This window comes from Micromonospora sp. KC721, from assembly GCF_004348355.1.
Taxonomy (GTDB): Bacteria; Actinomycetota; Actinomycetes; order Mycobacteriales; family Micromonosporaceae; genus Micromonospora.
Genome location: NZ_SMJY01000029.1, coordinates 1 through 41091, shown reverse-complemented (window position 1 = coordinate 41091; position 41091 = coordinate 1). Strand labels below are relative to the sequence as shown.

Annotated in this window: 35 protein-coding genes and 1 pseudogene; 23 read left to right on the top strand and 13 right to left on the bottom strand. The window is 72.3% G+C overall.

The genetic code is table 11. From position 1 onward, the window contains the following. The first annotated feature begins 182 nt into the window (after window positions 1-182). Window positions 183-2762 (top strand): bifunctional diguanylate cyclase/phosphodiesterase, encoded by a 2580-nt coding sequence (locus E1182_RS08030; RefSeq protein ID WP_243706094.1) that lies wholly within the window; start codon window positions 183-185, stop codon window positions 2760-2762. Window positions 2763-2795: 33 nt separating this feature from the next. On the opposite strand, the gene E1182_RS08025 is transcribed toward E1182_RS08030, so the two are convergent. Beyond that, a complete protein-coding gene (locus E1182_RS08025) occupies window positions 2796-3815 on the bottom strand; it encodes a LacI family DNA-binding transcriptional regulator (RefSeq protein ID WP_132262564.1) in 1020 nt (339 codons plus the stop codon). A gap of 385 nt (window positions 3816-4200) precedes the next feature. Between E1182_RS08025 and E1182_RS08020 the strand changes: the two genes are divergently transcribed. The 4 genes from E1182_RS08020 (at window position 4201) to E1182_RS08005 (ending at window position 10010) form a co-directional block, all read left to right on the top strand. After that, complete coding sequence (locus E1182_RS08020) at window positions 4201-5481, top strand: ABC transporter substrate-binding protein (RefSeq protein ID WP_132262561.1); 1281 nt, start codon at window positions 4201-4203, stop codon at window positions 5479-5481. A 145-nt stretch (window positions 5482-5626) separates the two neighbouring features. Next, complete coding sequence (locus tag E1182_RS08015) at window positions 5627-6637, top strand: carbohydrate ABC transporter permease (RefSeq protein ID WP_132262558.1); 1011 nt, start codon at window positions 5627-5629, stop codon at window positions 6635-6637. 56 nt (window positions 6638-6693) lie between these two features. Further along, window positions 6694-7536, top strand: coding sequence for a carbohydrate ABC transporter permease (locus tag E1182_RS08010; protein ID WP_165942548.1), 843 nt, complete (start codon window positions 6694-6696; stop codon window positions 7534-7536). Continuing rightward, on the top strand, window positions 7533-10010 hold the full coding sequence (locus tag E1182_RS08005) for a glycoside hydrolase family 2 protein (RefSeq protein WP_132262553.1): 2478 nt from the start codon (window positions 7533-7535) through the stop codon (window positions 10008-10010). Before E1182_RS08010 ends, E1182_RS08005 begins: the two co-directional genes overlap by 4 nt. On the opposite strand, the gene E1182_RS08000 is transcribed toward E1182_RS08005, so the two are convergent. The 3 genes and pseudogenes from E1182_RS08000 to E1182_RS07990 form a co-directional block, all read right to left on the bottom strand. Beyond that, window positions 10000-11523, bottom strand: coding sequence for an ABC transporter substrate-binding protein (locus tag E1182_RS08000; protein WP_132262551.1), 1524 nt, complete (start codon window positions 11521-11523; stop codon window positions 10000-10002). The genes E1182_RS08005 and E1182_RS08000 overlap by 11 nt on opposite strands. Beyond that, entirely contained in the window at window positions 11520-13472 is a 1953-nt protein-coding gene (locus E1182_RS07995; protein WP_132262549.1) for a hypothetical protein, read from the bottom strand. Before E1182_RS07995 ends, E1182_RS08000 begins: the two co-directional genes overlap by 4 nt. A 171-nt stretch (window positions 13473-13643) precedes the next feature. Further along, a pseudogene (locus E1182_RS07990) lies at window positions 13644-13865 on the bottom strand (dihydroxy-acid dehydratase); the annotation flags it as partial. 79 nt (window positions 13866-13944) lie between these two features. Here E1182_RS07990 and E1182_RS30955 point away from each other — a divergent pair. Further along, window positions 13945-14082 (top strand): hypothetical protein, encoded by a 138-nt coding sequence (locus E1182_RS30955; protein WP_165942547.1) that lies wholly within the window; start codon window positions 13945-13947, stop codon window positions 14080-14082. Window positions 14083-14161: 79 nt separating this feature from the next. Then, entirely contained in the window at window positions 14162-14512 is a 351-nt protein-coding gene (locus E1182_RS07985; RefSeq protein ID WP_132262547.1) for a hypothetical protein, read from the top strand. A 69-nt stretch (window positions 14513-14581) separates the two neighbouring features. Here the strand turns inward: E1182_RS07985 and ilvD are convergent, their stop codons facing one another. Further along, entirely contained in the window at window positions 14582-16429 is a 1848-nt protein-coding gene (gene ilvD, locus E1182_RS07980; RefSeq protein ID WP_132262544.1) for a dihydroxy-acid dehydratase, read from the bottom strand. Between the two features lie 110 nt (window positions 16430-16539). On the opposite strand from ilvD, the gene E1182_RS07975 reads away from it, so the two are divergent. From E1182_RS07975 to serA, 6 genes are all read left to right on the top strand, one after another. After that, window positions 16540-18951 (top strand): bifunctional diguanylate cyclase/phosphodiesterase, encoded by a 2412-nt coding sequence (locus tag E1182_RS07975; protein WP_132262542.1) that lies wholly within the window; start codon window positions 16540-16542, stop codon window positions 18949-18951. 239 nt (window positions 18952-19190) lie between these two features. Continuing rightward, window positions 19191-21077 carry an acetolactate synthase large subunit gene (locus tag E1182_RS07970; RefSeq protein WP_132262540.1) on the top strand — a complete coding sequence of 629 codons (1887 nt, stop codon included), beginning with the start codon at window positions 19191-19193 and terminating at the stop codon, window positions 21075-21077. Between the two features lie 2 nt (window positions 21078-21079). After that, window positions 21080-21202, top strand: coding sequence for a hypothetical protein (locus tag E1182_RS32695; RefSeq protein WP_256370821.1), 123 nt, complete (start codon window positions 21080-21082; stop codon window positions 21200-21202). Then, window positions 21199-21714: an acetolactate synthase small subunit gene (ilvN, locus tag E1182_RS07960; RefSeq protein WP_132262538.1), complete on the top strand. Its 516-nt coding sequence runs from the start codon at window positions 21199-21201 to the stop codon at window positions 21712-21714. Before E1182_RS32695 ends, ilvN begins: the two co-directional genes overlap by 4 nt. 55 nt (window positions 21715-21769) lie before the next feature. Beyond that, entirely contained in the window at window positions 21770-22783 is a 1014-nt protein-coding gene (ilvC, locus tag E1182_RS07955; protein WP_132262536.1) for a ketol-acid reductoisomerase, read from the top strand. 482 nt (window positions 22784-23265) lie between these two features. Next, window positions 23266-24864: a phosphoglycerate dehydrogenase gene (gene serA / locus E1182_RS07950; RefSeq protein WP_132262534.1), complete on the top strand. Its 1599-nt coding sequence runs from the start codon at window positions 23266-23268 to the stop codon at window positions 24862-24864. Between the two features lie 160 nt (window positions 24865-25024). Here the strand turns inward: serA and E1182_RS07945 are convergent, their stop codons facing one another. Together E1182_RS07945 and E1182_RS07940 are read right to left on the bottom strand one after the other, a co-directional pair. Next, the gene (locus E1182_RS07945) at window positions 25025-25384 is read right to left on the bottom strand and encodes a hypothetical protein (RefSeq protein WP_132262532.1); all 360 of its coding nucleotides are present in this window, start codon (window positions 25382-25384) and stop codon (window positions 25025-25027) included. A gap of 363 nt (window positions 25385-25747) precedes the next feature. After that, the gene (locus E1182_RS07940; RefSeq protein WP_132262530.1) at window positions 25748-26623 is read right to left on the bottom strand and encodes an FAD:protein FMN transferase; all 876 of its coding nucleotides are present in this window, start codon (window positions 26621-26623) and stop codon (window positions 25748-25750) included. Between the two features lie 219 nt (window positions 26624-26842). On the opposite strand from E1182_RS07940, the gene E1182_RS07935 reads away from it, so the two are divergent. Together E1182_RS07935 and E1182_RS07930 are read left to right on the top strand one after the other, a co-directional pair. Then, window positions 26843-27874 (top strand): 3-isopropylmalate dehydrogenase, encoded by a 1032-nt coding sequence (locus E1182_RS07935; RefSeq protein ID WP_132262528.1) that lies wholly within the window; start codon window positions 26843-26845, stop codon window positions 27872-27874. Between the two features lie 226 nt (window positions 27875-28100). After that, the gene (locus tag E1182_RS07930; RefSeq protein WP_132262526.1) at window positions 28101-29198 is read left to right on the top strand and encodes a branched-chain amino acid aminotransferase; all 1098 of its coding nucleotides are present in this window, start codon (window positions 28101-28103) and stop codon (window positions 29196-29198) included. A 102-nt stretch (window positions 29199-29300) separates the two neighbouring features. Here the strand turns inward: E1182_RS07930 and E1182_RS07925 are convergent, their stop codons facing one another. The 5 genes from E1182_RS07925 to E1182_RS07905 all read right to left on the bottom strand — a co-directional run bounded on the left by E1182_RS07925 (window position 29301) and on the right by E1182_RS07905 (window position 32353). Beyond that, window positions 29301-29684: a VOC family protein gene (locus tag E1182_RS07925; RefSeq protein ID WP_132262524.1), complete on the bottom strand. Its 384-nt coding sequence runs from the start codon at window positions 29682-29684 to the stop codon at window positions 29301-29303. A gap of 64 nt (window positions 29685-29748) precedes the next feature. Further along, window positions 29749-30438: a tyrosine-protein phosphatase gene (locus E1182_RS07920; protein WP_243706095.1), complete on the bottom strand. Its 690-nt coding sequence runs from the start codon at window positions 30436-30438 to the stop codon at window positions 29749-29751. Between the two features lie 147 nt (window positions 30439-30585). Further along, entirely contained in the window at window positions 30586-31044 is a 459-nt protein-coding gene (locus tag E1182_RS07915) for a PRC-barrel domain containing protein (protein WP_132262520.1), read from the bottom strand. Window positions 31045-31259: 215 nt separating this feature from the next. Beyond that, entirely contained in the window at window positions 31260-31790 is a 531-nt protein-coding gene (locus tag E1182_RS07910; RefSeq protein ID WP_132262518.1) for a carboxymuconolactone decarboxylase family protein, read from the bottom strand. 2 nt (window positions 31791-31792) lie between these two features. Next, a complete protein-coding gene (locus E1182_RS07905; RefSeq protein WP_132262516.1) occupies window positions 31793-32353 on the bottom strand; it encodes a peroxiredoxin in 561 nt (186 codons plus the stop codon). A gap of 359 nt (window positions 32354-32712) precedes the next feature. On the opposite strand from E1182_RS07905, the gene cimA reads away from it, so the two are divergent. Continuing rightward, a complete protein-coding gene (gene cimA, locus E1182_RS07900) occupies window positions 32713-34296 on the top strand; it encodes a citramalate synthase (protein WP_132262514.1) in 1584 nt (527 codons plus the stop codon). Between the two features lie 68 nt (window positions 34297-34364). Here the strand turns inward: cimA and E1182_RS07895 are convergent, their stop codons facing one another. After that, a complete protein-coding gene (locus tag E1182_RS07895) occupies window positions 34365-35348 on the bottom strand; it encodes an endonuclease/exonuclease/phosphatase family protein (RefSeq protein WP_132262512.1) in 984 nt (327 codons plus the stop codon). Between the two features lie 344 nt (window positions 35349-35692). Here E1182_RS07895 and E1182_RS07890 point away from each other — a divergent pair, with 344 nt between their 5' ends. From E1182_RS07890 to arfB, 7 genes are all read left to right on the top strand, one after another. Beyond that, window positions 35693-36214 (top strand): hypothetical protein, encoded by a 522-nt coding sequence (locus E1182_RS07890; protein WP_132262510.1) that lies wholly within the window; start codon window positions 35693-35695, stop codon window positions 36212-36214. A 192-nt stretch (window positions 36215-36406) separates the two neighbouring features. Further along, window positions 36407-37456: a MoxR family ATPase gene (locus tag E1182_RS07885; RefSeq protein WP_132262508.1), complete on the top strand. Its 1050-nt coding sequence runs from the start codon at window positions 36407-36409 to the stop codon at window positions 37454-37456. Next, window positions 37453-38448, top strand: coding sequence for a DUF58 domain-containing protein (locus E1182_RS07880; RefSeq protein WP_132262506.1), 996 nt, complete (start codon window positions 37453-37455; stop codon window positions 38446-38448). Before E1182_RS07885 ends, E1182_RS07880 begins: the two co-directional genes overlap by 4 nt. Beyond that, entirely contained in the window at window positions 38445-39404 is a 960-nt protein-coding gene (locus tag E1182_RS07875; protein ID WP_132262504.1) for a VWA domain-containing protein, read from the top strand. Before E1182_RS07880 ends, E1182_RS07875 begins: the two co-directional genes overlap by 4 nt. A 97-nt stretch (window positions 39405-39501) precedes the next feature. Further along, the gene (locus tag E1182_RS07870) at window positions 39502-40362 is read left to right on the top strand and encodes a S1C family serine protease (RefSeq protein WP_132262502.1); all 861 of its coding nucleotides are present in this window, start codon (window positions 39502-39504) and stop codon (window positions 40360-40362) included. 107 nt (window positions 40363-40469) lie between these two features. Further along, window positions 40470-40775 carry a hypothetical protein gene (locus E1182_RS07865; protein ID WP_132262500.1) on the top strand — a complete coding sequence of 102 codons (306 nt, stop codon included), beginning with the start codon at window positions 40470-40472 and terminating at the stop codon, window positions 40773-40775. 9 nt (window positions 40776-40784) lie between these two features. Continuing rightward, window positions 40785-41091 (top strand): alternative ribosome rescue aminoacyl-tRNA hydrolase ArfB (gene arfB / locus E1182_RS07860; RefSeq protein WP_132262498.1); only part of this gene is annotated, 307 nt, incomplete at its 3' end.

The window sequence follows — 41091 nt, the reverse complement described above, 5'->3', positions numbered from 1 at the left end:
GGGGGGGGGGGGGGGGGGGGGTGGGCGGGTGGCCGTGGCTCCATGTCAAGTGGTGCGGGTCACATCTGGCGGAGCGTAACCCCAATGGGTGGGGCTCGTTCCTCGGAGTGACGTGTGTCGGATATCCGTCGCTGTCACGCATCGCCGCACCGCCCCGTGTCCCCCTCACGAAGGCGCCCGCCGTGCCACTTCCGTACCTCGTCCGTCGTCCCTCGCCCGCGCTGGTCGCCCTGCTGGGAGCGACCACGATGCTGGCGGTGGCCGCACTGGCCGGCGTGCTCCCGCCGCTGGCCGCCGCCACGCTCTCCGGCGCGTTGGGCTGCGCCCTGGCCGGGATCCGACTGTCCCGGCTGGCGGCCGTCGGCGTTCGTGGCCGGAGGGCCCGGCGGTGCCGGCGGGCCGCCGCCCAACTGGACGCCGCCGTCCTGGTGGTCGGCCTGACCGTGGCCGTTCTGCCGCTGTCCGCCCCGCCGCAACACCCGCAGGTGGCCACCGCCGGCCTGCTCGCCATGGCCGTCGGCTACGCCGGCGGCCTGCTCACCCTTCCCGGGCACACCCGGCTGACCGCCCGGGCCCGGCTGCGCCGCGCCGTCGACATGGCCGGTCTCGGCACCGCCCTGGTCTTCGCCGGTTGGGTGCTGCTCCCGCCGGGTGAGGTCCCGGTGCTGGTCCGGCTGGTCACGGTGGGCGGCGCGGTGGGGCTGGCCGCCCTGTTGGTGAGCGCGCTCGCCGATCGGCGGCGTCGGCCCGGCGCGGCGCTGTGTCGGGTCGGCGCGGCGGCCACCCTGGTCGGGCTGGCCGATCTGGTGGTGCTGTCGAGCTACCGGGTGCCGCCGCAGGCCAGCCTCACGATGGTGCCGTTCCTGGTGGCCGGCGTGCTGCTCACCGCCGCGGGCGCGACCCGGGTGGCGGCCGGCGACCCGCCGCACGGTGACGGGCCCGCCCCGGCCTGGCCGCGGGTGACCGCCCCGGCCGCCGTGGCGGCCCTCGCCGCCGGGCACCATCTGTGGGCCGTCGGCGATTTCACCCCGACCGCCGTGCTGCTCGGGCTGGCGGTGGTTCCGCCGCTGATCGGCCGGGAGCTGATCACCGCGGCGGACAACCGGGACCAGGCCCGGCGGCTGGCCGTCCGGGAGGCGCACTTCCGGGCGCTGATCGCCGGTGCCCGTGACCTGATCCTGATCCTCGACGACGAGCTGCGGGTGCGGTGGCTCTCCGCGGCCGGGCCGCGCTGGTTCGGGCTGCGTGACGACGAGGTACGCGGGCGACCCCTCGCCGACCTGCTGCATCCCGACGACGTCCCCGCGGCGCTGGCCGGGCTCGCCGCCCCGGCCGGCGCTCGGCCGGCGCTGTTGGTGGCCCGGATGAGCACCGGCGACGGTGGCTGGCGGGAGACGGAGGCCACGGTGAGCGACCAGCGCGCGATTCCCGAGGTCGACGCGCTGGTGTTGCACGTACGCGACATCGGTGAGCGTCGCCGGTTGGAGCGGGAACTGCGCCGGCTCGCCGCGGTGGACCAGAGCACCGGCCTGGCCAACCGCCCGGAACTGCTCCGGGTGCTGGCCGAACGGCGGCCGAAGCCGGGGGCGTTGCTCCTGATCGACCTGCACGGTCTGAGTGCGGTCGGGGAGCGGTCCGGGTCGACGGCCGGGGAGACGGTGCTGCGTGCCGCGGTCCGCCGGCTGCGCGACGTGGTGGGCCCGCACGACCTGGTGGCCCGCGTCGCCGCGGAGGAGTTCGCCGTGGTCAGCGACCTCGGGCCGGTACCGGCGTACGCGCTGGGCAGCCGGCTGGTGACCGCGCTGGCCGAGCCCTGCCTGGTGGCCGGGGAGATGATCCGGTTGCGGGTCGGTGTCGGGCTGGCGGAACTGGCCACGGCCGGTCCCGAGGACGCGCTGCGTCAGGCGGACCTGGCCCGGCGGCGGGCCGCGCAGCTCGGTCACAACCGGGTGGAGTGGTACGACGCCTACCTGGAGGAGCAGTTGGTCCGCCGGCTGGACCTGGAACGGGAGCTGCCGGGTGCGGTCGCCCGGGGCGAGCTGGACATGGTCTTCCAGCCGGTGCTCGGGCTGGAAGACCGGCTGCCGGTCGGAGCGGAGGCGCTGCTGCGCTGGCGCAACCCGGCCCTGGGCACCGTGCTGCCGGCCGAGCTGCTGCCGGTGGCCGAGGATCTGGGTCTCGTCGGTGAGCTGGGCCGGTGGGTGCTGGAGCGGGCCTGCCGGCAACTCGCCGAATGGTCGGCCGGGGGTCGGCGGCTCTGGATGGCGGTCAACGTGACACCGCGGGAGCTGCTGGCGCCGGAGTTCATCCCCGGGGTGGCCGCGGTCCTGACCGCGCACGGTGTGCCGGCCGACCGACTGGTGGTCGAGGTCGCCGAGCACCGCCTCGGCACCGACCTGCCCACGGTGGTGGCCCGGCTGGCCGGATTGCGCTCGCTGGGGGTGCGGACCGCCCTGGACGGGTTCCGGGCCGAGCAGGCATCCCTGGCCCAGCTCCGTCGGCTCCCGATCGACCTGCTCAAGGTCCGGCCGCACCTGGTGGCGGCGCCGGACGGGCCGGGCCGGCCGATGATCGACGTGGTGGTGAGCCTGGGCGAGCGGCTCGGCCTCGCGGTGGTGGGGGAGGAGTTGGAGTCCGACGCCGACGTCGACCGGGCCTATCGGGCCGGGTGCCGGTACGGCCAGGGGTTCGCCCTGGCTCGCCCGGCCACCGCCGAGCGGGTGGAGGCGTTCTTCGCGGAGTTCCCGTCGGCGTCCCGCTGATCGACGCGCAGGCGCCCTGCGCGCTTAACCGGTTCACCTCTCCCGGGGCGGGGCGGTGCTGCCGCGCGGGGTGAGATGCGCCGTCTCGTCCTGGAGCCCGGTCGCCGGCTGGCCGGCGATGACCGCGAGCAGTTGCCGGGCGGCGTGCGCGCCGTACGCCGGGATGTCCCGCCCGAGCGCGGTCAACGGCGGATGCACGAGCTGGCAGAGCGGGGAGTCGTCCCAGGCCACGATCGACAGGTCGCCCGGGACGGCGAGTCCCATCTCCTGCGCCACCGAGAGTCCGGCGATCGCCATCACGTCGTTGTCGTAGATGATCGCCGTCGGGCGGGTGGCGGAGCTGAGCAGCCGCCGGGTGGCCCGGGCCCCCTCCTCGCCGGTGTAGTCCGACCAGACGGTGACCGCCGTGTCGAGCCCGAGCCGCCGGCACACCTCGTCGAACGCGTCGGTGCGGATCTCGGTGTGCAGCAGGGCAGGCAGTCCGCCCACCCGGGCGACCCGGCGGTGTCCCAGCGCGACCAGGTACTCCACCGTCTCCACCAGCGCCGCCGCGTCGTCGGACCAGACGCTGGTCAGGTTTCCGGTGTGGCCGGGACCACCGATCACCACGGCCGGCAGTTGCAGCGTCTCCAACGCGGGGATGCGGGGATCATCGGTGCGCAGGTCGCAGACGAAGACGCCGTCCACCCGCCGCTCGGCCCACCAGCGCCGGTGGACCGCGATCTCCGCCTCCGGGTCGGCCACCACCTGAAGGGTCAGCGCGTACGACCGGGCGGAGAGCTCCGCCTCGACGCCGCTGATCAGCTCCATGAAGAACGGTTCGATGCCCAGTGTCCGGGCCGGTCGGCAGAGGGCCAGGCCCACCGCGTTCGCGGTGGCGCCGGAGAGGGCGCGGGCGGCGCTGCTGGGGCTGAAGCCGATCTCGGCGGCGATGGCCAGGATTCGTTGGCGGGTGGCCTCCGAGACTCCGGGTTGTCCGTTCAGCGCGTACGACACCGCGCCCTTGGACACCCCGGCGCGTCGGGCGACGTCGGCGATGGTCGGCCGCTTCACCGGCGTGCTCCTCAACTACTCAACGGCCCTGCGGCCGGTCCCAGGGCGCCGGTCGACCGGCCGCCCTCACGCTACCGCGCCCCGGTGATCGGTGGTGATCACGGGGCGACGGGCTGCGAAACCCGTTCACCCTGGGGCTGCTTGCACGGTTAAGCGTACGGCCTGTGCGGGCTGCCGCAGCCCGCCGGCTGGGTCTCACCGTGCGCGAAAGAGCGCTCAACCGCGCATGGTCGCGCTCCCGCCTTCCGGTCCCAGGCTGCCGGTCGGCTGCGGCGATGATCGACCGTTGACAGTGCCAGGGGTGGCCCGTACGGTGGCCTCACTTACCCGGTTCAGTCGACGTTTCTCGATGTCGAGAGCGTTTCCATATGGTGCGGAGGATGGCATGAAACGGTCCTGGAGGCACTGGGCCCGCGCGGCGACCGCGGGTGCCGTCGGCCTGCTCATGGTCGCCGGTTGCAGTGGTAGGAGCAGCACCGGCGACTCCAGCTCCGGAGACGTCGTCACGTTGAAGATCAACTTCTGGGGCGACTTCGGGCTGCAGGACCTGAAGGCCACGTACGAGGCCGCCAACCCCAACATCCGCATCCAGCTCAACTCCGGCGAGTACAACGCCCAGCACGAGGACCTGCAGAAGAAGCTGGTCGCGGGCAACGGGGCGGCCGACATCGCGGCCGTCGACGAGGGCTTCATGGTCCAGTTTCGCAGCCAGTCCGACAAGTTCGTCAACCTGCTCGACAAGGGCGCCGGCTCCTACGAGAGCAAGTACCTGCCGTGGAAGTGGAAGCAGTCGCTCTCGGCCGACGGCAAGACCCAGATCGGCCTCGGCACCGACGTCGGCGGCCTGGCCATGTGCTACCGGACGGACCTGTTCAAGGCGGCCGGGCTGCCCACCGACCGGGACCAGGTCTCCGCGCTCTGGCCCACCTGGGACACGTTCATCGAGGTCGGTCAGCAGTACACCACCAAGACCAACAAAAAGTTCATCGACGCGGGCACCAACCTGTTCAACCCGATCCTGGGTCAGCAGCCGGTCGGCTTCTACAACGACCAGGATCAGCTCCAGATGGAGCAGGGTCCGAAGGTCGCCTTCGACTACACGGTCAAGGCCATCCAGGCCGGCATCTCGGCCAACCTGGTCAGCTTCCAGGCCGACTGGGACAAGGGCTTCACCAGCGGCGCCTTCGCCGTGCTCGCCTGCCCGGCGTGGATGCTCGGTCACATCCAGCAGACCGCCCCCGGCACGGAGGGCAAGTGGGACATCGCGGCGGTGCCCGGCGGCGGTGGCAACTGGGGCGGATCTTTCCTGACCATCCCGAAGCAGACCAAGCACGCCGACGAGGCCTACAAACTGCTGGAGTGGCTCGTCCAGCCGGAGCAGCAGGTCGAGATCTTCAAGAAGGTCGGCAACCTGCCCTCGCAACCGGCGCTCTACACCGACCCGGCGATCACCGAGTTCAAGAACCCGTTCTTCAGCGGCGCCCCGGTCGGCCAGATCTTCCCCACGATGGCGCAGGGCCTGACCCCGCAGTACCTGGGCAAGAAGAACGGCCCGACCCGGGTCGCGGTGGAGAACGTCATCCGCCGGGTGGAGAACAAGACCCTGAAGCCGGACGCCGCCTGGGCCGAGACGGTCAAGGAAGCCGAGAAGGTCGCCACGTCCTGACGCTTTCCGACGATCGGTGGCGGAGCGGGACCAACCCGCTCCGCCACCGGCCGTGAGCCGCATCCCGTCACCCGACGCCCGCCGGAGGCCGGTGGGCACCCGTACCACCCGCGCCCCCTCACCTCTCGGCCCTGGAGCGTTTCCCATGTCCACCACCCGTGCCGCGCCCGCGTCGGGCCGTGGAGCCGCCCCCGGACGCGGCGGCTCCGGAGCCGACGAGCGGCGGCTGTCCTGGCGCAACCGGCTGTACCGCTTCGACATGCGCTACATGCCGTACCTGCTGATCGCGCCGTTCTTCCTGCTCTTCATCCTCTTCGGGTTGTTCCCGTTGATCTTCAACGGTGTGGTCGCGCTGCGTAACTACCGGCTGGACGACCCCACGCTGCCGTACTGGGCCGGCGTGGAGAACTTCACCCGGCTCCTCGGCGACGAGGACTTCTGGAACGCGCTCTACAACACCTTCGGCATCTTCCTGCTCTCGTCGGTGCCGCAACTGCTGCTCGCCCTGATCGTGGCCTCGCTGCTGAACCGCAAGCTGCGCCTGCAGACCTGGTGGCGGGTCGGCATGCTGCTGCCGTACGTGACGCCGATCGTCGCCTCGTCGATGGTGTTCAGCGTCTTCTTCTCCCGCGACTTCGGCATGGCCAACTGGGCGCTCGGTCTGTTCGGCTACGGCAGCCCGGAGGCCCCGATCGACTGGCGGGCCGACAAGACCCACTCCTGGATCGCCATCGCCACCATGGTGAACTGGAAGTGGATCGGCTACAACGCCCTGCTGTACCTGGCCGCCATGCAGTCCATCCCGCGCGACGTCTACGAGGCGTCGGCGATCGACGGCGCCGGCCCGTGGCGGCAACTCTGGCGCATCACCGTGCCGATGATCCAGCCGATCATCGTGTTCACCGTGGTGCTCTCCACCATCGGCGGTCTCCAGCTCTTCACCGAACCGATGCTGTTCGACCCGAACGCGCAGACCGCCACCGGCGGCCCGAACGGTGAGTGGCAGACCATCGCGCAGCTCATCTACAAGGTCGGCTGGAAGGACCTCAACCTCGGCTACGCCGCCGCGATGTCCTGGGCGCTGTTCCTGATCATCCTGGTCGTCGCCGGCATCAACACGCTGCTGACCAACCGTCTCTCGGGAGGTCGCAGATGACCGCCGTCGCCCCGCCGCGCCCCGCCGCCCCGGTACGGCGCAACCGCCCGGCCCTGATGGGCCGGGCGCCGCAGGACACCCCGGCCGGGGTCGGAACGTACCTGCTGCTCGCCGTCACCATGCTCTTCGCGGTCTTCCCGCTGTACTGGATGTTCGTCATCGCCACCAGCAACGACGAGGCGCTGGCCAAGCTGCCGCCCGCGGTGGTTCCCGGCGACCGGTTCATGACCAACGTCGAGGAGGTCTTCTCCCTCCAGGACGTCTTCTTCGCCGCCTCGATGGTCAACAGCGTCATCGTCTCCGTCGTGGTGACCGCCTCGGTGCTGTTCTTCTGCTCGCTGGCCGGGTTCGCCTTCGCCAAGCTGCGGTTCGCCGGCCGCAACGCGCTGATGCTCTTCGTGGTGCTCACCCTGACCGTGCCCAACCAACTCGGCATCGTGGCGCTGTACATCGTGATGGGCAAGCTCGGCTGGAACGGCACCCTGCTCGCCGTCATCGCACCGGGCCTGGTCACCGCGTTCGGCGTGTTCTACATGCGACAGTTCATCGTCAACTCGGTACCCGACGAGTTGGTCGAGTCGGCCCGGGTCGACGGCGCCTCCACGATGCGCGTCTACTGGAACATCGTGCTGCCGGCGATCCGCCCGGCCCTGGCCGTGCTCGGGCTGCTCACCTTCGTCGCCACCTGGAACGACTTCCAGTGGCCCCTGATCACACTGAGCGGCAGCGACTACCCCACCTCGATGGTCGCCATCTCCGACCTGGCCAGTGGCAACTACGTGATCTACCGGCGGGTCCTCGCCGGTGCGTTCATCGCCACCGTGCCACTACTGATCATGCTGTTCATCGGCGGCCGACAGATCGTCCGCGGAATCATGGAAGGCGCGGTGAAATCGTGACCCACCGGACGTTGCACGACGGCTGGACGCTGCGGGCCGTACCGGGTGCACCGGTGCCACCGGAGATCGCCGGAGCGGCGGTGCCGGCGACCGTGCCCGGCTGCGTGCACACCGACCTGCTGGCCGCCGGCCTCATCGGTGACCCGTACCTCGACGACAACGAGAACCGGCTCACCTGGATCGGGCGCACCGACTGGAGCTACGAGACCACCTTCGGCTGGCAGCCGGGCGACGACGACCGGATCGACCTGGTCTGCGCCGGCCTGGACACGGTCGCCACGGTCACCGTCAACGGCACCGAGGTCGGGCGCACCGAGAACCAGCACCGCTCCTACCGGTTCGACGTCCGGTCGCTGCTGCGTGCGGGCGACAACACGCTCGCGATCCGGTTCGACTCGCCGTACCGCTACGCCGAGGCGCAGCAGGACCGGCTCGGTGAACTGCCGAACGCGTACCCCGAGCCGTTCAACTTCATCCGCAAGACCGCCTGCAACTTCGGCTGGGACTGGGGACCGACGGTGGTCACCGCCGGCATCTGGCAGGAGATCGGGCTGCACGCCTGGTCCACGGCTCGGCTCGCGTCCGTGCGTCCCCTGGTGACTGTCGCCGACGGCACCGGGCGGGTGGAACTGCACGTCGAGGTCGAGCGGGCCGGTGACGCGCCGCTGACCGTGCACGCGGTCGTCGCCGGGGTCGCCGTCGAGGTCGCCGTCGCCTCCGGCGAGCGGACCGCCGTGCTCACCCTCGACGTCCCGGACCCCGCGCTGTGGTGGCCCGTCGGGTACGGCGACCAGCCCCTGCACGACCTCGACGTGACCCTCCGCGGCCCCGACGGCCGAGAACTGGAGACCCGGTCGCGCCGGATCGGCTTCCGCTCGCTTCGGCTGGACACCACCCCCGACGCGCACGGCACCCCGTTCACGCTGCGCGTCAACGAGGTGCCGGTCTTCGTCAAGGGAGCCAACTGGATCCCCGACGACGCGTTCCCCAACCGGGTCACCCGGGCGCGGCTCGCCGAGCGTTTCGGCCAGGCGGTCGACGCGAACGTCAACCTGCTCCGGGTGTGGGGCGGTGGCCGGTACGAGTCGACGGACTTCTACGAACTGGCCGACTCCCTCGGCCTGCTGGTGCAGCAGGACTTCCTCTTCGCCTGCGCGGCGTACCCCGAGGAGGAGCCGTTGCGCGGCGAGGTCGAGGCGGAGGCACGCGAGCAGGTGGCCCGGCTCGCCGGTCACCCGTCGCTGGTGCTCTGGACCGGCAACAACGAGAACATCTGGGGCTGGCACGACTGGGGCTGGCAGATGTGTTTGGACGGCCGCACCTGGGGTCGGGGCTACTACCTCGAGATGCTGCCCGCCATCGTGCGGGAACTGGACCCGACCGTCGCGTACTGGCCGGGCAGCCCGTGGTCCGGCACCGAGGAGATCCACCCCAACGACCCGGCACACGGCACCACGCACATCTGGGACGTCTGGAACACCGACGACTACACGAAGTACCGGGAGTACGTTCCCCGCTTCGTCGCCGAGTTCGGCTACCAGGCACCCCCGGCGTACGCGACGCTGCGCCGGTCCATCTCGGACGAGCCGCTGGCGCACGACTCCCCGGGCATGGCCCACCACCAGAAGGCGATCGACGGCGACCTGAAGCTCCAGCGCGGGCTCGACGCTCACCTGCCCGCCCCGGCCGACTTCGACGACTGGCACTACCTGACCCAGCTCAACCAGGCCCGGGCGATCCAACTCGGGGTGGAACACTTCCGTTCCCACCGGGACGTCTGCGCCGGCACCATCGTCTGGCAGCTCAACGACTGCTGGCCGGTGACCTCCTGGTCGGCCGTGGACGGCGACGGCCGGCGCAAACCGCTCTGGTACGCGCTGCGCCGGGCGTACGCCGACCGGCTGCTCACCGTCCAGCCCCGCGACGGCGGGCTGACCCTGGTCGCGGTGAACGAGACCGGGCAGGCGTGGACCGCGCCGGCCACGGTCGTCCGGCTCACCCTCACCGGGCAGCCGAGGGCGAAGACCTCGGTCGACCTCGACGTCCCCGCGTACTCCCGCGTGGTGTTGGCGCTGCCGGTGGAGCTGACGCGGCCGGACGAGGCCCGCAGTGAACTGCTGGTCGCGGCGGCCGGTGACACCGCGGAGCGGGCGTTGTGGTTCTTCGCCGAGGACCGCGACATGCAGTGGCCGGCGGCGGAGTGGGACGCGGCGGTCGAGCCGGCGGGCGATGGCCTGCGGGTCCGGGTGACCGCCCGGACGGTGCTGCGTGACCTGACCCTCTTCCCGGACCGGCTCGACCCGTCTGCCCAGGTCGACCGGGCGTTGGTGACCCTGCTGCCGGGGGAGTCGACCACCTTCACCGTGACGGCCGACGGGCCGCTGGACCCGGCGGCACTGACCAACCGGCCGGTGCTGCGCTGCGTCAACGACATCGCCCCTGCCGGCGGTGCGCCGGCCGATCTCAGCCCGTGATGAACGGTGTCCCCTTCGGGATCGGGGCCGCGCCGGCCGGGAGGACGCTGATCGGCACCCACTTGCCCACCGGGTCGGCCCGACGACCGGTGGTGTAGCTCAGGTCGCCGCCGGCGGAGGGGATCACCACGTCCTTGTTCAGGTTGAGCAACTGGCCGCGGACGTCCGCGGCGGACAGCTTGCTGCGTTTCGCCATCCGGATGGCCGTCACCGCCGTCGCCATGGCGTCGTGGTGGGTGAGGGCGTAGCCGTCGGTGAGCGTTGCCTCGTCGTCGAACCTCGCGGCCCGGAACGCCTCCACGAACGCCGCGAGGCCCTTGGGGACGGGCACGACCGCCTCGTCGGTGAACCAGGAGGGGTGCACCGACGCGGCGGTGACGATGGTGATCCCGGTCTGCGCCATCCGCGCGGCGGTCTCGTCGGAGACGGTCAGTCCGGTGGCGCCCACCAGAATGGTCAGGGGCTTCTGCGTGAAACACTGCCGACTCGCCAGTGTGTTGACGAAGTCGTCCAGGTCGAGGAGGCGGCCGGCGTACAGGATCATGTCGGGCTTCGGGTCGGTACACACGCTGGCGGCGATCGGTTCGAGGAAGCGGGCTCGTTGGCCCGGGTCCCCGGCGCCGACGAAGGACCGCTCGTAGGGCAGCAGGTAGTCCTTGAGGATCCTGCGGTACGCCGCCAGGAGGCTCCGGACGTACAGGTCCGGCTCCGACTCGTCGAAGACCACCATGCCCTTGCGGAGATCCGTGCGGGTCTGGAGGTAGGCGTTCAGCGCAAGGACGTAGTCGGTGTCGCTCGGTGAGGCACGGACGAAACCCGGGATGTCACGGAAGTCGTCGGCGGTGGCGACACCGGCGATCATGGGTAGCCCGGAGCCGGAAGCCGCGAGGTACTGGGCGGCGTCCCGGGTCGCCGCGATGCTGGTGCCCATGCCGACGACGGCGACCAGCGGATTCTCGTCGTCCGCCAACTGCTCCAGGGTGCGTACCACTCCACGCCACTGCTCCTGCCGGCTGCCCACGTTGGCCAGAACCAACTCGATCAGGGGCGGGTCGTTCGTGCCGGCGCTGCCGTTGGCGCGTACCTGTGCGACGTAGGCGCCCTGCACCGCGTGCCGGACCTGCGCCTTCGACATGAAGCTCTTCTCCGCGGAGGTCATCGGCGACAGCAGCGCCACCCGCACGTACGGCTGGTTCTCCGCGGCCGACTTGGCGCGGACGATTTCGTTCTGTTTGCTGATCTTCTGCTGGACGTCACCGAGGCCCTCGAAGGTGTGAGCGCCGACGTCGGTCAGCACCCCGACACACTCGCCGCCGACCCGGGTCAGGCCGGAGCGCAGGCTGCCACACGAGGTGACCACGATGGTGACGACCAGGGCCGACGCGGCCACCAGAGCGGCCACTGCCGCCGTGGCCGTGGCCAGCCGGAGCACCCGTCGTGACCGGGGCACCCGGGGAGCGAAGAAGTCCGTGGGGACGCCGGCCACCGGGCTGACGCCGGCTGCTTCTCTCACCGCCACTGGTCCGCCCATCCCTTGTGTCGGTCCGCCTCGGCGACCAGCAGCGACTGGTCGTCGGGAAAGTGCAGGGCCAGCGCCCGGTAGTCGCGCTTCAGCCCGTCGTGCAGATCGGCCCGGAGCCGACCGGTGAACGGGTCGGCGGCGAGCCGCAGGCCGACCACCAGTCGGGTCACCCGGCCGAGCCGGCTCTCCGGGTCCGCGCCGGTCGACCGGGCGAGGCGGTGCGCCTCCTGGGCCGGTGGCGCGGTGTGCGGCCGGCGGGTGGGAGCTCGCGTGACGGCCCGCAGCATGGCCAGCCAGTCGGCCGCTGGCACCGTCCCGACCTCGGCGGCGAACTGGTCGCTGACCTCCTCGAGCTGGTCGAGGGCCAACGCGTGGTACCGCTCGCCGGTCCGGTCGCCGCGTGCCCGGCACTGGTCGCGTAGCAGCGCGTGTACCCAGTTCCAGCCATCCCCGCCGTCCGGGTCGCGGGCCGCGAGCCGACGGAGCAGCAGCCGGCGCAACGGCGGCGGGTCGGCGTCGGGATCGGCCGACCGCAGACTGTCGAGCATGAGGCCGAGCCGGCCGGCGTACCCGTCGGCGGTGAGCAGCCCGCTCCGCGTCGCCAGTGTGGTCGCCTGCTCGACGGTCCGGGCGGCGGCGCAGGTGGTCAGGATGTCCATCTCGTCGACGGGGAGCGGGTTGGCATCCGGGATACCGAGCAGGTGCCGGATGAGCCGCTCCTCGACGGTGAACTGTCTCCGGTCGGTGTCGTCAGCCGGCGCGGGTTCCAGCCGGCCCAGCGCGAGGGCCAGTTCCTCGCCGCCCTCGGGCCACGACGACACCTCGCGGGCCGCCGTCAGCAGCATGCTCACCACCAGCGGGTTGCCCTGGCCGAGCTGCTGGATCTGCCGTGGTATCCGGGGTTCCAGATCCGGGTGTTCCCGCGCCATCCGATGCACGACGTCCGCCTCGGTGAGGGCGGGCAGCGGGTAGCGGACCCAACGGGGCCGAGGCTGCTCGGTGTCCCGCCCCGAGGGCAGCGACTCCTCGGCCGCCAACAGGCGTTGCTGCGCCTCGGGAAGGTGGCCGAGGAAGGGGGCCCGGCTGGTCGCCACCACGGCCAGCGGCTCGTCCTGAACCGTCTCGCGTCCGCGCGCCAGCTCGATCAGGAAGTGTCGCCCGAGTCGGGTGTCGGCGTTGTCGATCAACGCGACGCAGCGCGGCATCCAGGGCCGGCGCAGGCGCCGACCGAGCCCGGCGGTCAGGTCGGCGCGGAACGCCGCCCAGAGCAGCTCGTCGCGCTGACGGGCGTTGTTGGCCTCACCCGGCCGGCGGTGCCACCGGTTCAGGTCGATCAGCGTCTCGACGGGCGGGCGGGGGCGCGCGCCGCCCTGCGAGCCGTACCACTTCTGCGCCCGGCCGAGGACGAGCCTGCTGCTCCACGTCCAGGACGCGAGCCGGTGGATGACCGTGGCGAGGAGCCGGGTGGACAGGCGCACCGGCGTCTGCACGGCGGCCGGCAGGACGGCGGGCAGGTCCCCGGCGCCCTCCCTGAGCGTGGTCACCAGCCGGTCGACGCCGCGGTGCTCGCGCAGCAGCGCGTTGATCTGCTGCCGGGCCCGGTCGCGGTCCCGCAGGTCGAGCGTGTCGTCGTCCATCACCAGTTTCCCGACAGCGAGCCGGGGAAAGTGCAGGGTGCCGTAGAGCGGGCAGGGCCGGCCCAGGTGGAAGGCGAGCGCGTACAGCACCTCCGGGGTGCCCGTCCGGCCGTCGGCCTCCAGGTCGATGTGCGCGTACGGCACCCGGCCGTCGAGGAGGCCGGCGAGGCCGTTCAGCAGGGCCGTCTTGCCGCTGCCCCGGTCGCCCTCGAAGATCAGCACCGGCGGGGGCGCGTCGTCTGGCCCGCGGGTCATCACCTCGCGAACCAGTTCCACGGCGTGGCGTCGGTGGTGGATGGTCATCGAGCCTCCCCCGCGGCGGTCGGACCTCCGGCCCAGTCCGCTCATGGTCGAGTCCCATCGACCGGCCGGTCAAGACATGACCGTCGTCGATCGATGACCGATTGCCGACAGCCGCGAGGCCGCGGCTGCCGGGAATCGGCCCCACCCTCAGCCGGGCCGGCGACGGCCCGGTCAGTCCGGCACCCGGCGGTACGCGCCGTCGCTGGCCGAGGTCGCCATCGAGGCGTACCCGCGCAGCGCCGCCGACACCGCGTCCTCCTGGGACTCGTAGACCTTGGCCGGTCCGCGGAAGGTCAGGCACTCCTCGGGTACGCCGGCCGTTTTCACGATGCAGCCGGCCGGGCCGGTGTCCAGCGACGACCAGCGGTTGGTGGTGGAGAACGGCTCGGTGGTGCAAGGGCTCTCATAAGGGGCAGGGATGGATGTCTCGGGGATACACGGTCAAAAGGGGAAGCAATTCACGACCGGTAGAATGATCCAGCGGCATCCCGGCGCCGGCCAGCACGGGAAGCTTCCCTACTGGAAGATCAAGGCACCGAACAAGCCCGCGGCCAGGCTGTCCCAGCCCCGGGAGAAGCTGCCGCAGTGGAAGCTCGACCAGCTGACCTGACGCATCCGGGGTCCGAAGAGGTGATCCGATGTACCAGGCCCCGAGCTGCGACCCTGGCGACCTCCTTCACCCAACCCGCGTGACCTCGGTGTTGTGTGAACTGACACGGGTGGTGGCCCGGCTCGCCCTGGCGGCGGACGACCAGCGGGAGTATCTGCGCAGGATTGGCACCGGCGGCCTGGCGGACGAGTTGGCACTACAGCTCGAAGCCGTGGTCGTTCTCCTGGAACCGCTCGAAGAGGCCGGCCTCGTCGACCCGGCGCAGGCCGCGCTCGCCCGCCGCATCGATGAGATGCTCGACCTGATGAGCGGTGCGCAGAAGGCGCACCTGTGGGAGCCGGAGGCACTCTCGATGGCCCCGGAGTGGGTCGAGGTTCGCGCCCTCGCCAAGGAATTCCTGTTCCTTCCCGATCCGTTCGGCGGCACGTAGCGGACGAATGGTGGTCCGGGGTGATCAGTTCGCCCCGGACCACCTGCCGCCGAGCGGCGACGGGTCGTCCTACTCCGGCACCCGGCGGTACGCGCCGTCGCTGGCCGAGGTCGCCATCGAGGCGTACGCGCGCAGCGCCGCCGACACCGGCCGCTGCCGGTCCACCGGCGTGTACGGGCGGTCCCGCTTCTCCTGGGCGACCCGGCGGGCGTCCAGCACGTCGGCCGGGACGTTCAGCTCGATCGTCCGGCCCGGGATGTCGATGACGATCTCGTCGCCGTCGGCGACCAGGGCGATCAGCCCACCGGAGGCCGCCTCGGGGGAGACGTGGCCGATGGACAGGCCCGACGTGCCGCCGGAGAAGCGCCCGTCGGTGAGCAGCGCGCAGGCCCGGCCCAGCCCTCGGCCCTTGAGGAACGAGGTGGGGTAGAGCATCTCCTGCATGCCGGGGCCGCCCTTCGGCCCCTCGTACCGGATGACCACGACGTCGCCGGCGACGACCTGCTTGGCGAGGATCGCCGACACCGCGTCGTCCTGGGACTCGTAGACCTTGGCCGGGCCGCGGAAGGTCAGGCACTCCTCGGGTACGCCGGCGGTTTTCACCACGCAGCCGTCCGGGGCCAGGTTGCCGTGCAGGATGGCCAGCCCGCCGTCGGCGCTGTACGCGTGCTCCCGGTCCCGGATGCAGCCCTGCGCCGCGTCGGTGTCCAGCGACGACCAACGGTTGGTGGTGGAGAACGGCTCGGTGGTACGCACCCCGCCCGGGGCGGCGTGGAACAGCTCCACCGCCTCCGGTCGCGGCGAGCCGCCGCGCACGTCCCAGTCCGCCAGCCACTGCGACAGGCTGGGGGAGTGCACCGCGTGCACGTCCCGGTGGAGCAGCCCGGCCCGGTCCAGCTCACCGAGGATCGCCGGGACGCCGCCGGCCCGGTGCACGTCCTCCATGTGGTACTGGGGCGAGTTCGGCGCGACCTTGGCCAGGCACGGCACCCGGCGGCTGACGGCGTCGATGTCGGCCACGTCGAAGTCCAGCTCGGCCTCGCGGGCGGCGGCGAGCAGGTGCAGGATCGTGTTGGTCGACCCGCCCATCGCCACGTCCAGGGCGACCGCGTTCTCGAAGGCGGCGCGGTTGGCGATCGACCGGGGCAGCACGGAGGCGTCGTCGTGGTCGTACCACCGCTTGGCGATCTCCACGGCGGTGCGGCCGGCCTCGACGAAGAGCGACCGGCGCGCGGCGTGGGTGGCCAGGGTCGAGCCGTTGCCCGGCAGGGCCAGGCCGATCGCCTCGGTGAGGCAGTTCATCGAGTTGGCGGTGAACATGCCGGAGCAGGAACCGCAGGTCGGGCAGGCGGAGCGTTCGATCTCGCCGAGCTGGTCGTCGGTGACCGCCTCGTTCGAGGAGGCGATCATCGCGTCGATCAGGTCGATCTTGGAGTGCACCACGCCCTCGATCGCCACCGTCTTGCCGGCCTCCATCGGGCCACCGGAGACGAAGACGGTGGGGATGTTCAGCCGCAGCGCGGCCAGCAGCATGCCCGGGGTGATCTTGTCGCAGTTGGAGATGCAGACCAGGACGTCGGCGCAGTGCGCGTTGACCATGTACTCCACCGCGTCGGCGATCAACTCGCGGCTGGGCAGCGAGTAGAGCATGCCGCCGTGACCCATCGCGATGCCGTCGTCGACCGCGATCGTGTTGAACTCCCGGCCCACCCCGCCGGCCTCGGCGATCGCGTCGGCGACCAGGCCGCCGAGGTCCTTGAGGTGTACGTGCCCCGGCACGAACTGGGTGAAACTGTTGGCGATGGCGACGATCGGCTTACCGAAGTCGTCGTCGGTCATCCCGGTGGCCCGCCACAGGGCCCGGGCGCCGGCCATCGTCCGACCGTGGGTGGAGGTCCTCGACCGCAGCTCAGGCATGCGTACCAGTGTGGCACCGCGAGCGCGCCGCCCCCAGCCGGTCGGGTCGTGTCCCAACAGATGCACACCCGGTCCCCCACGGAGGGTCCGTATCCGGCACAGTTGAGGTCGTGCGTTTCCCCCCGGGCATGATCGCGGTCGCGGTGCTGAGCGCCCTGGTCGCCGTGTCCGCCACCGCTCTGCTCGCCGGGTCGACGGGCCGGCGGCGATCCTGCCCTCGTCGGCGCGCGTACGTGCTGCTCGCCGTGGCGGCGGCCATCGCGCTGGTCGGTCTGCTGGCCGGGATGGCCGTGGCGTACGCCCACCCGCACCTCGGGGGGCCAGAGCGGCTCTCCGGTTGGCCGCTGCTGGTGGCGGTGATCGTCGCGTCGAGCGGGCTGGTCGCCGCCGTCGGGCTGCTCCGCCTGCCCGGCGTGGTGGTGAGCCGGGCGGCCACCGCCCGGCTGCTGCTCGACGGGCTGATCATGGCGGCCGCGCTCTGGTTCGTCGGCTGGGTGATCTTCACCGAGCCGACCCGGCTGCTCGGCGACGCCACCCCGGTGGCCTGTCGGGCGATCCTGCTCGCCTCGGCCAACGCCGCACTGACCGTCGGGCTGGCCCTGATCGTGATGCTCCGCGCCGGCCCGCCCCGGGCCCGCATCGCGGTGCTCGGCGCGGGCATCAGCGCCACCGCCTCCGGAGGGCTCGGCGTCGTCGCCGGGGTGTGCCAGACCGGCAACAACGTGGCCCTGGCCGGGGCGGTGCTGCTCGCCCTGGGGCTGCTCGCCGTGTCACTCGCCGTGCACCGGCCCGAGCCGCCCGGGCAGGTCGAGGTCGACCTGATCCGCCGCGACGGCGGGTACGCCTTCGTCCCGATGTTCGCGATGGCCGCCTCGGCGATGTACCACCTCGTGCAGGGCGGCGGTTTCGACGCGCTCGCCGTCCTGGTGGGCAGCATCGAGGGTTTCGCGCTGGTCGCCCGGCAGTACCTCACCCTCAACGACATGCGCGGGTACGCCGGCCGGCTGGCCGAGCGCGAGGCGCACTTCCGGGAACTGGCCCACACCGACCCGCTGACCGGCCTGGCCAACCGTCGCGGCCTGCTGCGCGAGCTGCAGCGCTGGGGCGACGAGGGGGGCGACCGGGTCCTGCTCGGTCTCGACCTGGACGGGTTCAAGAACGTCAACGACATGCGCGGGCACGACGTGGGTGATCTCGTGCTGGCCGAGGTGGGGCGGCGGCTGCGCAGCAACCTGCGCCCCGGCGACCTGGCCGCGCGGCTCGGCGGTGACGAGTTCGCGGTGCTGATGCGCGGCCGTCCGGCCGAGGCCCACGCCGTCGCCGAGCGGCTGCTCGGGGTGCTGGGTCGGGCCTACGACCAGCCGGACGGGGCGGTGTTCCTCTCGGTGAGCATCGGGGTGGCCGGCCAGCGCGGCGAGCCCGACCCGGCGGCCCTGCTGCGCCACGCCGACCTCGCGCTGCGCTACGCCAAGCAGCGTGGCAAGAACCGGATCGAGCGCTACGACGGTGCGCACGACCAGCAGTTGCTGCGGCGTACCCGGGTGGAGCACGAGCTGCGCGGCGCGATCGAGCGCGACGAACTGCGCCTGGTGTTCCAACCGGTCGCCTCGCTGCCCTCGGTGCGCCCGGTGGGGGCCGAGGCGCTGCTGCGCTGGCACCACCCGGAGCTGGGCAGCGTCCGCCCCGACGAGTTCATCCCGCTGGCCGAGGAGTGCGGGATGATCGCCAAACTCGGCGCGTGGGTGCTGCACCAGGCCTGCTGGCAGCTGTCCCGCTGGCTCGCCGACGGGCACGACGTCTGGGTGTCGGTGAACGTTTCCCCGCGTGAGCTGCACGCCCCGGAGTACGTCGTGCAGGTGGCCGACGCGCTGCGCGCCCACCACGTGCCGCCGCAGCGGCTGGTGCTGGAGGTCACCGAGCATGCCGTGGCCACCGACCTGGACGAGCTGATCCGGCGGCTGACCGCGCTGCGGCGCACCGGGGTGCGGATCGCGCTGGACGACTTCGGGGCCGGCTACTCGTCGTTGGGGCAGCTGCGCCGGCTGCCGATCGACATCCTGAAGATCGACCACAGCCTGGTCGCCGAGCACGAGCCGGTCCGTCCGGTGGACCGGGACGGGCCGGCCTTCGCCCCGATGGTCGACATCGTGATGCGACTGGGCCACCAGCTCGGCCTGGAGGTGATCGCCGAGGGCGTGACGTCCCCCACCGAACTGGCCGCGGTGGTGGCCGCCGGGTGCCGGTTCGGTCAGGGCGCGCTCTTCGGGTGGGGGGTGCCGGCGGAGCACCTGGAGGCGATGCTGGAGGCCGCCACCTCACCGGGCGCACGACCCGCGTCGGCACCACCGGCACCGCCGCCGGTGCCGGTGCGGGCGGTCCCGTCACCGCTGCTGCCGCGGCTGCGCCCTGGCTCGCCGACACCGGTGCCGCAGGTGCCCACGTCCCGCCCTCCTGAGGGAGGATCCCCGCAGGTGGGGCTACCCGCAGAACCCCGAACGGGGGATGGCGCCCCTCGTTCGTGAACCAAGATGTGGGATCAGTTGACTCAGCGCGTGAGATGCGTCAGGCTGGTTCCCATGTCGTCGAACCGGTCGCTGCGAGTACTTACCTGAGCGCACGCTCTCCGTCGAGAGTTGTGCGCTGGCCCCGTGCTTCTGCACGAGGGCCGTTTTTATTGCCGTCGGATCCTGTCGGGGCGGTCGCCGCCCCCGTAGCACCTGTCGAAAAGCTTCACCCACTCCAGCCGAAGGCCTGAACCGCCATGACGAGACCCACGCCAGAGACACTCGCCCACTCCGCCCGCCGGGCGCGTACGGTCGCCGAGCCGACCGGCGACGCCGACCAGACCGCCGCGCCGCGCCCCGGCGCCGTCCCGGCCGCCCCGGCCGTACGGCAGTCCGCGCCGGCCCAGGTCTCCGGCGCCGGCTCGCTCGTGCGGTCCCTCGAGGCGCTCGGCGTCGACGTCGTCTTCGGCATTCCCGGCGGGGCGATCCTGCCCGCCTACGACCCGCTGTACGACTCCACGGTCCGGCACATCCTGGTCCGCCACGAGCAGGGCGCCGGTCACGCCGCCACCGGATACGCGCAGGCCACCGGCCGGGTCGGGGTCTGCATCGCGACCTCCGGGCCGGGCGCGACCAACCTGGTCACCCCGATCGCCGACGCGTACATGGACTCGGTGCCGATCGTCGCGATCACCGGCCAGGTCGCCCGCCCGTCGATCGGCACGGACGCCTTCCAGGAGGCGGACATCCAGGGCATCACCCTGCCGATCACCAAGCACAACTTCCTGGTGCAGACCGCGGAGGAGATCCCGCAGGTGCTGGCCGAGGCGTTCCACCTGGCCTCCACCGGGCGGCCCGGGCCGGTGCTGGTCGACATCCCCAAGGACGTCCTCCAGGCGCCCACCACCTTCAGTTGGCCGCCCACCCTCGACCTGCCCGGCTACCGGCCGACCCTGCACCCGCACGGCAAGCAGATCCGAGAGGCCGCCCGGCTGCTGGCCGCCGCCCGCCGTCCGGTCCTCTACGTCGGCGGCGGTGTGCTCAAGGCCGGTGCCACCGAGGGGCTGCGCCGGCTCGCCGAGCTGACCGGCATCCCGGTGGTGACCACCCTGATGGCGTTGGGCGCGTTCCCCGACTCGCACCGCCAGCACCTGGGCATGCCCGGCATGCACGGCACCGTCGCCGCGGTCTACGGCCTGCAGAAGGCCGACCTGATCGTGGCGCTCGGCGCCCGCTTCGACGACCGGGTGACCGGCCGGCTGGACTCGTTCGCCCCGGACGCCACGGTGGTGCACGCCGACATCGACCCGGCGGAGATCGGCAAGAACCGGCACGCCGACGTGCCGATCGTCGGCGACGCCCGGCACGTCATCGACGAGCTGCTCACGGCCGTCGCCACCGAGCAGAAGGCCGGCCATCGGACCGACCTGACCGACTGGTGGACCCAGCTGGACGACCTGCGTGAGCGGTACCCGCTGGGCTACGAGGAGCCCTCCGACGGCACCCTCGCCCCGCAGTACGTGATCAAGCGGCTGGGCGAGATCGCCGGCCCGGACGCCATCTACGTCGCGGGCGTCGGCCAGCACCAGATGTGGGCCAGCCAGTTCATCTCGTACGAGAAGCCGAGCACCTGGCTCAACTCCGGCGGCCTCGGCACCATGGGGTACGCCGTCCCGGCGGCGATGGGTGCCAAGGTGGGGCGGCCTGACGCGGTGGTCTGGGCGGTGGACGGCGACGGCTGCTTCCAGATGACCAACCAGGAGTTGGCCACCTGCGCGCTGGAGGGCATCCCGGTCAAGATCGCCGTGATCAACAACGGCAACCTCGGCATGGTCCGGCAGTGGCAGACGCTGTTCTACGGCGAGCGCTACTCCAACACCGAGCTGGGCACCCACAAGCACCGGATCCCGGACTTCGTCAAGCTGGCCGAGGCGCTCGGCTGCGTGGGCCTGCGCTGTGAGAACGCCGACGACGTGGACAAGACCATCGAGGCGGCCATGGCGATCAACGATGCCCCGGTGGTGGTCGACTTCGTGGTCGGCAAGGACGCGATGGTCTGGCCGATGGTGCCGGCCGGCACCAGCAACGACGAGATCATGTTCGCCCGTGGCGTCCGCCCGGCCTTCGACGACGACGAGGTTTAGTCATGACCGATCGCACCGAGCGTAGCGAGGGCCGTGAGGGCATGACGAGGAAGGCGTCGGTCATGACCGATCGCACCGAGCGTAGCGAGGGCCGTGAGGGCATGACGAGGAAGGCACAGCAATGACTATGCACACGCTCTCCGTGCTGGTGGAGAACAAGCCCGGTGTCCTGGCCCGGGTCTCCGGCCTGTTCTCCCGGCGCGGTTTCAACATCGACAGTCTCGCCGTGGGGGAGACCGAGAACCCGGACGTCTCCCGGATCACCATCGTGGTCAACGCCGAGTCGTCCCCGCTGGAGCAGGTGACCAAGCAGCTCAACAAGCTGGTCAACGTACTCAAGATCGTCGAGCTGGATCCGCAGGTCTCGGTGGCCCGGGAGCTGCTGCTGGTCAAGGTCCGCGCGGACCGCAACGCCCGCGGGCAGGTGCTGGAGACGGTCAGCCTGTTCCGGGCCCGGGTGGTCGACGTGGCCCCGGACACGCTGACCATCGAGGCCACCGGCACCCCCGACAAGCTGGACGCGATGCTGCGCGACCTGGAGCCGTTCGGCATCAAGGAGATGGTCCAGTCCGGCACGGTGGCGATCGGGCGCGGCTCGCGCTCCATCACCGCCGGTCCCGCGCTGCGCGCTGCCTGATCAACCGCACAAGTCCACGACGGCCGACCCGGACCGCCGTACGAAAGGGAAGTCAATGAGCGTTGAGGTTTACTACGACGACGATGCCGACCTGGGCCTGATCCAGGGCCGCAAGGTCGCGGTGATCGGGTACGGCAGCCAGGGCCACGCCCACGCGTTGTCGCTGCGCGACTCCGGCGTCGACGTGGTGATCGGTCTGCCGGCCGGTTCCAAGAGCCGCCCGAAGGCCGAGGAGCAGGGCCTGCGCGTGCTCACGCCGGCCGAGGCGGCGGCCGAGGCCGACGTCATCATGATCCTGGCGCCGGACACCGCGCAGCGGGCGCTCTACGCCGACGCGATCGCGCCGAACCTGGCCCCGGGCAAGGCGCTCTTCTTCGGCCACGGTTTCAACATCCGGTACGGGCTGATCACCCCGCCGGCCGACGTGGACGTGGCGATGGTCGCCCCGAAGGGCCCCGGCCACCTGGTCCGGCGCCAGTACGTCGACGGCAAGGGCGTGCCCTGTCTGGTCGCCGTGGAGCAGGACGCCAGCGGCACCGCCTTCCAGTTGGCCCTGTCGTACGCGAAGGGCATCGGTGGCACCCGCGCCGGGGCGATCCGGACCACCTTCAAGGAGGAGACCGAGACCGACCTCTTCGGTGAGCAGGCCGTGCTCTGCGGCGGCGCGGCGGCGCTGGTGCAGACCGGGTTCGAGGTGCTCACCGAGGCCGGCTACGCACCCGAGGTGGCCTACTTCGAGTGCCTGCACGAGCTGAAGCTCATCGTCGACCTGATGTACGAGGGTGGCATCGCGCGGATGCGCTACAGCGTCTCCGACACCGCCGAGTACGGCGACCTGTCCCGTGGCCCCCGGGTCGTCGACGCGCGGGTCAAGGAGGAGATGCGCAAGATCCTCGGCGAGATCCAGTCCGGCGAGTTCGCCCGCGAGTGGGTGGCCGAGGACGAGGCCGGCCGGCCGAACTTCGCCAAGTGGCGGGCCGAGGGCGCGGCGCACCCGATCGAGGAGACCGGCCAGAAGCTGCGTTCCATGATGAGCTGGGTGGACCGTCCGATCACCGAGACGGCCTGACACCCGGCCAGCCACGGCCCGCGACCCGACGCTCTCCCCGGCGTCGGGTCGCGGGCCGTCGCGCATCCTGATGTCGCCACCATGATCGACTCCGGCTGCGCCAGAACGCGCTGTCATGCCGACCGGCTTCCCACCTGCTGGGAGAGGTGACCAGGGCCTCGGTCCGTCGTGGCGGCGAGAAACGCGTGACGCAGTCCCCGCCGACCCGACGGCCCCGACAGCGGATGCGTGGGCGCAGATCGCGGCCGGCCGCGGTGGGGCACGTCAAGGCGCGGGCGGCGGATGAACAGGGGATGACAAGCGTGCGACAGAGTGTGTGAGGGCACTCACCCCGCGCCCCGGGACACCTGGGCCGGTGGGCCACCTACGATCCATGAAGAGGTGCGTAGCCGGCACCTGACGGCCATGGCACGGATCAGCGCGGTACGCAGCGCGGCGTCCTGACGCTCCAGGCCGACCACATACGACGTCTACGAGGACCAATGAATCCTGTCGTACTGATCGCCGAAGAACTCGCTCCCGCCGCCATCGAGGTGCTCGCGCACGACTTCGACGTCCGCCACGTCGACGGCGCCGACCGCCCGGCCCTGCTCTCCGCGCTCGCCGAGGCCGACGCGGTGATCGTGCGCAGCGCCACCCAGATCGACGCCGAGGCGATCGCCGCGGCGCCGCGGCTGAAGGTGGTGGCCCGGGCCGGCGTCGGGCTGGACAACGTCGAGGTGCCGGCCGCCACCGCGCGGGGCGTCATGGTCGTCAACGCCCCGACCTCCAACATCGTCTCCGCCGCCGAGCAGGCGGTCGCGTTGCTGCTCGCCGTGGCCCGCAACACCGCCGCCGCCAGCGCCGCGCTGAAGGCGGGGGAGTGGAAGCGGTCCAAGTACACCGGCGTCGAGCTGCAGGGCAAGACGGTCGGCGTGGTTGGCCTCGGCCGCATCGGCGTGCTGTTCGCCCAGCGGATCGCCGCCTTCGGCACCCGGCTGATCGCGTACGACCCGTACATCCAGCCGGCCCGTGCCGCCCAGCTCGGTGTGCGCCTGGTGGGTCTGGAGGAGCTGCTGCGGGAGAGCGACTTCATCTCCATCCACCTGCCGAAGACCCCGGAGACCGTCGGGCTGATCGGTGAGAAGGAGTTGTCGATCGTCAAGCCGGGCGTGCGGATCGTCAACGCCGCCCGGGGTGGGCTGGTCGACGAGCAGGCCCTGGCCGACGCGATCGCCGAGGGTCGGGTGGCCGGCGCCGGCGTCGACGTGTACGCCAAGGAGCCCTGCACCTCCTCACCGCTGTTCGCCTTCGACAACGTGGTGGCCACCCCGCACCTGGGGGCCTCCACCCACGAGGCGCAGGACAAGGCCGGCCTGGCCGTGGCCAAGAGCGTCAAGCTGGCCCTGCAGGGCGAGTTCGTGCCGGACGCGGTGAACGTGCAGGCCGGCGGTGTGGTCGCCGAGGACGTCCGTCCGCTGCTGCCGTTGGCCGAGAAGCTGGGCCGGGCGTTCACCGCCGTGGCCGGCGGGGTCGCCGCCAGCGTCACCGTCGAGGTACGCGGCGAGATCGTCAACCACGACGTGTCGGTGCTGAAGCTCGCCGCCACCAAGGGGCTGTTCAGCTCCGTGGTGGAGGAGCAGGTCACCTACGTCAACGCCCCGCACCTGGCCGCCGAGCGGGGGGTCGAGGTCAGCCTGGTCACGCAGGCCGAGACGACCGACCACCCCAATCTGGTCACGGTCCGCGGCGCGCTGCCGGACGGTCGTACGGTCAGCGTCTCCGGCACCCTCACCCAGGCCGGCGCCCGTGACGTTCCCAAGTTGACCGAGGTCGACGGCTTCGACGTCGAGATCGGCGCGGAGGGCATCCTGGTCTTCCTGCGGTACGTCGACCGTCCGGGTGTGGTCGGCACCGTCGGCACGCTGCTCGGCGAGGCCGGCGTCAACATCGCCGCGATGCAGGTCGCGCGCCGGGAGGCCGGCGGCGAGACGCTGATGACCCTCACCGTCGACCAGGCCCTGGGTGCGGACCTGCTCACCTCGGCGGCCGACTCGATCGGGGCCACCGCGGCGAGTGCGGCGGACCTGCGCGACGAGTAGCCCGGATCCGACGTCGCGGGGGCCCGGCCGGATCGGCCGGGCCCCCGCGTGTCCGAGGTCGGCCAGTGATCCGCAACGGGCCGGTTCAGCGCACGACCGGCGGCGTCGGTTTCAGCGCACGAGACGCGCGCAGGCTCAGCGCGAGACGCGCGGTGTCGGTTCAGCGCGCGAGGCGTGACGGCGGGGGATAGACCGAGCCGTCCTGGGCGTCGAAGATCATCAGGTCGCACTCGCCGGCCAGCCGCTCGATGTCGAGCAGCACCTGGTCCTCGCAGGTCGGGACGAGGTACAGCTCGATGTGGTCGTTGGCGGTGTGCAGCGGGAGGGTCGCCCACGGGGTGCCCACCCTGGCCGGGCGGTCGGGGTATGTGGCGGTGATGGCCCGGTAGAAGGCGACGAGGCGTGGGTCGGGGTGCCGGTCGCCGTGGCGTACCCCCTCACGGCACTGTCGTACCGCCGCCCGGACGTCCTCGGGCGTGGCCTCGGCCGGCAGCGCCCACACGCTCAGATCGAAACTCACGGCGGACAGCGTGCCATCCGCTGTTCACGCCCGTGCAACGACCCCGCCGACGACATCGGGGAGGGTGATGTCGAGGGCCGCCGCGAGGGTCCGCTGTGGAGGCTCTTGCGTCGAGTTGCGTCGATTCGCTAGCGTACCCATGCGGTCACCGGCCGGAGTGGAGGTTCCCGGCTCGTCTTCGGGTGGCGACGTCAGGCGCCCGGCCGACCGGCCCGCACCCCTCGATTGCGCGAGCCACGCGCACTCGTCGCTGACCGGCCCCCACGGTCGTTGCCGAGACCGTGGGGGCCGATCGCGGGCCCGTCGACCGCGCCACCGGAGTGGACCCCCTCCACTCCGTCGGCCGACGCGCCCCGGCGCCCCTCAGCGGCGCCGGTGGGCGAAGAGAGCCTGGTATCCCGATTCGTTGCGGAACCATGCCAGTCCGGTCGGGCCGGCGGCGTACAGCGCCGTGGCGTAGGCGTCGGCGACCGCCAGGTCGGGCCCGATGACGGTGGCTGCGACGAGTTGCCCGGCCGGCTCACCGGTGTGCGGGTCGACCACGTGCCCCTGCCGGCCGGTCACCCCGGAGGTGCCGACCGCGCCGGCTGTCATCTCCAGCACCAGGGGAGCGCGTCGCCCGTCGGTCGGGTGGTGCACGGCCACCCGCCACGGGCCGCCGTGCGCGGCGTGGCCGCGTACGGTGAGGTCGGCCCCGGAGAGCACCGCGTAGTCGGTGATGCCGGCGGCGCGCAGCCGGGCCGCGGCCCGCTCCACCGCCCAACCGTTGAGCAGGCCGCCCGGGTCGAAGCCGCCGGGCACCGCCCAGGCGTCAAACCATCCGTCGGTGGCCGCGCGCATCGCGGCGCACCGGTCCACCAGATCGGCCAGCGGCGGGTACGACTGGGGACTGATCTCGCCTCGGCGCAGCCGGGAGACCAGGCTGTCCGGGCGGCCCGGCCCGTAGGTGAGGTCGACGGCGCGCAACTCGGCGACGGCGTCGCGCAGCGCGTCACCGACGACCCGGCGGCCGACGTGCGCGGCGGCGTTGAGCAGCAGGGTGTACTCGGCGGTGCGGGTGCGGACGGTGTGCGTGGCGGCGATCCGGTCCCCGCTGGGGTCGGCGGCCCGGTCGACGTGGTGGCTGCGGGTGCCGAGGCGCAGATCCGGCCGGCGCAGCGTGAACGCCGCCTGGTCCAGCCACCGGGTGCGCGGTTGTTCGTCGAGTCCGGCCGCCCCGCGGCGCTGGTCGATCCGCATCGTTGCTCCTTCGCTGATCGCGCCGCGTCGTCGCGGCGGATCCGTGCGAGCCCCCGTGACCCGCCTGTGGCCTGACCCTAGGTAGTGGAGATGACCGCACCATGAATGCCAGCTGTGAGCCCTCTGAGCATGGTCGATTTCCCGCATGATGGAAGACGTGTACCGGGAAGCGGGACGGCGGCGTACGGTGCACGGGAACGACGAGGTGAGGAGCGCCAGGTGGCACGCATCGCGGTGGTGGCCGGGGACGGGATCGGGCCCGAGGTGGTCGGGCAGGCCCGCAAGGTGCTCGACGCCGTGCTGCCCGGAATCGAGGCCACCGAGTACGACCTCGGCGCGGCGCGCTACCACCGCACCGGCGAGGTGCTGCCCGACTCGGTGCTGACCGAGCTGGCCGGGCACGACGCCATCCTGCTCGGCGCGGTGGGCGACCCGACGGTGCCGCCGGGCGTGCTGGAGCGCGGTCTGCTGCTCAAGCTGCGCTTCGCCTTCGACCAGTACGTCAACCTGCGTCCCTCCCGGCTCTGGCCGGGCGTGGCGGGGCCGTTGGCCGCCGTCAAGCCGGGGGAGGTCGACCTGGTGGTGGTCCGGGAGGGCACGGAAGGGCTCTACGCCGGCGCCGGCGGCTCCCTGCACCGGGACACTCCTGCCGAGGTCGCCACCGAGGAGAGCCTGAACACCCGGCACGGTGTGGAGCGGGTGATCCGGGACGCCTTCGCCCGCGCCACCCGCCGCGAGCGGCGCAAGGTGACGCTCGTACACAAGACCAACGTGCTGACCCACGCCGGGTCGCTGTGGGCGCGCACGTTCGAGGCCGTCGCCGCCGAGCACCCGGACGTGACCACCGAGTACCAGCACGTCGACGCCGCCGCGATGTTCCTGGTCACCCAGCCGCAGCGGTACGACGTGGTGGTCACCGACAATCTCTTCGGCGACATCCTGACCGACATCGCCGCCGCGGTCACCGGCGGCATCGGGTTGGCGGCCAGCGGCTGCATCAACCCCACCGGGGCGTACCCGTCGATGTTCGAGCCGGTGCACGGCTCGGCGCCGGACATCGCCGGCAAGGGGCTGGCCGACCCGGTGGCCGCGGTGCTCTCCGCCGCCCTGCTGCTCGACCAGTTGGGTCACCCGGACGCCGCAGCCCGGGTGACCGCCGCGGTCGCCACCGAGCTGGCCAACCGCACCCCGGGCGTACCCCTGCGCACCGAGGAGGTCGGCGACCGGCTCGCCGGGTACGCCGTATCCTGACCGGGCGTTGCGTCGCCCGTCCCCACCGGTCCGTCGCCCGGGTCCGCCAGATCCCGGGCCGGTCGCCCCGCTGTCCGGCGGAGCCGGCGCCCTCGTGCCCCGCCGATCGGATACCCCGGACCGCCTGCGCGGAGCTATCCGCTGAACGACCGTTCCGGGTAGGTTTTCTGGCACGACGTCGGCGTGCGGTCCCGTGCGCCGTTGAACCCTCAGGGAGGTCAGCGCGATGAGCGGTGGTGACAAGCTCGATTTCGAGATCCGTCCGAATCCCGCCCCGGTATCCGCCGCCGACCGGGCCGCCCTGCTGGCCAATCCGGGCTTCGGTCGGGTCTTCACCGACCACATGGTCACCATCCGCTACGCCGAGGGCAAGGGCTGGTACGACGCCCGGGTCGAGGCCCGCGCCCCGATCCCGATGGACCCGGCGAGCGCCGTCCTGCACTACGCGCAGGAGATCTTCGAGGGGTTGAAGGCGTACCGGAGCGCGGACGGCGCGGTCACCCTCTTCCGGCCCGAGGCCAACGCCGCCCGGTTCATCGCCTCCGCGCACCGGCTGGCCATGCCGGAGCTGCCGGCGCAGACGTTCGTCGAGTCGCTGCGGCGGCTGGTGGAGATCGACCGGGACTGGATCCCGGAGGGGCCCGACGCCAGCCTCTACCTGCGCCCGTTCATGATCGCCAGCGAGGTCTTCCTCGGTGTCCGACCAGCCAACGAGTACCTCTACTGCGTCATCGCGTCGCCCGCCGGGGCGTACTTCGCCGGCGGCGTCAAGCCGGTCACGGTCTGGGTCTCACCGGACTACACCCGCGCCGCCCCGGGCGGCACCGGCGCGGCGAAGTGCGGCGGGAACTACGCGGCCTCGTTGGCCGCGCAGGCCGAGGCGATCGAGGCGGGCTGCGAGCAGGTGGTCTTCCTCGACGCGGTGGAGCGCCGCTTCGTCGACGAGCTGGGTGGCATGAACGTCTTCTTCGTGTATGACGACGGCACCCTGGCCACCCCGCCGCTGTCCGGCACCATCCTGCCCGGCATCACCCGGGACGCCGTCCTGGCCCTGGCCGCCCGCTCCGGACACCGGGTCGAGGAGCGGCCGATCAGCTTCGCCGACTGGCAGGCCGACGCGGCCAGCGGCCGGCTGCGCGAGGTCTTCGCCTGCGGCACCGCCGCGGTGATCACCCCGATCGGCCGGGTGCGGTTCCCCGACGGGGAGTTCCTCATCGGCGAGGGTGGGCCGGGCCGGGCCACAATGGCCCTGCGGGAGCAGCTCGTCGCGATCCAGCGTGGCGAGGCCGAGGACCCGCACGGCTGGGTGCAGCGCGTCCTCTGAGCCGTCGACGGTGTCCGCCGGCCCGCCCCCGCGAGGACCGGCGGACACCGTTCGCGCTGACCCTGCACAGCGGGTCCGTCATCCGGCGGTGCCGGCCCTCGGTCAGGGCCAGATCCGCGCGTGGGCCTCGAACACCGCCGGCGGCGGGCTCGCCACCGGCAGTACGCAGATCAGGTGTCCGCCGGGCGCCCGCAGCACCCGGCACTCCTGCCACCGTTTGACCTGGGTGGCTCCGAGGGCGAGCAGGCGGGCCGTTTCCGCGTCGACGTCGTCGGTCTCGATGTCGATGTGCATCCGGGGCGCGTCGTCGACCGCCTGGATCGCGAGGCCCACCTCCGGGAGTGCCTCGTGCAGGCTGACGAACTGCGGTTCACCCGGGAGCGGCCGGGCCGGCGCGCCGAGTGCCGCCGACCAGAAGGCGCTGGCCGCGGCGGCCTCGTCCTGCGGTGTGTCGATCAGGATCGCGTGCACTCGGCTTCGATGCATCGGTGCACGATACCGTCGCGGCTGCCCGGCAGGGTCGGCTCCGCCGGGCAGGCTGTCGGCGTCGTCACGCCAGCAGGTGGCCGCGCAGGGCGGCGAGTTGGGCGTCGGTCAGCCCGGCTCCGCGCAGGTAGTCCTCCACCGTGCCGTACCGCTGGCGAAGCCTGGCCAGGAAGAGCGTCATCGCCTCGGCGGGGGTGGTGAGCGGGGGTTGCCCCAACCGCCCACCCACGGTGGCGTACCAGGTCTGGAAGCGTTCCAGCGCCGCGGCGCTGAGCGCGTAGTCGACGGCGATGTCGGCGTCGGCCACGCCGAGCGCGGCCAGGGTCAGCGCGCAGACGACGCCGGTGCGGTCCTTGCCGGCCACGCAGTGCACCAGCACCGGGGCGTTCGCCGCGTCGGCGATCAGGCCGACCGCCTCGGCCAGGCCGGCGGCCCCGGTCTCGGCGAGTGCGGTGTACCGGTCGGCCAGGTAGCGAACCAGGTCGCTGCCCGGCTCGTAGGGGTTCTCGGCCCAGTCGACGTGCTCCGGGTGGATGTGCCGGTACGCCATGCCGTCCAGGTGGGGCACCCGGCCGTCCCGCTCGACCTCGGCGGGCCGGCGCAGGTCGACGACGGTGCGGACACCCAGGGCGGCGAACGCCGACAGGTCCGTGCCGTCGAGTCGGTGCGGCGTGTCGGAGCGGTAGAGCCGCCCCCAGCGGACGGTGCGGCCGTCGCGGGCGGGATAGCCGCCCACGTCGCGGCAGTTGAACATGACGGAGAACGGGAGGTGGCGGGCGGGCTCGACGTCGTCCACACCGGACACGGTAGTGGGTGGTGCGGCCACAGTCATCGGTCGTCCATGCTCGGCCAGTCCCGGCCTTGGCGTTCGGCCCGCCGGCCGCCTCGCTGGCCGTCGGAGTCAGCGGGCCGTGCCCGGAGGCAGGTTGCCGTACGTGTCGTCGTAGTAGCCGCCCAGCGTGTCCCGGTACGCCGGGTCGCTGTGTGCGGTCTCGTCGTACTCCGGCGCGGCCTTGATCTGGTCGCGGCTGCGGTCGACGTGGACCTTCCGGTCGGCGTGGTCGACCTGGTTGACCGTGCCGGCGGGCAGCATGACCTTCTTGCCGAAGATCCATGGCCCGGTGTCGACGACGAGATAGCTGCCGCCGACCTCGTGGCTCGCGCTGTCGATCTTGCCGATGCCGCCGTCGGTGGCCTCGACCTTGTAGCCGACCAGGTCGGCGTCGGTCACCCCGGCCTCGTCCCGGTAGCTCCACGGTTGGAAGGCACCGCCGGGCGCACCACCGGCGACGGCGCCTTGGCCGTCGTCGACAATCGGGTCGGTGCTGCCGTGGGTGGCGCGCGGGTCGAGCCGGTCCATCACTGAACTCCTGCCTCGGCTGTCGACAGCCGTCTCGGCGCTGCGGCTGCCATCGTCCGAAGATCAGGTACCCGGTCCGGCTGTCTCCACACCCTCGGTCGCCGTCGTGCCCCGGCGGTCGGTTCTCCGGCGACGCGTACCGCTGCCCGTCGCGCTCCGGCACGCCGACGGGCCGGCGCCGCACGTGGCGGCACCGACCCGTCGGACCGTACGGCTCAGGCCAGGGCGGCCTGCGCGTCGAGCGCCACCGCGGCGGCGTGCACGACGGCGGCGATGCGCAGCCCCTCGTGCACCTGCTCCCGGGTGAACCCGGCGCCGCGCAGCGCCCTCTCGTGCGACTCCAGGCAGACCCCGCACCCGGTGATCGCCGAGACGGCGAGGCACCACAGCTCGAAGTCGCCCTTGTCCACGCCCGGTCGGGCGATGATCTGCATCCGCAGCCGGGCTGGCATCGAGGCGTACTGCTCGTCGCCGATCAGGTGCTTGGCCCGGTAGTAGACGTTGTTCATGGCCATGATCGTGGCTGCGCCCTTGGCCGCCGCGACCGCCTCCGGCGTCAGGTGCGCGGCGGCCTCGTCGGCGATCTCCGCCAGCACCCGCGGGTTGCGCGCGGCGACGGCGCAGGCCAGGGCGGTGCCCCAGGCCTGCTCCGGCTTGAGCGTGGAGGTGCCGACGGTGGAGCCGAGGTTGAGCTTGATGTCCTTGGCGTACTCGGGCAGCGCCGCCTTGATCGCGTCCAGACCCATCGTCAGACCCCGGCGCCGGCGAGGAGGGCGTTGGCGTCGAGGGTGGCACCACCCTTGTTCCAGTTGCACGGGCACAGCTCGTCGGTCTGCAGCGCGTCGAGCACCCGCAGCACCTCGGAGACGTTCCGGCCGACCGAACCGGCGGTGACCATGGCGAACTGGATCTCGTTGTCCGGGTCGACGATGAAGGTGGCCCGCTGCGCCACGCCGTCCTCGCCGAGTACGCCGCAGGCGGCGCTCAGCTCGCGCTTGATGTCGCTGAGCATCGGGAACGGCAGCTCGCGCAGGTCCGGGTGGTCCTTGCGCCAGGCGTAGTGCACGAACTCGTTGTCCACCGAGACGCCGAGCACCTGGGCGTCCCGGTCGGCGAACTCGCCGTTGAGTCGGCCGAACTCGGCGATCTCCGTCGGGCAGATGAAGGTGAAGTCCTTCGGCCAGAAGAAGACGACCCGCCACTTGCCCTCGTGGGATTTGTGGTTGAGCGTCTCGAACGCCTGGTCGGCGTCGAGGGAGACGCAGGCGGTGAGTTCGTACTCGGGGAAGCGATCACCGACAGTGAGCACTGGTCCTCCTTGACAGCGGCACCGGGGCCGGTAACTGGATCGGTTCCGGATACTTTCGTAGCGATGTTTCCTCCTGGTGGCGACCGGGTGACTTGTGAACTCGATCACCAATGGCAGGTTTTGCCCGCAATGCGGCGGTGGATCAGGTATTGCGCATCCGGAGTCATCGTCCCGCCATGTGGATTGTGCTCCCAGAAGGCGGTCCGCGGTGGCAGAGTGGCGACCGTGAGCAGCACCGTCCTGATTATTGGCACCTAGCGCGCCGGCTTACCCTCCGCCGAGCGCGCAGACCTCCCGCACCCCGCGGGGGGTCTTTTTGTTGCTCCCCGTTGCTCCCCGCCCGCGAAGAAGGGACTCCCATGACGTTCCAGGTGTACGACACGACGCTGCGCGACGGCGCCCAGCGCGAGGGGCTCAGCTACTCGGTGGTCGACAAGCTGGCGGTGGCCCGGTTGCTCGACGAGTTCGGCGTGGGCTTCATCGAGGGTGGCTGGCCGGGGGCGGTGCCCAAGGACACCGAGTTCTTCCGCCGGGCGCGTACCGAGCTGGACCTGAGACACGCCGTGCTGGTCGCCTTCGGCGCCACCCGCCGGGCCGGCGTGGCGGTGCAGGACGACCCGCAGGTACGCGGCCTGCTCGACGCCGAGACCCCGGCGGTCGCACTGGTCGCCAAGGCCGACATCCGGCACGTCGAGCGGGCGCTGCGCACCACCGGGGCGGAGAACCTGGCGATGATCCGTGACACCGTGGCCCATCTGGTGGCCGAGGGCCGTCGGGTCTTCGTCGACGGCGAGCACTTCTTCGACGGATTCCGGTACGACCCCGCGTACACGGCGGCGGTGGTGGAGGCGGCACTCGCCGCGGGCGCCGAGCGGTTCGTGCTCTGCGACACCAACGGCGGGATGCTGCCGTCCCAGGTCACCGCCGCCATCGACGACCTCACCGCGCGTACCGGGATCGCCCCGGAACTGCTGGGCATCCACTGCCAGAACGACACGGCCTGTGCCGTGGCGAACACCATCGCCGCCGTCGAGGCCGGCGTCCGGCACTTCCAGGGCACCGCCAACGGGTACGGCGAGCGCCCCGGCAACGCCGACATCTTCGCCGTCGTCGCCAACCTCCAACTCAAGCTCGGGCTGCCGGTCCTACCGGACGGCTGCCTGGCGCAGATGGTGCGGGTCTCGCACGCCATCGCCGAGATCGCCAACATCGCCCCCGACACCCACCAGGCGTACGTCGGGGCCGCGGCCTTCGCCCACAAGGCGGGGTTGCACGCGAGCGCGATCAAGGTCGACCCGTTGCTCTACAACCACGTGGACCCGTCGGTGGTGGGCAACGACATGCGGATCCTGGTAACCGAGATGGCCGGCCGGGCCAGCGTCGAGCTCAAGAGTCGCGAGCTGGGCCTGGACCTGGCCGGCCATCCGGAGGCGCTGTCGAAGGTGACCAGCCGGGTCAAGGAACTGGAGGCGGGGGGCTGGTCGTTCGAGGCCGCCGACGCCTCGTTCGAGCTGCTGGTCCGCTCCGAGCTGCCGGGCGCCGAACCGGTGCGGCCGTTCGCCCTGGAGTCGTACCGGGTGCTGGTCGAGCACCGTGAGGACGGCTCGGTGGTCTCCGAGGCGACCGTGAAGATCCGGGTACGCGGGGAGCGGGTGATCGCCACCGCCGAGGGCAACGGTCCGGTCAACGCCCTGGACGAGGCCCTGCGGGTCGGGCTGTCCCGGCACTACCCGGAGCTGCGGCACTTCGAGCTGGCCGACTACAAGGTCCGCATCCTGGAGGGCAGCCACGGCACCGGTGCGGTGACCCGGGTGCTGGTGGAGACCGCCGACGGCGCGGGCCGGGACTGGACCACCGTCGGCGTCCACCCGAACGTGGTCGAGGCATCCTGGCACGCCCTGGTCGACGCCCTCACCTACGGACTCGACCGCACCCGGGTCTGACCGGCCGCCCCGGCGCGTCGTGCGGCACTGCCGTACCGCCGGGGCGGGCCAGCCGGAGGCGGGTCGGGTCACCCGCCGGGCAGGCGGAGGCGGGCCAGGACGGCGCGGTGGTCGGTGCCGGGGACGCGGTGCACCTCGACCGCGTCCACCGCGATGCGGCGGTCGACCAGGACGTGGTCGATGGTGACCGGCGGGATCGGGTCGCCGTCGTACGGCCCCCAGGTGCCAGCCAGCCCGGCCCCGGCCGCGTCGGCCGCGTCCACGTACCCGCTGTCCAGCAGTGCCCGCAGCGGGGCGTGGTCGAGGGTGGCGTTGAGGTCGCCGGCGAGGATGCTCAACGGTCCGTCGGGGGTGGCGCGCGGCTGCGCCCGCAGGTCGGTGAGCCAGTCGTCGACCACGTCGACCGCGTACGGGGCGGCCGGGTGGGCCGACTCGACCCGTACCGGCGGCGCACCGGGAACCAGCATCGTCGCGTACGCCTGGGTGAAGGCGAAGCCGCTGTTGCGCCGGAACCCGCCGGCGGTGAGCGGGTGGCGCGCGTAGAGGCCGGAGCCGGTGGTGCCCACCTCGGGGTTGAGCTGCCGGTGGGGAAGCAGTTCGGCCAGGCCGGCCCGGTCCAGCGCGTCCTGCGCCTGCGAGGTGAACTCCTGCACGGCCAGGACGTCGACCCGGTTCCGGCGGACCAGATCGACCAGGACGCCGGCGTCTGCCCCGCCCTTGAGCAGGTTGGCGGTGAGCAGGCGCAGCGCCGGCCCGTCGACGGCCGGTTGCCCGTCGGCGACGGCCCGGGGCGTCACCACGCCGACCAGGGCCAGCGCCGTGACGGCGGCCACCACCGCCGGCCAGCGCCGGCGCAGAGCCAGGGTGAGCGCCAACACCAGCACGCTGCCGGCTGCGGCGTACGGGGTGAAGGCCAGTGCCTGCACCAGCGGCCCGCGTTCCCACCCGCCGAGGCGTACCACCGCCCAGACCGCACCCGGTACGACGGCCAGCCGGCACACGACGGTCGCGCCCCGACGGTCGATGCGGTGCGGCACGACAGTGTCGATCATGGCATCAGCCTACCGGCAATTCCCCGCCAATTATCGCGACACGCTTTCGTGAATGGGCCCCCCTTGCCGGCTCGCGTCTTTCATCAACTGTCAATCGGGTGTCGAGACGCGCTGGACGACTATTGACGGGGGACTTTACTCGGGTTACGTTCCTCCTGGTTGAGGTGCCCAACAGAGCGTAGTAATGCCTGATCAGACCGGGTGCGAGAGGTGGCGAACCGGCCTCTCGTGGTGCGGGGCAAGGGTTTACCCTTCGCTTTCCCGGCCCTTTCCGCAGCTGTTATCCGACTCGCTGGAAGTGCGAGTCGGCGGTATCACCACGGTCACACAAAGGGAGACCTGTTATGGCCACATTCCTCAGGCGCAAGGCGGCGGCAGTGACGCTCGGCGTCCTGACGCTCACCCTGGCCGGCGGCGGGATCGCCGCCGCCCAACCGACGACCAAGGCCGCGGCCGAGGCCGCCCAGCCCGGGGCCCGGGCGTCCGGCGCCAGCCAACCGCCGGTCTCGGCGGCAGACGCCGCACGGGCCCGCGCGGCGCTCGGCGACCTCCAAACGCAGGCGACCGCTCCGGGTACCGTGGCCTGGGCCGTCGGCAGCAGTGCCGGCAGCCTGCTGCGCGGCTCCCCCGAGGCGGTCTCGGTCACCCGGTACGGCCCCGGCCAGTACCAGGTGCTGTTCAACTACGACGTGAGCCGCAAGTCGTACCAGGCGACGATCGGCACCACGGACCAGTTCAACGTCCCGCCGGCGGGTGAGATCTCGGTCGCCCCGCGGTGGTCGACCATCAACGGGGTCTTCGTCCAGACCCGCAACTCGGCCGGCACCCCGGCGGACCGTCCGTTCCACCTCCTCGTGGCCAACTGACCACAGGCGACGTGCCGGTCCCGGGACACCGGGGCCGGCACCAATCCGTCCGACTGACGCCCCGGCCGACCCCGACTTTCGAATCCCGGTGCGCGAGGCCGGCGGGCAGCTCATACCGATCTGCGCCCGACCGCCCCCGAAGGGCCGGAATATCCGAGGTTTGTCCACCGGGCGGCCCGGGAAGCAAGCACCGTGACGGACATCTCGGACACCCTGGCCAGCCTGCCCACCCCGGTCGTAGAAGATCGAGCCGGCAACGGGTTGGAGCAGACGCTCCTCGAGGTCAAACGGGTGATCGTCGGGCAGGATCGGCTCGTCGAACGCCTGCTCACCGCGATGGTCGCCGACGGGCACTGCCTGCTGGAGGGCGTACCCGGCGTGGCCAAGACCCTCGCCGCGCAGACCCTCGCCACGGTCGTCGGGGGCACCTTCTCCCGCATCCAGTTCACTCCGGACCTCGTCCCCTCCGACATCGTCGGCACCCGTATCTACCGCGCGTCGACCGAGAGCTTCGACGTCGAACTGGGCCCGATCATGGCCAACCTGGTGCTGGCCGACGAGATCAACCGGGCCCCGGCGAAGGTGCAGTCCGCGCTGCTGGAGGCGATGGCGGAACGACAGGTCTCCATCGGCGGTCGGAGCTGGCCGGTACCGGAGCCCTTCCTGGTGCTCGCCACCCAGAACCCGATCGAGTCCGAGGGGGTGTACCAGCTCCCCGAGGCGCAGCGTGACCGCTTCCTCATGAAGATCGTCGTGGGCTATCCGGACGACGCCGAGGAACTGGCCATCCTCTACCGGATGAGCGGCGACCGGCCCCGGCCCCGCCCGGTGCTCGACCCCGGACGGCTGCGCGAACTGCAACGACGGGCCGCCCAGGTCTTCGTCCACCACGCGGTCGCGGAGTACGTGGTCCGGCTCATCCTCGCCACCCGTGACCCGGGTCGGTTCGGGTTGCCCGAGATCGCCCCGATGCTGGCGTACGGGGCCAGCCCTCGGGCCACGCTCGGCCTGGTCGCCGTGGCGCGGGCCCAGGCGCTGCTGCGCGGTCGGGAGTACGTGCTCCCCGAGGACGTGCGGGAACTCGCGGTGGACGTCCTCGCCCACCGCCTGGTGCTCTCCTTCGACGCGGTCGCCGACGGGATCTCCCCCGAGGCGGTGGTGCGTCGGCTGGTCCAGGCCGTGCCACCGCCCACGCTGGCCGCCGGGCAGCCCGAGCAGAGCCGCGACCTGGCGGCGGCATGAGGCCGGCCGCCGCGCCGACGCCCGCCCCCGGACTGGCCGACCTCGCCCCCGACCAGCGACTGCGCCGGCTGGAACTGACCGTGACCCGCCGCCTGGACGGGCTGCTCCAGGGACAGCACCGGGGGCTGCTGCCCGGACCGGGCAGCGAGATCGCCGGCAGCCGCGAGTACCGGCCGGGCGAGGACGAGGTACGCCGGATGGACTGGGCGGTGACCGCCCGGACCACCGTGCCGCACGTCCGCGAGGTCGACGCCGACCGGGAACTCACCACCTGGCTGCTGGTGGACGCCAGCCCGAGCATGGAGTTCGGCACCGCCGAACTGGACAAGCGCGAGTTGTCGGTGGCCGCCGTCGCCGCGGTCGGCTTCCTCACCGCCGGGACGGGCAACCGGCTCGGCGCCCAGCTGCTCACGGTGGCCGGGCTACGCCGCTTCCCGCCGCGCGCCGGCCGGACCCACCTGCTGAGCCTGCTGCGGACGCTGCTGGCCGCCCCCCGGGCCGGCGGGGCCGACCTGCCGCAGGCCGCCCCGCCCGACCTGGGCGCGGCGCTCGCCGCGGTGCAGCGGGTCGCCGTCCGCCGGGGTCTGGTCGTGCTGGTCTCCGACTTCCTCGACGGGCTGCCGGACCGGCACGCCGACCCGGCCCCCTGGGAGCCGGCGCTGCGCCGGCTCGCCGCCCGTCACCAGGTGCTCGCGGTGGAGATCACCGACCCCCGAGAGCTGGAACTCCCGGACGTCGGACTGATCACCCTGGTGGACCCGGAGACCGGCCGCCGGCGGGAGGTGTGGACCGGCGACGCCGCCCTGCGGCGGCGCTACGCCAGCGCCGCCGCCGCCCAACGCGAGCAGGTGCGCCGGGCGCTGCGCCGGTGCGGCGCGACCCACCTGGCGCTGCGTACCGACCGGGACTGGACCGCCGACATCGTGCGCCACGTGCACACCCAGCGTCGCCTCGCGGCGGCGCCCGCCGCGACCCGGGGAGGTCTCGCGTGACCTGGCAGTCACCCGCCCGGCTGCTGTTGCTGTTCGGGGTGCTCGCGCTGGCCGTCGGCTACCTGCTCGCCCAGCGGCGGCGCAGCCGCTACGCCGTCCGCTTCACCAACCTGCGGCTGCTCGACCGGGTCGCGCCGGTGCGTCCCGGCTGGCGGCGGCACGTCCCGGCCGGTCTGTTCCTGGCGATGCTGGCGCTGCTGGTGGTGGGTTTCGCCCGGCCCGAAGCCGAGGTGCGGGTGCCCCGGGAACGGGCCACCGTCATGGTGGCCGTCGACGTCTCCACCTCGATGCTCGCCACCGACGTGGAGCCGGACCGGCTGGCGGCGGCCAAGGAGGCGGCCCGCCGCTTCGTCGACGGACTGCCCGACGAGTTCAACGTCGGGTTGGTCGCCTTCGCCGGCAGCGCGGCGGTCCTGGTGCCGCCGAACACCGACCGCGAGGCGCTGCACGAGGGGATCGACCGGCTCGCCGAGGGGATCACCGGCGTGCAGGGCACCGCGATCGGCGAGGCGATCAGCGCCTCCCTCGGCGCGGTGCGGAGCCTGGACCAGAAGGCGGCCGAACAGCCGCCACCGGCCCGGGTCATCCTGCTCTCCGACGGCGCGAACACCTCGGGCATGGATCCGATGGAGGCCGCCTCGGCGGCGGTGACCGCGAAGGTGCCGGTGCACACCATCTCCTTCGGCACTCCCGGCGGCTTCGTGGACCGGGGCGGCCGGCCGATCCAGGTGCCGGTGGACGGGCAGACCCTCAAGGCGGTCGCCGAGGACACCGGGGGCCGGTTCCACGAGGCCGGCAGCAGCCGGGAGTTGCGTGAGGTGTACGAGGACATCGGCTCCTCGGTGGGCTGGCGTACGGAACGCCAGGACGTCTCCGCCCGGTTCATCGGCCTCGGGCTGGTGTTGGCCATGGCCGCCGCCGCCGGGTCGATGCGGTGGTTCGCCCGCCTGCCCTGAGCCGGTACGACGACCGCCCGGGCGTGGAAACACGGACCGACCGGCGTGGGCCGGGCACAGCGACAGTCCGGGCACAGCGACAGTGAGGAGCGTGTGGATGGCAGCGCAGACCGGTCTGGGTGAGCCGCGGGGGCCCTGGTTCGTCTCGCCGGAACTGGGGCCGGACGGACGGTTCTGGTGGGACGTACCGGGGTCGGGGGAGGACCCGTCTCGGCGGCGCTGGGGTGGACGGCTGCTCACCGCGGCGGCGGTGGTCGCCCTCTCCACCGTTTCCGGCGCGGCGGCCGGCGGCTGGGTGGCCGGCCGCGACGGCGGAGCGGACGCCACGGCGGCCTCCGCCGCGCCGGTGCCCGCCGAGCTGGTGACCGCCGCGCAACGCACCGTGCCGGGCGTGGTGTCGGTGCTCGCCGGCAGAGCCGCAACGGGGGCGACCGGTTCCGGCTTCGCGATCGATGACCAGCAGCACATCATCACCAACGACCACATCCTGGCCAAGGGGGGTGGTGGCACGGTGACCGTGGAGTTGCCCGACGGCCGCCGCTACGCCGCCGAGGTGGTCGGCCGGGAACCGGCCAGCGACCTGGCGGTGTTGAAGGTGCCGACGGACGCCGGGCTCGCGCCGCTGCCGCTGGCCAAGCCCCGCTCGACCCGGGTGGGGGAGCCGGTGCTGGCGGTCGGCTCGCCGCTCGGGCTGCCCGGCACGGTCACCGCGGGCATCGTCAGCGCGCTGGACCGTCAGGTACGCCTGGGCACCAACCGTCGCAGCGCGGTGCAGACCGATGCGTCCATCAATCCGGGCAACTCGGGCGGCCCGCTGGTGAACGCCCGGGGCGAGGTGGTCGGGGTGAACACCGCGATCGCCACCATCGACGGCAACGGCTCCATCGGCATCGGCTTCGCCATCCCGATCGACCAGGTGCAGCAGACCGCGGACACCCTCATCGGTAAAGGCGGTTGAATGGGACGGACAACCCGTAGGCCGGCCGTAAGGGCATAAGTGTCAAATATGCGGCGTGGGACCATCGGACGATAGAAATATCACGGTCGGTGTGGATACTGGCGTGGGTGGAGCTTCCTCTCGTTGCGGTCCTGCTCGCGGTGGGACTCTTCCTCGGCTGGGGCGTGGGCGTGCAGTACGCCCGGGCCAAGCGTGGCTGGACCGACTACAAGGCCGCCAAGAAGGCGGTGCCCGGCGCCCGCCGGACGGCATGGCTGCTGGTCCGGGCGGTCACCACCAAGGTGGGGGTGATCGCGCTACTGCTCGTCGGTGCCGTCGCGTACGCCGCGGTCGGCCCTGGCCACGAGCGCGCCGAGCCGGCCCCCAGCCCCTCTCCGACCGCTACCACCAAGGCCGGCGTGCCGGGGCGCTAGCCTGACCCTGTGGACGATGGACTGCGGGTGACCGACCGGTGGGTCGTTCCCTCCGCCGAACTGCGGGAACGCTTCTCCCGATCGTCCGGTCCGGGTGGGCAGGGGGTCAACACCACCGACTCGCGGGTGGAGTTGAGTTTCGACCTGGCCGCCACCACCAGCCTGCCGCCGACGCTGCGGGCCCGCGCCATGGACCGGCTGGCCGGGCGACTGGTGGACGGGGTGCTCACCATCGCCGCCAGCGAACACCGGGCCCAGCTCGCCAACCGGGAGGCGGCCCGGGAACGGTTGGCGACGCTGCTGCGCGAGGCCGTCG

Bases quoted from the DNA above. Each gene is read 5' to 3' on its own strand.
- E1182_RS08020 (WP_132262561.1), top strand. From the start codon at position 4,201: ATGAAACGGTCCTGGAGGCACTGGGCCCGCGCGGCGACCGCGGGTGCC.
- E1182_RS08015 (WP_132262558.1), top strand. From the start codon at position 5,627: ATGTCCACCACCCGTGCCGCGCCCGCGTCGGGCCGTGGAGCCGCCCCC.
- E1182_RS08010 (WP_165942548.1), top strand. From the start codon at position 6,694: ATGGGCCGGGCGCCGCAGGACACCCCGGCCGGGGTCGGAACGTACCTG.
- E1182_RS07995 (WP_132262549.1), bottom strand. From the start codon at position 13,472: ATGACCATCCACCACCGACGCCACGCCGTGGAACTGGTTCGCGAGGTG.
- E1182_RS30955 (WP_165942547.1), top strand. From the start codon at position 13,945: ATGATCCAGCGGCATCCCGGCGCCGGCCAGCACGGGAAGCTTCCCTAC.
- ilvD (WP_132262544.1), bottom strand. From the start codon at position 16,429: ATGCCTGAGCTGCGGTCGAGGACCTCCACCCACGGTCGGACGATGGCC.
- E1182_RS07970 (WP_132262540.1), top strand. From the start codon at position 19,191: ATGACGAGACCCACGCCAGAGACACTCGCCCACTCCGCCCGCCGGGCG.
- E1182_RS32695 (WP_256370821.1), top strand. From the start codon at position 21,080: ATGACCGATCGCACCGAGCGTAGCGAGGGCCGTGAGGGCATGACGAGG.
- ilvN (WP_132262538.1), top strand. From the start codon at position 21,199: ATGACTATGCACACGCTCTCCGTGCTGGTGGAGAACAAGCCCGGTGTC.
- ilvC (WP_132262536.1), top strand. From the start codon at position 21,770: ATGAGCGTTGAGGTTTACTACGACGACGATGCCGACCTGGGCCTGATC.
- serA (WP_132262534.1), top strand. From the start codon at position 23,266: ATGAATCCTGTCGTACTGATCGCCGAAGAACTCGCTCCCGCCGCCATC.
- E1182_RS07940 (WP_132262530.1), bottom strand. From the start codon at position 26,623: ATGCGGATCGACCAGCGCCGCGGGGCGGCCGGACTCGACGAACAACCG.
- E1182_RS07930 (WP_132262526.1), top strand. From the start codon at position 28,101: ATGAGCGGTGGTGACAAGCTCGATTTCGAGATCCGTCCGAATCCCGCC.
- E1182_RS07925 (WP_132262524.1), bottom strand. From the start codon at position 29,684: ATGCATCGAAGCCGAGTGCACGCGATCCTGATCGACACACCGCAGGAC.
- E1182_RS07920 (WP_243706095.1), bottom strand. From the start codon at position 30,438: ATGTTCAACTGCCGCGACGTGGGCGGCTATCCCGCCCGCGACGGCCGC.
- E1182_RS07915 (WP_132262520.1), bottom strand. From the start codon at position 31,044: ATGGACCGGCTCGACCCGCGCGCCACCCACGGCAGCACCGACCCGATT.
- E1182_RS07910 (WP_132262518.1), bottom strand. From the start codon at position 31,790: ATGGGTCTGGACGCGATCAAGGCGGCGCTGCCCGAGTACGCCAAGGAC.
- cimA (WP_132262514.1), top strand. From the start codon at position 32,713: ATGACGTTCCAGGTGTACGACACGACGCTGCGCGACGGCGCCCAGCGC.
- E1182_RS07895 (WP_132262512.1), bottom strand. From the start codon at position 35,348: ATGATCGACACTGTCGTGCCGCACCGCATCGACCGTCGGGGCGCGACC.
- E1182_RS07890 (WP_132262510.1), top strand. From the start codon at position 35,693: ATGGCCACATTCCTCAGGCGCAAGGCGGCGGCAGTGACGCTCGGCGTC.
- E1182_RS07880 (WP_132262506.1), top strand. From the start codon at position 37,453: ATGAGGCCGGCCGCCGCGCCGACGCCCGCCCCCGGACTGGCCGACCTC.
- E1182_RS07870 (WP_132262502.1), top strand. From the start codon at position 39,502: ATGGCAGCGCAGACCGGTCTGGGTGAGCCGCGGGGGCCCTGGTTCGTC.